Below are 57,051 nucleotides of genomic sequence, written 5' to 3'. Positions count from 1 at the left end.
GCTCAGAAGCCAGATAATCCATAAGCTCCTTCTGATCCTCCTGTGCCTCCATATCAATAAAATCCGCGATGATAATGCCGGACAGATTCCGCAGGCGGAGCTGCCTGGCAATCTCGGCGGCTGCTTCCTTATTGATTTTAAAGAACGTATCCTGCTGCTTTTTCCGCCCCTGGTATTTCCCGGTATTCACGTCAATCACCGTAAGGGCTTCGGTAGGCTGAATCACCAGATAGCCGCCGGATTTCAGCCATACCCGCTCCCGCAGAGCCTCTTCCAGCGCTCCTGCAATTCCGTAAAGACTGTTCAGGGAAGGCGCTTCCTGCTCATAAAGCTGCAGCTTATTCAAGTCCTCCGGCTGGTATTCCGAAAGGTATGAGGAAAGCTCCTCATAAATGATACGATCATCCGTTATAATTTTGGAAAGCCGGCTCTGAGGCAGGCTCCGGATTCTGGCCGCATAGACGGGAGGCTCCCGGTATATAAGGGAAAAGCATACCTGATTTCGTCCGGTCTCTATGGTCTGCCGGGCAAGGGCAGTCAGACGGCTCAGCTCCTCCTTCAGCTCCGCCTCTCCGGCTCCAGCCGCATTGGTCCGGACAATGATGCCGAGGTCTTCCTGGAGAAAGGGCTCTGCAAGCTGGCGCAGCCGCTGGCGTTCTGCCTGGTCCAGCCTGGAAGAAATACCGAGCTTCCTTTTCCCTGTGGTAAGCACCAGATATTTTCCGGCAAAGTTCAGATTGCAGCTGACAGTCGGAGCCTTTGTCTTGACAGCTTCCCGGCTTACCTGCACAAGAAGCTCATCGCCAGCGGCAAGCCTCGCATGCCTTCCGGGCGAGGCATATAGCGGCGCTTCCCCGTCTGCAAGGGAATAATAGCAGAGGACGCCGTCTGCGATCTCTATAAAAGCCGCATTGATATTTGACAGGATATTTTTTACCTTTCCCACATAAATATTGCCCAGCAGGGAGCCTGCGCCGGAGGACAGGCAGGAAAGCTCTGCAGCGTGGCCGTTTTCATAATATGCGCTGACAACCCTTTCTTTTCCGTGGACAGAAAGCCGGGTCACGAGAAAATTTCCCTGTTCCTCCATTTCTAGAACTCCTCTCCCAGATCCTCCAGGCTTACAAAGCGCTCCGCTCCTTCCAGGCCTGTATCGGCGTAAAGCTCCCTCCGGTGAATCAGAAGGCCGAAATCCGGAACAGCAAAGCCTGCGTATGACGCAAATGCATCCATTACCAGCTCTGGCTTGATATTGTCGGCACTTCCGGCTGACAGACGCAGAGAAATGCAGATACGTCCGGAGCCGTCCTTTTCGCAGCGGGATTCATAGATTAACGGCTTCAGATCAAGTTCCCGTTCGCCTTTTTTTGTTTTCTTAACGATACAGATGGAATTCTGGCTGCAAAAGGAGGTCCAGGCTTCCATGATGCTTTCTGGAAGGATGCTTTCCTCCCGGAAACGCACTTCGTAGTCAGCGGCCGCTACAAGAGACATGGCATTGGAGGATTTTTCATCCGGGATCCTGCGGAACGAAAGGACCTCGACGCCTTCTGCCATCACTGCGTTCAGACGCTTCACCGCAGAAGCAGAGGACTGTTCGTTTCCAATCTCTATATCCAGATATTCGCCGTCACTGGTCAGCCCCACTCCAAGCGGGGATGCAAAGGACATAATCATATGGGGACTGAAGCCGCTGGAATAGCAGATGTCAATGTCAGCCCTGCGCATAGCCTTCTGGAAATAGCGCATGATATCCAGATGGCCGATAAATTTCATGATGCCGTATTTACGGAATTTGATGCGGATTTTCATGCCTGATTTTCTCCTTTCTTTCTCTCCTGTGCGGTTTCAGAAGAAACCAGTGTGCCTCCTTCCGGGGCCTTTTCCTGTGCCGTGCCGGACGCGGACGCGCCGGGGCATACGCCGGTATGGTAACGGCCCGCGCCGCAGCCCTGGCACTGCATCAGGCAGTTGGGCGTAACGCTTTCCTCATGGGCTCTCTCCCATTCCCGCAGCAGGAACCTCTTTGTCACACCGACGTCAATAAAGTCCCATGGGAAGATCTCGTCCGTTTTTCTCTGGCGTGTCGTGTAGAAGGAGGTGTCGATGCCCGCCTCGTCAAAGGCTTCCAGCCAGAGCTCATTATGGAAATGCTCGGACCAGGAATCGAAAAGGCAGCCCTTCTCGTAAGCAAGACGAAGCGCCTTCGATACCTTCCGGTCTCCGCGGGCGAAGATTCCCTCCAGCACTGTGACGTCCGCCTCGTGCCAGTTGTATTTGATGCTCTTGCGGTTCAGCTGGGCTTTTATTTCCGTGTTTACCGTATGGGCCTTTTCCAGAAATTCCTCCCGTGTGCACATGCGGGCCCACTGGAAGGGCGTAAAGGGCTTCGGCACAAAGAAGGAGGTGCTGACGGTGATCTGACATTTTCCGTTCCGCTGATCTTTTGGGATCTCGTAATAGCGGCGGGCGATCCGCTCCGCAAGCCAGGCGATGCTTTTCTGGTCCTCCTCTGTCTCCGTGGGCAGACCCAGCATAAAATAGAGCTTTACCTTGTTCCAGCCGCCCTCAAAAGCCTGTCCTGCTCCTTCCAGAATCACTTCCTCGGTCAGGCCCTTGTTGATCACGTCGCGCAGACGCTGGGAACCGGCCTCCGGCGCAAAGGTCAGGCTGCTCTTGCGGATATCCTGCACCTTGCTCATGACATCCAGAGAGAAGGCGTCAATGCGCAGGGAAGGCAGGGAGATATTGACCCCCCTGTTTCCAAAAGTATCAATAAGAAATGTCACCAGCTCCGGAAGCTGCGAATAATCGCTGGAGCTAAGAGAGCTTAAGGAGATCTCCTCGTGTCCGGTGCTTTCCAGCATATCAAGGGCCGCCTGTTCCAGCATTTCCAGGGAACGCTCCCGTGTAGGCCGGTACAGCATACCCGCCTGACAAAAACGGCAGCCGCGGATACAGCCTCTCTGGATCTCCAGAACCACACGGTCCTGGGTGACCTTGATGAAGGGTACCAGCGGTTTCTTCGGATAATACGTATGAGTAAGGTCGGTCACTACCTGCTTTTCCACCTTTCTGGGCGCATGGGAATTTACAGGCTCCATGGAAGCGATCGTGCCATCCTCATGACAGGTAATTTCATAGAAAGAGGGAACGTAGATTCCAGGGATCTGTGCCGCCCGCTCCAGAAACTCCTGCCGGCTTCCGCCTTCCTGCCGCACTTCCTTATAAGCATCCAGCAGGGCAAAGTAAGAGGTCTCGCCCTCTCCGATATAGAAGAGGTCAAAAAACTCCGCCAGCGGCTCCGGGTTTGTGGCGCAGGGACCGCCGCCGATCACAATCGGATCCGCCCAGGTTCGGTCTGCGGCACTTAAGGGGATTCCGCTCAAATCCAGAATCTGAAGAATATTCGTATAGCACATTTCATACTGAAGCGTAATTCCCAGAAAATCAAATTCCCGCACCGGGTCCTGGGATTCCAGCGCAAACAGCGGGATGTTCCTTTCTCTCAGAATCTGATCCAGGTCTACCCAGGGGGAATAGACGCGCTCGCACCAGACATCCTCTCTCTGATTAAACATGTCATAAAGGAGCTGGATGCCAAGATGGGACATGCCGATCTCGTATACGTCAGGGAAGCACATGCAGAAACGTACGTTCACCTTCTCCGGATCCTTTAAAACGGCGTTGATCTCATTTCCCAGATACCGGGCAGGCTTGTCTATTTTCAATAAGATTTCATCACTTAAAGCTAATTTTTTCATTTTTGGCACTTATGATATTGTGTATGAGCACACAATTACAACTTTTCTCCTTTTACATGATTTTACTTAAAAACAGAACTTCCGGGTCCTGCATTCTGACACAAGCTGTCTTTGAATATAAATCGTTCCCGCGAAAAAGTCAATGCCAGAATGCATAAGGCTGCAACTGCTTCAGCCTGCGCAGGGCACATTTCCGTATTTCTGAGATCTTTTCGTAACTTCAGTGTATCATATTCCCTTCTCCTTTCAACCCGGATTTAAAAAAATTTAAGAAAAAAGATATTGTCCCCCGGGGAAGCCGTTTGTATAATTACAATAGTAATAAAGGAATCGCTTTCCTCATTCACTATATGAAGGGTAGGCGGTACAGAAAGGACCGAAGACGAATATGCCGAAAAGAAAAAAGCAAAAGATGAAAACTGCACGGCGGAACGTTTTATTATTTCTGCTCCTTGCAGCCGCTGCTGTTTACGTGGGCGGCGTATTTTATTACCACAGCCATTTTTTAAGGGGGACTGTGATTGACCAGATTGACGTGTCGAACATGACGGTGCAGGAGCTGACGGAGCAGGTGCAGAATTATTCCCTGCAGATTACGGAGCGTCAGTCTGACGGAGCTCCATTGGCGGAAACGATTGCAGGGAAAGACATTTCATTAGAATACAGCTCTGCGGAACCGTTGGACGAGATCCTGAGGCAGCAGAATAAATGGCTCTGGTTTCTGGCCGCCGGAGAGACTCATGAGACGGAAGAGCTGCTGACATACGATAACACAGCGTTGGAGACCCAGGTCTGTCAGCTTAATGGGCTTCAGGATGACTCTGCCGTTTCTCCCGTTGACGCCAGTATTTCTGAATACACACCGGAAAATGGCTTCCAGATTATTGCGGAGACACGGGGAAATGAACTGGATTACGAACAGACGCTGGAGGCTGTCAGCGCTGCAGTCGAAAGCCTGACAGAGCAGATAGATCTGGAACAGGAGGGCTGCTATCATGAGCCGCAGGTCACTTCCGATGACGAACGGCTTCAGGCTGCCCTGGAAAAAGCGCAGAAATACACAGCCGTTACCATCACCTATACCTTTGGGGAAAATAAGGAGGTCCTTGACGGCGCCACCATTAGCACGTGGGTAACCATCGACGGCTTCGAGACCGGACTGGATCAGGAAAAGGTGGAGGAATATGTAGCCACGCTCCGCAAAAAATACGATACCATTTTCCGCTCCCGGACCTTTAAAACCAGCTATGGACAGGAAATTACGATTGATTCCGGAGATTACGGCTGGTGGATGAATTATACCCAGGAGGCCATAGAGCTGGCCGAAATGATCGAAAACGGGGAAAGCGGAGAACGTACTCCGGTCTATTACCAGACAGCCGCCTCCTACGAAACACCCGATTATGGAAATACTTATGTAGAAATTAATCTGACCGCGCAGCATCTGTTCTTCTACCAGGACGGCACATTGATCCTGGAGTCAGATTTTGTGTCCGGCAACGCCTCCCGCGGGTACGACACACCGGACGGGGTGTACAGTATTACCTATAAACAACGCGACGCGACTCTGACAGGGGAAAACTACGAGACTCCGGTATCCTATTGGATGCCCTTTAACGGCAATATCGGCATGCACGACGCCGGATGGAGAAGCTCTTTTGGCGGAGACATCTACAAAACAAACGGTTCGCACGGCTGTATCAATCTTCCGGTTTCCGTGGCGCAGGAGCTCTATAGCTATGTGGAGAAGGGCACTCCGGTAATCTGCTATTATCTTCCGGGAACAGAGACAGTGCCAGAGGAAGAAGCGCAGCCTGAATCATCGTCCGCAGAGATATCTGAATAGGCTCGAAAAGCAAAACTGCAATTTTTTGAGAAGCGTTGAAGAGAGTTGAGGAGAGTCCGCCCGGACAGGGCAGACTCTCCTTCTGCAATTTTAAAAATCCTTATTTCATCCCATAGCCTTCCGGGAAAGGGCTCAGGATATTCCTGTCACACGGCAGGTTTTTTCTCCCTCCAGATACTCTAAGGTAATCCGGTCTCCCGCCTGATACCTTACAATTTCGACAAAATCAGAAAGGGCCACATCAAAAATGCTTTCGGAGCCTTCCAGGAAAATGTAATAATGGGTATTCCCGTCGATGACGCCTTCCACAATTCTGGCAATCACGCCGCTGCGCTTCTGCGTCTCGGCGCTCTCCTCCGCGATAATGTTATTGTCGTTCAGAAGAGAAATATAGGCCTCCTCACATTCAGGCACTGTATCCCCGATGGCTACGATCTGATAGCGCTGCACATTAACCATGGCATATTTCTTCACCAGTCCCGCTTCATCCTTGAGCGCCAGGAAATAGGTAGGCTCATCAGCTATATTCAGGAGCAGCGGGAAAGCGGCCTTATAGCCCAGATGCTGTACCTGGCCCTCTGCTGACGACATGGCGGAAAACTCTTCCGCTCCCGCGCAGGCATAATAACGGGTTTCCATGGTACGCTGATTCATCAGCACAAAGCCCACGTTAGACTGATCGCCGGATACAGAGGTCACGCCCGTATATACCCAGACGTCGTCGTCCATAGCGATGTAATTATATCCTTCTGTGGTTCTCAGACAGTCCTTCTGCCCCAGAATGCTGTTGAAATAGCCATGCCGCAGGCTCCCATAATAGTCATAGAGCTGAATCAGGAGATCCGCGGAATACACCCGGTCTACCCATTCCGGCACATCCTGCACGTCCATGCTGGTGCATTCTCCTGTCTGGGCATTACACAGCACCACCTTTCCGATGGTCTGTCCGCCCCAGAGACCAATATTAAATTTTTTCACCGGACAGATCCAGTAAGGCGTACCCTCATCATCGATCTCAAAGCTGATGCTGTCGAAAATATAGGTAGGATACCGGAACCGCAGATGACGGTAGATGTTCCGGTTGAAATACTCGGATTCCGAATAGCGGATCGGCTTCTCCAGCTTCACGCACTCCGTCTCCTGGGTCGTCATATCAATCCTGATGTAGGCCGGAATTCCTCCGCTCTGATTCGTGAGCCATTTGATCGGGCTGGCATATACCAGAGGCGTCACGCGCACCGGCTTTTCCTTATAATTGATCTGGGTGTAGAGACTGCTGACCTCAAACTGGGATACATATTCCACCATGCTTCCCATCTTTCTGTTTCCCAAAAGCTCCGCAGAATCCTTATCCAGAAGCGGAATCTGGTCGTAATCCAGCTGGGGAATGTCTTCAGAAAACTCCCGCTCCTCCACCTTTAAAAGCCCCTGATACCTCCTGGCATTGATGATGGGCGAAGAAAGCAGCGTTCCCACAGCCAGTACCAGAATCATTATCCCCAATACCGCCAGGCCTGCCTTCGTAAAGCTAAAGCCCTTTTTATCATGATATTGAACCGTTCCTTTTCGGGAAAAATCAAATTTCCGAAACGAAAAAAGGAGTACCAGCACAAGCCATCCAACGATCAGAAAGAACCAGGTTTCGATGGAATGGATATTAAAGGCGGGCAGAGCCACGTAATAATATAGAAACGCAGCCAGCGCCAGAACCAAAAGCAAAACCAGTTTTTTCAATAATTTTTTCATAATGCCCCTCTCACAGCCCTTTTTTGCTCTTTTCACTCTCTTTTATTCACTTCTACTCGCCCAGAAAATACCTGCCGTAACGGTCTGCTGCCAGGATCGCTGCCGCCACGCTTTCAGGCGTCACCTCAAAGGGCATGTTGTGAATGGTATCGGTGGGAGCGCAGGCTGCTTCCGCCACGGCCATAATTTTTTCCGGCGTGGGATCTGTGATTCCCAGCTCCTTTAAGGTTACGGGAAGTCCAAGCTCAATGCAGAAATCTATGATATCCTCCAGCTCATCTGCCGGCACATTTTCCAGCACCAGCTGCGTAATGGTTCCGAAGGCTACCTTCTCTCCGTGATACATGGAATGGCATTCCTCCAGCACTGTAAAGCCGTTGTGAATCGCGTGAGCGCCGGCCAGACCGCCGCTTTCAAAACCGATTCCGCTCAAAAGGGTGTTGGCTTCGATGATCCTTTCGACTGCTTCCGTGCAGGCCCCTGCCTCCAGCGCCAGCTTGGCCTTGACGCCTTCCTCCATCAGTGTGTCAAAGCAGAGCTCCGCCAGAGCCATTGCGGCTCCTGTCACCTTTCCGCCAGCACAGGTGGCTGCTCCGCTGTCCCGGCAGGCCCGCGCTTCAAAATATGTGGCAAGGGCGTCTCCCATGCCGGCGACTGTCAGACGAACCGGTGATTTTGCGATAATCTCTGTATCCATCAGGACCATATTGGGATTGGCCGGAAGGAACAGATACTCCTCGAATACGCCTTCCTCACTGTAAATAACCGAAAGAGCGCTGCAGGGCGCATCTGTCGAAGCAATCGTCGGGCAGATAATTACCGGGACCTTTCTGTAATAAGCTGCCGCCTTCGCGGTATCCAGCGTCTTGCCGCCCCCGATTCCGATCATCAGATCACAGCCCTTTTCTTCCATCAGCGCGCAGATCCGGCTGATTTCCTTTTTAGAGCATTCTCCCTGGAAATAGTCTACTGTCATACTGCATTCCGCGTTCTGGAATCCTTCTTCAATGACAGCGCTGCTCCTTTTATATCCGGATTCTGTAATCAAAACCAAAGCTTTTTTCCCATACATTGCCGCATAAGTTCCCAGCTTCTTCATCTCTCCTGCGCCCTGCACATAGCGTCCCGGGCTGATCAAAATCTTTGCCATCCCTGATTCCTCCTGTCTTGTTTTTTCTTGTCTTTTCTCCGTGCTTCTGTTTTCACCGGTATCGTATCTCCAGCTCCAAAACGGGGAGCCCTGGGGATTGGGACGTACCACCGTGATACAGACTGATTGTATCATGGCGCCTGCCGCCCGTCAATTCAGAAACTATGCGTCTGCAGAGAAAGAAACGGCAGGAAATCCAAGACTTCCCGCCGTTTCTTTCTGTCCTAAGCCGATTCAGCGCATACCGCAGGACTATCTGCCGGATTTTTTCTTCACCCTGTAAAAGGCAGCGCCGGTCAGGGCTGCGCCGGAAGCATGGTAAAGACCAGGCACAGACACAAGAACAGTGTCGTCAGTCGTTTTTTCATCTTCATTCCTCCTCTGCTCCGAATTTTATGTCCTGTATTTTTGCACCGGAGCGCATTTTTTCGTTGTGGCACACACCCAGCAGTGAGCCGGAAGTATGCCGGAAATACCGACAGGTGCTGCATTCCACGCTTGTCGGCTCGTTGTCCACCATCTCGGCATAGGCGCAGGCATCATCGAATGTAAAAAGGATTGGTCGCCCCGCCGGGGTACGGACAGGATTTTCGATAACTTCTCTGTAATCCTCCAAATATTTTTGAGAGCGTTCATCAAATTTCATGGGAAGTTCAATTATCGTCCCCTCAATATCAAAGCGTACCGTTTTATCCATTTCTCAACCTCCCCAGCGGCAGAGCGCCGCCGCACGGGTCTCGTTTGTCATCATCGTCGTTTCCTCCTGCTTTCCCGTTGGGGGTTTTGTAGGTTCCCGCTGCTGTGCGCCCATAAACGCCCGCAGCGAAGTGCGGATCGCGCCAAGCTGTAATTTCAGATATTCCTCGTCCTCAAACAACGCATAGTGGACGCAGGCCCGGACAAAGATATAGATCATGCCCTGAATAAAATATACCGGCATTCCCAGCTTGCCGGAGAGCAGTACGGCGTACTGGTGGTAGCGGACATTCACGCCCTGGAAGAACGCTTTGCCGTGTTCCCGATACTTGGGGCTGGCATACACCTGGTACATAAAGCGGTATTTCTCGCCGTGGAGCTTTGCCGTAATATAGGGCATCTCCCGTAAAAACCGCTCGACGTCCTCAAAGCTGCGAGGAGCCCGCGCCATGAAATCGTCCTACACCTTTGCCATACAGTGGGCGGTCGATTCGATCACGATGTTGTCCTTGGTTTCAAAATAGTAGAGCAGCGCCCCGTTCGTAACTCCACACGCCTCCGCCAGCATTTTCAGGCCGGTATTTTCCAGCCCGTTTTTGCAGAACACCTCAAAGCAGGTTTCCAAAAGAGCGGCGCGCCTATCTGAACTTCCTTTCTCGTCTGCCATAAGCTCCCTCCCTCTATGACTTAATTGACCGGACAGTGAATATATGTCCAAAAAAATTACTGTTTTAGATGGATTACCCCTCCTCCTTTTTGGGGGAAGAACCGCCGGCAGTTTCCACGCCTCCCCGTCATACCCGTCGTGTTGAAGAACGCAAAAAGGCGTACCCCACCCGTATCAAAACGGGCGGAATACGCCTGAAAAAAATATGCGGTTTTGCTCTTGTCAGGAGAAAAGGACGCAGTTATGCTGTGCTGTGCTGTTCTGTGCTGTGCTGTGCTGTGCTGTGCTGTGCTGTGCTGTGCTGTGCTGTGCTGTCAGCATTGTTCTCCTTCAGTCGGTCATTTTTTGCGGACAGTTCATACATGCTATCCTTTTCTGTTCTCTGCTCCTGCGTTTGCTCTCGTTTGATTTCTCCCTCCGTATCTTCTTGGCACAAGCAGGACAATACCTTGATGCACCAGAGCCCGGGACATATTCAACGCCGCACACCGTACAATTTTTAGCGGGCATTGCTGCCCACCGTTTTGTAGGTATGATATGTAATTCATCGACAAAGCCGATGAATTTATAGTAAATCTTGATTTCCTGCTTCACTGTTCCGTCTGCCATCTTCTCACGCTCCGAAACAAGTATCTTGTCTATGAGTGCGTTTATAACTGTTGCATCCAGTTCTTTTAAGCCTTGATAATTTCGGATAAGGGCGAGGAAGTCACGGATTCCCCGTGATTTCTCGTAGCTTTCATTAAGAGTTTCCGTCACCTCTTTCAGCCTTGCTTCAATTTCAAGCTGCTCTTTCTGGTATTTCCCCGACATCATCTCAAAATTCCGCTCGGTAATACGCTCCATGACCTTATCCTCGTAGAGAGAGGAAAACAGCCTGTCCAGTTCCGCAAGGCGTTTGTTCAGCTTCTTACGTTCTTTCTCTAATGCTTTCGCCCTGCTCTGGTCTGTTTCCGTGAGCCGCTTTTCTATGGCCCTGACCGCCTTTTCATCATTCACTGCCATATCCGCAAAACAGTTGATGTCGGCAAGAACGGCATTGAATAAATCCCTTGCTTCTATATTGTGGGCACTACACTCGCTTCTTCCGTTTCTTGCATAATTATTACATGAATACTGTACACAGTCGATAATCTCTGGGCGTTTCCTCCTGTGTACGTTCATTGCCCGCAGAGCACATCCGCAGTCCACACACTTGATAACGCCTGCAAAAATATTTACAAATCCTCCCTTGTTCTGTGGAAGCCTACGACTTGTAATAAGCTGTTGGACAATATCAAATTCCTCCTGCGTGACTATTCCCTCATGGGTATTGGGTATCACTTCCCATTCTTCGGGCAGCTTAGAGGGGCGTTTCTTGCTTTTCATATTGGCGGCAATCCGTTTGTAGCCTACAAGATTTCCCGCATATATCGGGCTTCTTAAAATGCTCCTCACGCTGTTCCCACTCCAAATATAGCGTTTGTCCTCGTTCCCCTCAAAATGACGTTCAAAGCCTGTTTCGCCACGCTCCGCCGCATAAGCGGCAGGGCGTAGGATATGCTGTTTATTAAGATGTCTGCAAATTTTGGCAACTCCATTCCCTTTTAATGCAAGGTCGAATATCTCTTTTACAACATGTGCCACTTTATCATCTATCAGCAGATGGTTGTGGTCGGCAGGGTCTTTGATATAGCCATAAGGGGCGGTAGTTCCCATGAATTTCCCCTGTTGAAACCTCGCCCGATATGCCGATTTTATCTTAACAGATATGTCAGCGGCATACATTTCGTTTAAAATGTTGCGGAAAGGCGTGATGTCCATAGCAGATTTATTCAAGGTATCTACGCCGTCATTGACCGCTATATACCTCACGTTATGCTCTGGGAAGAAAACTTCCAGATATAACCCACAATCAAGATAGTTTCTCCCCAGACGGGATAAATCTTTCGTAATCACGCAGTTTATCAGACCGCTTTCAATGTCTTTTATCATATTCTGGAAACTTGGTCTTTGGAAATTTGTACCAGAATAACCATCGTCCACATACGTTTTTGCTATGTGCCATCCCTGCTTTTTCACATAATCCGTGAGGATGGATTTCTGTGTCGCAATGCTCGCACTCTCGTTATCCGTACCATCGTCTTTAGATAAGCGGCAATAAATGCCGACTAAATAGATTTTCTTTTCTTCTTTGATTCCTGCCATACTGTAAAACCTCCGTATCTGTCCTATCTGTTTTCATGTCCCATTGCGTACATTCTAAGCGGACAGCCCCTCATTGTCGAAGGTGTCGCCCTCGGCAATCTTCTTCCGAATATCCTCGGAGATAATCGGGACAAACGCTTCTGTAACGGTCTGTGTGCCGACATATTCACGGCTGATTATCATCTGCACTGGTGCTTTTGGCACGATACGCTTTCTCTTTTTATCTGCTTTCTTATCCTCGCCCATACTTAAATCTTCCTTTCCAGACAGGGCAGGGAAGAGTTTGGAAATGTCCCCGCCCTGCCAATCAGATACCATTAATCCTCGCTGTTTAATTCTTTCTGTAATGCTTTAAGGAGTGCCGCCGCTTCATCAGCGTTCAGCGTGATTCCCTTGCCGCACTTTTCACGGTTCGGGGAAAAGCTGCGGATGTCATACTTCGGCTCTTTCCCATTCCATGAAATGAGATTGATTTCCTTTGTGTAGCCACTGTCGCCCGTAGACAATACTGCGATTTCCTTTACGATTTCATACTGGATTTCTCTCATTCTCCATACCTCAACTCTCTGTATTTACTTCCCGAAAAAAGAAGATTAGCGGCTGTCACGGTTGCGTTTCCTCTGCAACTCACGCTCCAAAAGTTTGATGATGGTTTCCTCCATCTGCTTCGGCGTTGTGTTCTTCGGAAAGTATTTTTTCAGCTTGCTTGTGTTGATTTTCAAGGTTTCTTTCTGGTTGCCCTTTTCCTCCGTCATAATCGCAAATATCGTATCCATGTCAAGCCGCCCGCTCTGGCTTAACTGTTTCATCCGCTGTGCCTGTGAGAGTGAGGGCGTTGCTTCTTCGCTCTCCATCGTGGCAAAGAGGTTTTCCTGCTCGTCTTTCTTCAAGAAGGACAGTTCCACCGCAGGCGTGAGGGCGATTTTCCCCTCGTCCACCATCTGCAAAATCGGCGGTATCAGTTCCGTCAGGCGGATAAAACGCTGCACGGTCATCCTGCCCACGCCGAAGCCCTGTGCCACCTTGTCGTCCGTCCGCAACTTCGTCACAACTTGTGACGAGGTTAAGTCTGTGCGGAAACCCTGCCGCTTCATGGCTTCGGATTTCATCTTGTAAGCAAACGCCCGCTCCGATGGCAGGATATTCTCACGCTGCAAATTGCTGTCTACAAGGGTGATGATGGCTCGGTCACGGTCTAAGGGCAGGACAAACGCAGGCACGGTATTTATCCCTGCAAGTTCAGAAGCACGGACACGCCGCTGTCCTGCAATCACTTCATAACCGTCCCCGTCCTCTTTCGGGCGTGTGATTATCGGCGTGACAATGCCAAATTCCTTGATGCTTTCCGCTAACTCTGACAGTGTTTCATCTTCTGCCACATGAAACGGATTGTCGGGGAACGGGTACAAGTCTTTGGTCTTTAACACCTTAAAATCCTGTTTCTTCATTCACATATCTACCTTTCTTTCGCTCTGCTTCTATGATTTTTCTGCAATTCTTCCAACACTTCGGGCGGTATTTTTGACAGCAGCCGCCCCATCTGCTCGTTGGTTCTCTGCAATTCAAATATCTTCTGATTCGCTTTCTGCACCTTTAGTTCCTGCTCGTACTTTTCATCACGCATACGCCCCGCATAGTCTGATTCCTGCCCAATTCTCTCTTTCAAACTGTCGATATACGCCTGCTGTTTCCCGATTTCCTTAGAGAATTTCTCCACGTCTGGCAGCCATGCAGAGAGTAAATCTAACGCTTTATCCCTTTTCTTCCCTGCGTTAAAGGCGTTGATGTCGGATAGGGCAGACACGATTTCTTCATACTGTTTATCAAGCCTGCCGCCTAATTTATAGAGCCATGTGGGGACGTGTTTCCGCTTGGTTTCCATTGAGGACTGCCCCCGTTCAAGCTGATTCCACCGTGAGGACATCCGCTCATGGTAGGCGGTCTGCCACTCGGATAATGATTTCTGGTTGCCTAAGATAGCTTTCGCTGACAGCTTATTGTCTGGCGTAATCGGCACAAAGCAGAGGTGCATATGGGGCGTTCTCTCGTCCATATGGACGACAGCGGAGAGGATATTCTGCTTTCCAACACGCTCCGAAATGAAGTCAAGAGCCGTCTGGAAATACGCTTTTTGTTCTTCGGGCGGTAACTGGTTCATAAATTCTGGTGAAGCTGTGATGAGCGTTTCCACCATCATCACGCTGTCTTTCCTTGTCCTGCACCCCGCTTCGGCTACCATGCGGTTAATCTCTTTCTTGTAGGTGTACTTTGGTGGTGCTATGAGATGGTAATTGTTTTTAGAGCGTTCCATATCTATATCTGGGTTGCTTTTGTAGGCTTCTTTCTTCCGCTCGTTGTGGCGTTCACAAGCCGCAACGCCGCCCGCTTTTCGTTTCTGGAAACGCAGGATTGCATAAGGCATAGGCGGATTCCTCCTTTCTTTCGGCGGGTGACCGTCCTTTGGGGTGACAGCGGTGACGGTGGTGACAGCAGTTTTGGGATACCCCCTGCCGACTGCCGCAACTGTCACCCTCACCCCCTGCATGACGGTCATGTCGATGATGACGGTGTTTTTGGGATACCCCCCTCGCAAGAGCCGTCACCGTCATGCCGCCATTCTTTTATCCGAAGCCGTAAGGCGTAGGATAGCAGGGCACAGCCCTGCCTTAAGGGAGTCCAGAGGGAACGTCTGGCACACGACTTTGCAGGGCAAAGTGTAGTGTGTTACACCCTGTAAACGCAGTCGGAAAAATCGGAATGATTTTTCTGACCGCAGGGGTGGTTTTACACGACCGAAAAGGGCGAGTAAATCTCACGCCTGCATTTTGCGTTTACGGGGTGTTCTCCCGTAGGGATGACAGCGGCAGGGTATCCTAAAATCACTGTCACCACCGTCACTGCTGTCACCCGCAGGGCAGAGCCGCCAGCTTTACATGGCTTTAAGCGTCAATGACAGTAACAGGGGGGTATCCTAATATCGCTGTCACCACCATCACCGCTGTCACCCGCCCTCCTTGCAAGGGCAATCCGCCTGCCGTCTTTCCTGCGGCTGTACTGGTAGCAGATACGGTTCTCGCTTAAAAATGTGGTGCGGTATTCATTCAGCCATTTCGTAATCACCGTGGGTATGGTTTCCGTTTCCCCCATAGCGGCTAACAGTTCCGTTGCCGTGCCTATCCATTCTTCCTTATCCCTCATAAAATCCACCAACCGAAAAAGGACATCTGGTATCGTTTCTTTCGCAAGCTGCTCCTGCGTTTTCCGCTCCACAAGCTCCCAACGGCAATCACGGAAACGCAGCGTGTATTCCTGATAAGGCGTGTCCCTGCCCGTCACATACAGCTTGGCGGTGTCAGACGCACGTTTCTCCTTTTCCAGAACAAAGGTAGCGTCCGCACTCCCCGTTAATCCTGTCGTCCCAGACACCTTGTTGAACACGTCGCTGTCATTCTGCTTTCGGATGTGGTGTACGACAATGACCGCCAGAGAGTGCCTGTCGGCAAAGTCTTTGATGAGGGAGATGTCCCCATAGTCGCTTGCATAGGCATTGTCTTTTGAAGCTGTACGGACTTTCTGCAAGGTATCAATGACAATGAGCCTGCTGTCTGGGTAATCTTTCAGATAATCTTCAAGCTGCACGATAAGACCGTCTGACAGCTTGCAGCTTGCCACGGCAAAGTGGAGCCGCCCGCTTGCTTCGTCCGTCAAACGAAATAACCTGTCCTGTATGCGGCAGAACGTGTCCTCAAGGCAGAGGTAAAGCACATCGCCCTCCATTGTCGGCATATCCCATAAAGGGATTCCCTGCGACACGCATAAGCATAGCTTCAGCATGAGCCAGCTTTTGCCTATCTTCTGTGAGCCGCAGAACAGCGATAAGCCTGTCGGGATAAGGCTGTCCACCACAAAGGATGGTTTCTCAAGCGGTTCATAAAGGAGCGTTTCGGCGTTGACTGTCTGTAACTTCTGCATGGCTTTCCTCCTTTCGGGCGGTGTCTTTGTTTTCGTTGCACATAGGCGTTGACCTCCTTAAAAATAGATTTACTCCCACGGAAAAAAGTGAGAGTATGTAATGCCGCCAATCCCACACAAATAAAAAACAGATTTCTTTTTCGGGCGGTGTCGGTCACGGTTGGAGATATTTCTTCAATTTCCGCCTTTACTTTCTCCTTTGCAATCGCAACAGATTTCTGTATTGCCGAAGCGGTGCAATGCTCCATAGCGGCGATTTGGTAAAAATTGAACTCATACTCGTAGTAGAGCAGGAAACGCCGCCTTTGTATCTCTGGAAGGCTCCCAACCGCCTTATAGAGCGTTTCATTCCGTTCTTCCTCAACCATGCGTTCATCAAGGCTCTTAGGCACACGCAACGCCCGTCTGTAAAGGGTTTCGTCCCATACCTCGTTAAACTCCCTGTGCCGCTCGTCCCATTAGAAAAGATTCCTGTTCCTGCGCTCCATCTGCCGAAACTCCATAAAGAACTGTTCCGACACTTCCAACTCGTGGGATTTGCCCTGCCCGTCCTTAAAGCTGATAAAATACCTTGTGCCGCTTTCCGTGGATTCCTCCCGAAGCGTGTATGCCTTAACCCTGTATGCCATCCTGTTGTCCTCCTGCAAAAAATGAGTGAGGGGATTTCCATCCCTCACCCAGTAGCCCGCAGGATGGCAGGCTGTTTTAGAAGCTATAAAATTTTCCGCAGCTTCTTCCGCAGATGGTCTAACCTCGCATAGATGGCACCAGTCGTCAAATGCACAAGCGGGGCAATCTCCTTTGTGGAATACCCCTGCATTTTCAGCAGGACGATTTTCAAGGTACGCCCGTCCACCGTGACTAATACTTGATAGAGATTTTCGCTCTCAATCTCTTCCAGTAACTCCGCAACCGTACCCACTTCCGCCTGCCGCTCCCTGCCTGCCATGTCCTCAAGATATTCCGCAACGTCATTCGTCCATCGGTAAAACCGCCTGTTGGAATTGAAGTCTGCCCTGTCCGCCATGCGTATCTGCTCAATGGTCGCTTCATCAACGCCGCACTCACGCAGCAGCTTTTCCTCCGCTTCTTTCCAGATACGCCATTTCCTGTCCTCCCGTCCGTGGTTGTATGCCATTCTTACTTCCTCCAATCAGAATTGATTGAGAGGGCAGAGAAAAGCCCCCTCATCTTCCCAAAGGAAAAAACAAGGGGGCTGAACGCCTTAAATTTTAATTTTCTATTATCTTTCTTAGTTTTATTAGGATTCTGGCTTTGCGTTTGTTTACAACGCTCTGGGTTATGCCCAACCTCGCCCCGACTTCACGCTCGGAAAGTCCGTCAAAAAAGATTGCCTGTATCAGCTCCTGTTCACTATCCGACAGCAAAGGCAGGGCGGCTTTCAGCCTGTCCACCATGACCGCATTGACAACGGTTTCTGCAATGTCCACCGCTTCATCAGTGATAAAGTCCAGAGGATTCCCCTCGCTGTCCGTAAATCCGTCGAGAGATAGCAGTCTATTCTTTGTATCTAATTTTTGCAGATAACGCCACCGTTCCTTGTCACGGTAGAAGTCTGTGTATTGCTCCCTCACGACTTCAAGCAGACAGCCTTGAATGGGGATAAACAGCTTGTCCATATAGGTCTGGTCGGATTCCCTGCAACGGCAGAACTCCGTGTAGGATAATTCCACATAGCCGCCACTTTCTCTGATATATACCTTTCTTGGTGCATATTTCACCATAAATACCTCCCATCTGAATTTTTGAAATGTAAAAAATCCAGATGGAGAGGCGGAGAACGACACCGCATATCAGAAACAGCCCTACGGCACTTTCCAACAAAAATCGACAAAAGAAAAACCGCAAAGGCTCTGTGACCTTTACGGTTATAGGAAATAGTAATTCTATTGTATGGAGATTGTACTTCTACTTTCAAGGTGAGAAGTACCGTTGCACTGGCAGAAATTTTTTTAACTGGTTTCCTGCCGTTCTCTGATATGCTATGTATTGATAAATTTTGCTTCGTATGAGCAGATAGATAACTGCCCGAAAAAAGGACATAAAAAAATCCCTCCAAATTTAAAAACAAATTCAGAGGGTAATTTAGGGTATAACAAAATAACCCACCCGAATATCGTTTTTTTTATTTGGTGAGTTTGTTCTTTCAAATACGAAACAAAAAGAGCCGATGATTCGTGAATTGTTCCACAATTTCATCGGCTCTGCGTCTTAAGCGTCTGGCTCTTTGATGACAGTTATCTTCAAGTTGTCAACTTTAATCAATCTTTCTTGTCTGCATTTTGGACAATAAAGGGGATAATTCTCCAAAACAGTGTCCTTCCTAATTTTATTACGGGTTTTGCTCCCACAAACAGGACACAATATCCATTCGCATTTCATCATAATTAGTCTCTAATCCTTTCAAATCTCATTTTATATGACTTTTGCAAGCTGTTAAGCTAACTTGTGGAACATATGCCGAACCTTATCTATACGGCTATTCGGGCGGCGGGGTTGGCAAATAAATTTACCAATAGCTGGCTGGTATCCTTTTAACTCTGTCAAGCAGACTCCCTGCCCATTTGTGAAATAAGTTAAATCGTTCCTGTATTCTTGAATACATCTAGCAGGGATTTCTCCTTTCAGAATGACCTCGTCATTCTTTATCTGAGTACTTACAATATCTGCACAATACCTTGGAGCATCATGATACGCCCGTGAGAGATATTCCTGCGGTGCATAAATTTCAAAGTGGAGATATGGCTCTAATAGTTCTGTCCCTGCTTTTTTTAAAGCCTGCTCCAATACGATAGGGGAAAGCAGCCGAAAGTCTGCGGGGGTACTTACAGGACTATAATACAATCCATATTCAAAACAGATTTTACAGTCTGTCACTTTCCATCCATACAGCCCCTGCTCGCAGCCATAAAGAACCCCCTCCATAACCGCATTTTGGAACGATTGATTTAAATATCCAAGTGAAACTCTGCTTTCATACTGCACTCCGCTTCCAATAGGGAGCGGCTCTATGGACAACCCGACAGAAGCCCAGAAAGGATTTGGCGGGACTTCTATGTGGATGGTATATTCTGCTTTTCTAAGCGGTCTTTCCATATATATAACAGTAGGCTCTTTTATTTCTGCCTCCACATGATATTTTTCCTCAAGGATGGCACAAATGACTTCCATCTGCACATTCCCCAAAAAAGAAAGTATAATCTCATGCGTTGTAGTATCCACATAATATTTTAAAAGAGGGTCGCCATCTGAAATTTCTGTAAGTGCCCCAAGCAATATTTCCCGCTGTTCAGATTTCTTTACTGCAATCGTTGTTTGGAGCATAGGGAGAGGATTTTCAATAAATTTTCTCTGCGGCAACAGTATTTCGTTCCCCAAAATACTGTTTAGCTGCAAAACATCATTTGGTAAAATTACAATATCACCAGAGCAGGCTGTATCGGATGAATATAATTCACCGTTTGTCGGAACACACATCTCTGTGATTTTTATTTTCTCTTTTTCAGATATTCTAATAACATCCCTCAAATGCAATGTTCCGCTATATATACGCACATAAACAAAACGCCGCCTTTTCTCTGAATATTCAATCTTAAAAACCTGCCCGCATAGTTCAGATTGACCTTCAGGCGTTGATGAATAAAATTTACTGGCAATTACTTCTATAAGCTGCCGAATCCCCAGATTGTTTTTAGCGCTTCCGTGATAAACGGGAAATAACGTTCCGTTTTGGAATCTCCTGTTTTCTTCCTGTTCCAGTTCTGACATTTTAAACGGTTTCCCTGACATATATTTCTCTAATAGTTCATCGTTTCCCATAATTACCGCATCCCACTGTTCCATATCGTCATTGTCCGTTACATTTATATGGGGATGCTGCCCAACCTTTTGCTTCACTATAATTTCCGAAGAAAGCTTTGCTTTCATTTCCCGATATACCATTGGCAAATCAATCCCCTCTTGGTCAATTTTATTGATGAAAAAAATTGTCGGAATCTTCATTATCTGTAGTGCATGAAACAGTATACGGGTCTGTGCCTGTATGCCATCCTTTGCAGAAACTAATAATACTGCTCCGTCTAATACGGATAAAGAACGGTATACTTCCGCCAAAAAATCCATATGGCCTGGCGTATCTATAATGTTGACTTTTACATCCTCCCACTGAAAAGATGTCACTGCTGTCTGGATAGTGATTCCCCTTTGACGCTCCAAATTCATTGTATCTGTCCTTGTTGTGCCTTCATCTACGCTCCCTAGTTCTGCAATTGCACCACTGGTATACAATAAACTTTCCGTTAATGTTGTCTTTCCTGCGTCAACGTGAGCCAGAATGCCTAAGTTAATTATTTTCATGTGATTTTCCTCCTATCAACACCCAAAAAAGGGCATAAAAATACCCAGTGATAAATACTCCTATCACTGGGTAAATAACTCCAATAGCCCCAAAACACTTATATGTTTTCGGGCATATAAAATTACATGATAAAAGTATTCTTAAACTGGGTACAAAAAACTAAGCCCCATATTAAAAGTGAAACGGGACTGCTACTTTTTGTTCCCACTATCAAATTGACAGTTTATTTAAGAATACCTTGCCGCATATTTATTAACTCCTTGTATAATACTGAATCTAATTATATTCCTTAACCCTTTATTTGTCAAGCTGACAAACTAAAGCAGAAAAAGCGGCAGGATTTCCCCCTGCCACTAATCATCTGTTTATGCAAAAATAATTTCCTTTTCCACAATCTCCCTCGCACAAGCCCTTATGTTATTGAGGCATCCTGTCCATTCTAAGGCGTTTTCTGCCTTTAGCTGTTCCGTTATGCCCTGTGCCTGTTTCATACCCTCTATGAGCCTTTCAAAGCGTTCCTGTGCCTGTCTGTTGATGTCGGCAAGGTAGGCGTTTAGCCTGCCGCTTGTAAGAAGATTGGTGTATGTAACTTTACGGTACTGTTTTAGATAATCTAAATGCCGTTGCCCCCAGATGCCTATTGCCTGTTCTTCTTCGGCGGGTACAGTTAAGCACGGTATCAAATAATCCCCTTGCCTTTCGTATTTGCCGCCCAGTTCCTCAAATAATGATTTTGCCATTGTCTGTTACCTCCACATTCTTTTTTATTTTGAATGTCCGCAAAATCCGTCCTACATCTCTCTGTCATTGTCAATACCTCATTTCCATATACAAGTTACACATATATGACTTATCACAAAAACTGAGTTTTTTCAAGTAGCTGTGACGCAATTTTCTCTGTTTACTGAAACTTTTTTTGCCACTCGGCAGACGCCGCCAGTTTGACTTGTATCTTTCACAGTTAAAGCATTGGCAATAGCTTTATTTCCACAAGTTTCAACGCATCTATTCCTAAAAATGACCGGCCATAGTATAATAGTGCCAGCGGCAAATTGGAACTTCACGAAACGGAGTAATTGCAATGAACGAAAGGATATATAAGACTCCTTGCGGGAATATTCATTATTGGATAAATATGGAACAGGGCTTTGAACATATCACCTTGATTTTTCTGCCAGGATTAACCGCAGATCATCGACTGTTTGATAAGCAGATCGAATATTTCGAGGGAAAATGCAATGTGCTTGTATGGGATGCGCCTGGTCATGCAAAATCGTGGCCATTCAAATTTGATTTTTCATTGATGGATAAAGCCAAATGGCTGGATGACATTTTGTGTCTGGAAAATATTCATTCTCCGGTTATAATAGGACAGTCCATGGGCGGCTACGTTGGGCAGGCATATTCGGAGCTGTTTCCTGACAAATTGAAGGGATTTGTTTCTATTGATTCAGCACCCCTGCAAAGAAACTATGTGACAAAAATCGAATTATGGCTTCTTAAAAGAATGGAACCGGTATATCGATATTATCCATGGAAGTCCTTGCTGAAAACCGGAACAAAGGGCGTCGCCACATCTTCGTATGGAAGGAAGCTGATGCATGAAATTATGATGACCTACGATGGCAGCCAGAAAAGATACGCCCGGATAGCAGGACACGGTTTTAAAATATTGGCAGAAGCAATGGAAGCCGGCCTCCCATACAAGATAAAATGTCCGGCACAGCTGATATGCGGAGAAAAGGACCATGCGGGTTCTTGTATCCGTTATAATAAAGCATGGCATAAAAATACCGGAATTCCAATCGCGTGGATAAAAAATGCAGGGCATAATTCCAATACTGATGCGCCTGAAGAAGTGAATACGTTGATAGAAAAATTCGCCAAAACCCTTTGATCTTATAAAACAGACACCAGTTTCCGAAATAACAGCCTGTCTGCTTACCTGCGCATCAAGGTGTCCACGCTGTTCTGGAGGATCTGCTTTGCCTCCCGGATCTCGGCAAGCTCGGCTTCCGTCACCTTTTCCAGACGGCACCTTCCGATCAGCTTCTGAAGCCTTGCGCTGTCAGCCTTGATCTGCTTTTTCGCAGCCCTGTCCAGCGTCTTTCCGGCATTTTTCAGGCTTAATTCCGTCTCGTTGCACAGCTTTCTCGATTCATCAAGAAGCTCGATAGCATCCCGGCGTATCTGATCCTGGCCGGCATAACTCTGGGCGTCCCGGATGGCCTGTTCGATCTCCGCGTCTGACATCCGGTCGTCCGCAGTGATGACAATGGACTGCTCCTTTCCGGTATCCATGTCTTTTGCAGACACTTTCAGGATGCCGTTTGTATCGATGTCAAAGGTCACCTCTATCTGCGGCACGCCGGCCGGCGCGGCCTTGATGCCCTTCAGCTTGAATTTTCCAATGCTCTTATTGTCCCGGGCCATGGTCCGCTCGCCCTGCAGAACGTTGATCTCTACGCTGCGTTGGTAGGGCGCTGCTGTGGAAAAAATCTGGGAATAGCGGATCGGAAGCGTGGTATTGCGCTCGATGACGCGGGTGGCGACGCCGCCGACCGTCTCGATGGAAAAGCTCATGGGTGTCACATCCAGAAGAAGGATCTCCTGTCCGGCCGCTGTCAGGGCATTTCCCTGCAGGGTGCTTCCCAGAATCGCGGCGCCTTTGGCTACACATTCATCTGGATTGATATTTTTGGAGGGCTCTTTTCCGGTCAGCTCCCGCACCTTTCTCTGTACGGCCGGGATTCTCGTGGAACCGCCCACCAGCAGAACGCGGTTCAGTTCCGAAGCGGCAAGTCCCGCGTCGTTTAGGGCGTTTTTTACAGGCTCCGCTGTTTTCTCGATCAGATCCCAGATCAGTTCTTCAAATTTTGGCCGCGTCAGCGTCATGTCCAGATGAAGAGGCGTGCCTTTGTACTGGGTCAGATATGGCAGAAGAATCTGGGAGCTTTCTGTGGAAGACAGCTCTTTTTTCACCTGCTCCGCCGCGTCCCGGAGGCGTTGCATGGCCGCAAAGTCTCCGGTCAGGTCCACATGCTGCTGTGCCTTGAATTCTTTTACCATCCAGTCGATGATTCTCTGGTCAAAATCATCGCCGCCCAGATGATTGTTTCCGGCTGTAGCCAGCACTTCGATGACGCCCTCTCCAATCTCGAACACAGACACGTCGAAAGTGCCGCCGCCCAGATCATATACCATAACCTTCTGGGGCTCGCCGTGGTTGAGTCCATAAGAAAGAGCCGCGCTTGTGGGCTCGTTGATGATTCGTTTTACTTCCAGACCTGCGATCCTGCCGGCGTCCTTTGTGGCCTGCCTCTGTATATCATTAAAATACGCGGGCACGGTAATCACCGCTTCTGTCACCGGCTCTCCCAGGAAATCCTCCGCGTCTTTCTTAAGCTGCATCAGAATCATGGCGCTGATAGTCTGGGGATTGTATTCCGTTCCGTCAATGCGGATGCTCCACTTCGTTCCCATATGCCGTTTTATCGAACTGATGGTGCGCTCCGTATTCGTCACTGCCTGCCGGCGGGCGGCTTCTCCTACCAGCCGTTCTCCGTTCCTGGTAAAGGCTACCACGCTCGGCGTCGTCGTTCCGCCGGAAGAGGCCGGGATAATCACCGGCTCATTGTTCTCCACCACGGAGACGCAGCTGTTCGTCGTACCCAGATCAATACCAATTACCTTGCCCATCTTTTTGTCACTCCTGTATCTAAGATAAATTTATTTCCGCTGGCGGCAGTATGGTCCACAGCCGCATTCTTCCTGCATTCAGCAATTATAGTTTATCATAGCAGTCTGAAATGGAGTGTCAACAGATTTTATACTTTCTTAATTCTTTTTAGGGTCTTTTTACCAGAGCGTCATTCCCGATACGCACTGGTCTGACGGATGTTCTGATTCAGCTCTTTAAGTCCCAGCGCCAAAAGTATCAGGAGAACTCCTGCATCCACCGCAAGTATCGGAAAGACGCCGATTGTAATATATCCATGGGAATAAAAGACAGTAAATATTTCCACAGTCAGCCCCGCAAAGCAGATCCCGTTCACCGCGTATTCCGCGATAAGTCCTCCGTGGAGACTGTTTCCAAGCGTCACATAGAGATAGGGAATCAAAATCATGCGCCATACGATTGTAACGGCCGGGTACACAAAAATACTTTCTCTGATTCCCATGGTAACGGCAGCGCCCTGATTCCACTGAATTGGAATCTCTGCAGGAAGACCTGGATAAACAAGAATACTGACCAAAAGACTTAAGAAAAACAGGATGCGCCATGTCTTAAAGCTTCCCAGACGGTGCAGAAGACCCGCAAAATCATAACGAAGAAGCTCTCTGCCGCGCTCCCAGTAATCCTCCGTCTCTGTGGTATACTGCTCCACATCCAGCTCCTCGAAGCTGACCGGACCGGATTTCAGCAGCTTCTCACAGGCAAGCGCGGACGCTTCCGCCGCCTTCAGATTTTCCTTCAGTTTTTTGCTCTGCCGCTCCACTGTCTGATACAGGGGCAGCTTCCCGGATATGATTTTCCCGATATCCTCCACAGAGATTCCAAGCGTTCTTAAGAACGCAATTTTCTGAATGCAGTCCACATCCTCTTCGGAATAATTCCGGTATCCGCTGCTTTTCTCCCGGGAAGGCTTAAGCAGGCCTTCCTTTTCATAAAACCGGATGTTTGAGCGGGTCAGCCCTGTCCTCTCTTCTACTTCTGCGATTGTCATATGCGCCGCCTCCTGACGTTTCGGGTTTTCTCCCTCTTTCTGGCTTCATTATAGGGTATAAACCCGGTTTACAGTCAAGGAATTCCGCATAAAAATCCCGTTCCTTTCTTTTCCGCTCACATGTTTTCCTCTATTCTTTCCAGAAGATGCGACATGGCAAACCACACAGTCTCATAATGCATATATTCCAGCATATTTTTATCGGTGAAGAACTGCAGGCTCGGCGGAAATTCTTCGTCCGAGTTCCAGAACTGGAATATTACCGGAAGGAAGTCAAAAAGCGGGATCTGATAAGCCACATCGCCCCGTCCGGCCTTCACGCCGCCCAGGCTCTCGCAGGCGGCAGAAAGCGCACGTTCTCTGTGGTCAAACTGGAAAACCTTCCCGGAAAACAGGCCGTCTCCCACGGAACTGGCGCTTCCTGCCATGACAGAAGAAAGACTCTGCATGTTCACAAATTCCCCGGACAGGCAGCAGTCATCCCTGGAATAGCAAAGCACATCATAGATCGTCATGGCTTCATTATAGCCTGCTTCCTGAAATGTCCTCAAATGATCGCCGGAACCGCTGACAGTGCCATCTTTCCGGTCTATCCGGTAATCTTTGCTGACAAAACGGATAAATATCGAATCTGTATCACTCCCCAGATGAAATTTCTGTATCATCTTCTCCTGATTATATTTCAGAAACTCCTTCTGCATCTGCCGCTTCATGATTTCATAATTGGATGTACGACCGCTGCTTTGATTCTGAGCATTCATATGTCTGTCCTTCCTTTCCGGCATCAACTGCCACTTACAGTCCCTGTAGCGCAGCAGGCGGCTTACGGCAGCCTCCTATGGCAGCACCACCGTATCCGGCACCAGGTTCGGAATTCCCACATGCCAGAAGCAGTACAGGGAAAGGACGCAGGTACATACAAGCACTGTCCGCAATACCTTATCCTCCCATACCCGCTCAACCCGGGATATCAGGTAGGCGATAAAGAACAGGATCGGCAGCAGGTACCGCCCCTGAGGCTGGAAGTCCACGAACCAGGAGTTGCCCACGATCAGCACGTACTGGATAAAGCAGGTGAAAGCCACAGCCGCAATTTCCCAGCGGTAAATGGCTTTTTTCTGCTTCCAGAGGCGCTGAATCGTGCGTCCCAGCAGCACAAGGTAAAGAATACCCATAACCAGATAATACCAGTCTGCTTCCCCAAAGGCATAGCTTCCGAAGAAGCCTGCGAAGGTGCGGAACAGGTTCGTATGGAAATCGTACTGGGTCAGCAGCTCTCCAAGAGAAATACCCTTCTCAAAGAACCGCATGGAATAGGCGGCTTCCATGGCCGGTGTGGATGGTTTATAGCCATACTCGGCCTTCTGCTCCGTCACATCCAGAATTACGCCAAGCTTATCGAAGCCATAATACGGAAAGTCTGTAATCATATAGCGGATGGCAAACAGTCCCAGGGTAATGCCTGCCAGAATCAGATATTTGCGGAACAGAGGTCCTCTTTCCTTCTTCTCCTGAAACAGCATCCGGATCAGCAGAATAAAGAACAAGAACATCAGCACCGTATAGAAGGTAGCCTTGGCCCAGAATATGTGCAGGAATAAAATCGAAAGCAGGGCATAATACAGGATGTGCCGCCTCCGGAAGCTTTCTCTTAAGACCCGGTTCAGCATACTGTCCTTCTCAATCAGCTCATAGAGGCACAGGAAACCCATGAAAAAGTCCAGGGCGTCTGAGGTCGAATAACTGAAGATGTACCACACCTGGGGCGTCAGCAGAAATACGAACAGAAGCGCGTAATTTTTCCGTATGTTTTTTATGACGAGCCCTGCCATCATGCCGAAAATAATCAGGCTGAACAGACGGATCTGCACTGCCGCGTCTGAAAAGAACTGTCCGATCTTCCCTGCGTAAAAATAAAACATATTGAATTCGAAATGACGGGATGTGCCGTACACCGGATAGCTGTCGTTGATGATATCGCTGCGGATATCCGGCGGCATAAAATGCGTAAAGTAATAAAGGACCGCCGCTTTTACGTCATACTCGTCCGGATTCAGCCAGAAGGGACTGCGAAGAGCCGTGTAAACGACCATCAGCACAGCGCCCAGCACGCCGGCTAGAAACAGAAGACAGCTAATTTTCACAAGCCGGGAGCTGTCCCGCACCTGAATCAGCACCCAGCGTACCAGAAGCGCCAGAAGCAGAATCAAAAGGCCGGACACAAGCCAGCCCAGAAGGAATACCGGGAGGCTTCCCTGTGTATAAAGCTTCTGGAATTCTGCCGTGGGAAGAAGCTGCGGATCTTCTCCTGTGACAGAAAAGGTAAAGGTATCCGTGTCAGAGAAGGAAACCTGCTCATTTCCGGAGAAATATTCCTTCAGTTCTTCTCCTTCCAGAGAAATTACCACGATTCCGTTTTTCCGCACAGTCAGGCTGTCTACTGTCAGTTCCCCTTCACTGTAAGCCTGATCCACCGGATCGATCCGCTTTAAGGAACAGTGGTTTCCATACTTTAAGTCCAGCCAGGAAATCCGGGCTACGCCGCTGTTGACCACGCGGCTTTTGGCGTCGGAAGCGGACACATTTTCTCCGGGACCGGCAAAAACGGTCGTGATCACCTCTCCGGACGGATCCTCCGCGTAAGTCAGCGTAACCGTCGTATATACAGGAGTTACCACAAGGCAGATGAGAAGCCAGAGCAAAGCAGCGGCTCCCGCCAGCACCCATTTTCGGTTTCTTATCGATTTCAGCATCATTTCATTTCTCCAAATCTGTTTTTACCGTTTAAAATACCACCTGCACCAGGGACATATAGCAGGCGGTTCCCGCCGCAATGCTTAAGAGCACATTCCGCTTCCAGACATGCAGCAGGGCTGTGACTGCCACAGACACGAATTCCGGAATTCCGTGGGAAGCAGAAAAAAGATCTGCTCCCTTCAGACAGTAGACCACCAGAGTAGCCATAATCGCAGGCGGAAGAATCTGCCCCAGATACTCCACTGCTTTGGGCACCTGGCGCTTTCCGCCAAACAGCACAAAGGGAATCAGTCTGGTAATCAGGGTGCAGACTGCCACAAGCAGAATGATGAGCAGCGCCCGTTCCTTTATCATGCTTCCTTCACCTCCTGCTCAAGTCTTCCCCGCAGCCCCATCAGGACGCCTACCGTAATAATCAGGGACGGCAGGATGAAATTGTTTCCGCCAAAGATCAGGAGGCAGACGATGGCAGAAATAAGGCCGGCGACGGCAGGCAGATGAGACTTAGCCTCACGCCACTGATCCACAAAGATGGTAACAAAAAGGGCCGTCATGGCAAAATCGATTCCCGTCATGTCGAAGGGCAGAACCTGCCCCAGAGCGGCTCCTGCCACAGAGCCTGCGATCCAGTACATCTGATCAAACAGGGAGATCAGAAACATCGCTTTTTTCTCATCCACCCCCGCAGGCGTCTTTAAGGAACAGAGCAGGGAATAGGTCTCGTCGGTCAGGGAAAAGACCATGTAGGGATAGGTCTTCATCTTCCGGAATTTTTCCACAAAGCTCAAGCCGTAAAAGGCATGGCGGCTGTTGATCAGAAGGGTCATCACCGCCACGGCCGGAAGGCTTGTCCCTCCGCCAAGGAAGCTGACCAGAACAAACTGAATGGAGCCTGCATAGACGATTGTGCTGGCAAGCAGCGCCCACCAGAAGCTGTAGCCCGCTTCCTGCAGCAAAAGTCCAAACGCAAGCCCCAGAAAAAGATATCCCAGCATCACCGGGATGGTTTTCAAAAACGCAAATCTGACTGTCTCTTTCATCTTGGGCAACTCTCACTTTATCCTTGTATTTTTTCATAAGCTCAGGTGACGGGAAGCTCCTCTCCGGAACCCTCTTTCTCCTCTTCGCCCGTCTCCTGCGCGGGGCCTATCGATTCCCCGCTCTCCTCATCTCCCTCCCGGGAGTCTTCTTTCGTCTGAGTGCTTTCGTCTTGCTCCGAACCGGACACCCAGACAGAATTGATGGCATTTGACCATGCCTCCTGCAATTCCACTTCATCTGTCATATCGCGCTCTATCTCTGCATAAATCCGGCTGCTGTCCACGGTTCCCACAGAAGCCTTCGTGTAGTCCAGAATCACATAGGCCACGAAAAGACAGAGGCTGACATAAAAGCGGATACGGAAAAAGGCGCCGCCGGACGGCTCCTCCGCTTCAGGCGCCTGACCGCGCTGCTCCAGCAGCAGCTTCCGGTACTGGCCGCCCCGTCTTTCATTTTTTGCCATAGCCGCACTTCCTTATTCCTGTCTTCGTTTACTCTATCCTATGAGACAGGCGGAAAACATATGAAAAGGAAGTTTTCACAGCAGGGGCCTTTTTAAGGCCCCTGTGCAGCGTCAGCGGTTGGCAAGCTCCGCCGTGATGTCCTCCCAGGTCACGCCCCGCTCCACCATCAGCACCATGGCATGGTAAAGCAGATCGGACATTTCATACTTGATTTCCTCCGGGTCAGGATTTTTGGCCGCAATCACAAGCTCAGTAGCCTCTTCTCCCACCTTCTTCAGGATTTTGTCGATGCCCTTTTCAAACAGGTAATTCGTATAGGACCCTTCCTTCGGATGTGCCTTCCGGTCCGCAATGACCTTATAGACATTTTCAAAGACCTTCAGCGGATTCGTATCCTTGTATTCCGTCTTCGCAATCTCATGGAAGAAGCAGGACTTATTTCCGGTGTGGCAGGCCGCGCCAGTCTGGGACACCTTTGCCAGAATCGTGTCCAGATCACAGTCCACAACCAGCTCCTTCACATATTGGAAATGGCCGCTGGTGAGGCCTTTGACCCAGAGCTCCTGACGGCTCCGGCTGAAATACGTCATCTTTCCTGTCTCAATGGTCCTGTTGAAGGCTTCCTCATTCATGTAGGCTACCATCAGAACCTCGTCCGTCCGGTAGTCCTGAACCACCACAGGAACCAGGCCATCCGGGCCCAGCTTGAACTCAGACCATTCCATATTGCAGTTCAGCGGATTTAAACGCTCCTCAAAGGGCTTCAGCTCATTGATATAGATCAGCTCGCTGACATACTCCTCCACAAGGGCAGCAGGAGCGCTGACTACATCAGAGCTGTCCACGGAGGCTGCGATCTTCTCTTTTCCGAACCGTTTGGAGGCTTCCTCCGTCAGGTCAATGTTATCCTGCCGCGCATAATTCAGAATCACCTTCTCACAGCCGGCATAAAGATATTTCTTCACATCCTCCAGCCTGCGGATGCGGCCGCCGGCCTTCACGGGAACCTCTGCCGCACGGCAGATCTCCTTTAACGCTCCGATGGAAAGCTCGTGATCCCCATCCATGTCAGACAGATCAAAGACCAGAATCTCATCAGCGCCATTGTCGCTGTAATATCTGGCAAGGACGGACGGTTCCCGCTCTTCTCCCTTTACCTTTCCGGCCATCAGCCGGATGACAGCTGTGTTTCGTTCACTCATATCAAAGACTTCCTTTCGTTGACAATACATCTGTTATCCTCGGGTCATGGGCCACAGCCATATCGAGAGCCTTGGCGAAGGCCTTGAACATTCCCTCGATCATATGATGGCTGTTCCCGCCTGAAAGCATCTTAAAATGCAGGTTCATGCCTGCGCTGTAGGAAATGGCATAGAAAAATTCCTTTACCATCTGGGTATCCATCTCTCCCACCCTTTCTGTGGGAAATTCCGCGTCGGAGACATAGTACGGACGCCCTGACAGGTCCAGCGAGCAGAGCACCAGAGACTCGTCCATAGGAAGAATACAGGTTCCGTAGCGCACGATTCCCTTCTTGTCTCCCACTGCCTCCCGGATGGCCTGGCCCAGTACAATTCCCGTATCTTCTATGGTATGATGGCAGTCCACCTCCAGATCGCCCTTCACATGGCATTCCAGATCAAAGAGCCCGTGGCGGGCAAACCCGTTCAGCATATGGTCGAAAAAGCCGATTCCCGTGGAAATATCCGCCTTTCCGCTGCCGTCCAGATTCAACCGGACTGCGATATCTGTCTCTTTTGTGGTCCTTGTGATCGATGCGGTACGCTCCATATCATACCTCCTTTTTCTCAAACCTGACTGCGACCGAGTTGGCATGGGCCGTCAGCCCTTCCGCCTTCGCGAAGGTTTCGATATCCTCATGCACAGCCTCCAGCGCTTCTCTGGAATAATATACAATGCTTGATTTCTTGATGAAGTCGTCCACACTTAAGGGCGAGAAGAACTTCGCCGTTCCGTTCGTAGGAAGCACATGGTTCGGTCCCGCGAAATAGTCTCCCAGGGGCTCGCTGGCATATTCTCCGATGAAGATAGCGCCCGCGTTCCGGATCTTCGTCATCACCTGGAAGGGATCTTTTGTGACGATCTCCAGATGCTCGGACGCGATCTCATTTGCCGCTCTGATGGCTTCCTCCAGATTCTCCGCAATCAGGATGTATCCGTAATTCTCCAGGGATTTTTCCAGAATCTCTTTTCTGGTCAGCTGCTCCAGAAAACCGTTTATCTCTTCCTGCACCTTCTCTGCCAGCTCCCTGCTGGTCGTCACAAGAATCGCGGAGGCCATCTCGTCGTGCTCCGCCTGGCTTAAGAGATCCGCCGCCACATAGCGGGGATTGGCTGTCTCATCAGCCAGTACCAGGATCTCACTGGGACCGGCGATGGAATCGATGCTCACAAAGCCATAGACCGCCTTTTTCGCCAGAGCCACGTAGATGTTTCCAGGGCCCACAATCTTGTCTACCTTCGGCACGCTTTTCGTTCCGTATGCCAGAGCCGCGATCGCCTGGGCGCCGCCCACCTTGTAGATCTCATCCGCTCCGGCCTCGCAGGCTGCCACCAGCGTATTGGCGCAGACCTTTCCGTCCTTTCCGGGCGGGGTCGTCATGATGATCCGCTCCACTCCCGCCACCTTGGCCGGCACAATGTTCATCAGCACGGAAGACGGGTAGACCGCCTTTCCGCCCGGGACATAGACGCCGCAGGATGCAAGGGCGCTGATCTTCTGGCCCAGAAGCGTGCCATCCGGCTTGCTGTCAAACCAGCTGTACCGCTTCTGCTTCTCATGGTAGCTGCGGATATTGACAAGAGCCTTCCGGATGACCTCCAGAAGCTCCGGGGCCACGAGACGGTACGCCTCTTCGATCTCTTCCTTTGTGACGCGGATGCTTCCGGCGTCCATATGCACGCCGTCAAAGCGCTCCGTATAGGAAAACAGCGCCTTGTCCCCGTCCCTTTTCACATCCTCAATGATCGCGTTCACCCGATCCGCATACTCCCCGTAGTGGTTGGGGCTTCTTTTCAACAGCTCGTCCAGAAGATTTTTCCGGCTGTTCTCATCCAGTGTGATAACTCTCATGACTTCCTCCCAAGCAGATATCCGAAATATCGGTTAAAAATCCAGACAATCGGAATCTCCGCCACACAGACCAATACGGCTACGCCCAGGTTAAAGACGGCCTGAGGCAGCGGGATCCGGTTGTCGATAAAAAACATTCCTAACGATACATAGTATACCACGAAAAACGTGGCATGTGTACACATAATCACAAGCGAGTTTTTTCCCAGCCAGGCCAGGAACCGGCACGGCGGAAGGGCCCGGAGCAGGCCGAGCAATCCCGTGCAGGATAAAAACGCAGCCAGATAGTGCAGCGGCTCTACATAAAGATAATGGAGATCAAAAAACGGGAACAGCAGAGCCAGCAGGGCCCCCGGCGCCAGAAGGAGTGAAAGCCCAAGGCAGGCAAGCCGGCCCTTTCTTTTCTTTCCCGGAGCCTCCCGGCCGTCTGCCCCGCCGCTTTGGAAGCACCTTTGCTCCAGCGCGCCCAGATACCAGCCCATCAGCAGGAAAGGCATAGCCAGAATTCCCCGGAGCAGCGTAATCACCAAATCCAGGCCCGCATAGCCCGCAAGGCTTAAATCCATAGCCACGTAGCTGTCAAGACGGAAGCCAACCGTCACCGCAGACGCGGCCACCGTCAGAATAAGCACCGCTGCATTGCGGAAAGCGGGCCTTAAGCATCTTTCCAGCAGAAGGAACAGGGCTCCCGCGATAAAATAGGCTGGCAGGAACCACAGAATATGGATTCCATAACCGGTAACCGCGTCTACATACTGCCTTGCCAGCTGAGAAGACGTCAGGCTTCCCGAATCCAGCAGATACCCCAGGGTATTCATAGTCAGCAGCATAACCGTAAAGGAAGCGTAGGGAATCAGCGTTCCCCTCGCTTTTCCTGCAAGGGCCGAAAAAAATGGACGCCCTTCGTCCCGTTTTACATAAGCCAGAATCCCCCCTATCACGAAAAAAAGCGGCATGTGAAAGGAAGAGATCCATTTCAGGGTATCCTCCTGAATATATTCAATATGGCCCAGGACGACGAGAAAAATCCCGACGCCCTTTGCCATATCCAGATAAGTCAGTCGTTTCTGCGGCATGAAATCCTCCTGTCAGTCGTTTCCGAATCCGTCATCCAAAATACAGGCCTGCCCAAGCGCGCGCCTGTCAGGAGAGCGCTGCCTTCAGCTCCCGGATCAGCCCTGTGATCCGCTCCGCTTCCATCTTCATGCTCACCTGATTTACCACCATGCGCGCAGAAAGCGGCATGATCTCTTCCAGCACCTCCAGGCCATTCTCTCTTAAGGTGGAGCCTGTCTCCACAATATCTACGATAACCTCGGAAAGTCCCACCAGAGGGGCCAGCTCGATGGAACCGTTCAGCTTGATGATCTCCACGGTCTGGTGCTTTTGATTGTAAAAATAATCCTTGGCGATATCCGGGTACTTGGTCGCCACCCGGATCTGCTCCTGGTGCGCCAGCTTTTCCCGGGCGGAAGCCGGTCCGCAGACACACATCCGGCACTTGCCAAAGCCCAGATCCAGCACCTCGTACATCTTCCGGCCTTCCTCCACCAGCGTATCCTTTCCGACCACGCCAATATCCGCCGCGCCGTACTCCACATAGGTCGGCACGTCCGGCCCTTTCGCAAGGAAAAACTTCAGCTTCAGCTCGTCGTTGACAAAAATCAGCTTCCGGCTGTCCGGATCCTTCATTTCCTCGCAGGTGATTCCCACCTTCTCCAGAAGCTCCAGCGTCTTCTTCGCAAGGCGCCCCTTGGTAAGCGCAAAGGTCAGATACCGCGTCCCCTCTGGTCCTGTCGCCTCTTTCCGGGTCTCGCTGCTGTTCAACGCTCTCTGGAGCTGATCCACTACAATGGCAAAGCCGACAGCTGGCAGCTCCCGCCCGAAATGGGAAAGGAGGCTGTCGTAGCGGCCTCCCTTGGCCACCGGCTCGCCATAGCCGTAGGAATACGCCCGGAACACAATTCCGGTATAGTAATTGTATTTGCTCAGCATACTCAGATCGAAACTGATATATTTTTCAAAGCCTTTCTCCTTCAGGCCTCTGTAGATATCCTCCAGGCGGGAAAGAGCCTGCAGCGCTTCCGGGTTGTCCGTAAGCGCTCTGGCCTTCTCAAGGGCCTCCGCAGAGCCGGAAAGAGTAGCCATTTCCAGGAAGGTCTCCCGCAGCTTCGGGGAAAGCTCATAGTCTGCAAGCAGCTCCTCCGCCGCGAACCGGTTCTTGTCGGAGATCAGACGGCGCAGGCTCTCTTCCGCTTCGCTCCCGATGCCTGCTTCCTTCAGAAGTGCCTTGAAAAATTCCACCTGCCCCACGCTTACCTGAAATTCTTCCAGGCCTGCCGCCTTCAGGGCTTCCACGAGCACCGACAGAAGCTCCACGTCCGCAGAGACGCTTTCCTCCCCCATGAGCTCCGCGCCCAGCTGCGTCGTCTCCTTGAGGCGGCCCTGATATTTGTCGTAGTTGATAAAAGTATTTCCCATATAGCAGAGACGAATCGGCGTCTCGTCATGGAAATATTTCGACACGGCACGGGCGATGGACGGCGTCATATCCGGACGCAGCGCCAGCGTATTGCCTTCCTTGTCGAAAAATTTATAAAGCTCCCGGGAGGGGACGGTTCCCACTTCCCTGGAAAATACATCGAAGAACTCAAAGGTGGGCGTCTCAATGCCCTGGTAGCCGCGCTCCGCGAGGACACGGTAGAGAAGCTGCTGCAGCTCAAACTTCTGCACAAACTCGCTGCCGTAAATGTCCCTCACACCCTCCGGCGTATGTAAGATCGGATTCTGGTTTTTCATATCGGTGACCGCTCCTTTAGCTGAAATCTATCCTGTATTGTAACATATTCTGCCGGAAATGTGCAACGTGCAAAAGGGGGCCGACGGCGCGTCTTACCCGCTTCAGTGACTTTTCACCAGCCTGTCTGCGTATCAGATACATGTTCCAAAACACAAAAAATGACCACAAATCCCCGTAAATCAGGGTTCCATGGTCATTTGGCTCTTCAGACACCGAAGATAACTGTCTGCCCTTGTTTCCGTATCAAAGACGGATACATTCACTGTTTTCTCAAATATTTTACCGCACACATAATGATTAGAATGGATGCCGCCATTTCCAGAAGGAATTTGATACTGTTTAAAATGATTGATATATACGCAAACCCCATACGCAATCCCCCTCTTATCAGGAAAAATCAGAAATGTATATGTCATAATAATTATAGCATATACAATAATTCCTGTAAACGCAAAAGGCTGTGAAAACTCACGCTATGCATCCATCATTTTCTGAATTCCATCCAGATAAGGCACCAGATATCCTCCGTGGGGGTTCAGCACAAATTCCGGTGAAAGCTCCTCGTGCCGGAAGCTTTTGCGCCCTCCGGCCGCCGCGCGGTCCCAGAACTCCCGCATCCTCTGATAAGACAGATAGTAGAGCTCATTCCGGTGGGAAAAGAAAATAATCAGAAAGGCAACTCCCTCCTGCCGCTCAAAATCCTCCATAAATTTCACCTGATGCTCATGAATGTTCTGAAGCGGAAAGGTGTCGCTGTCACACTCCTTGGCATCGAAGCAGACAGGGATGCCCTGAACTGCCCCGATGTAATCCACCGTACTTTTCTGATCGAAATATGCCAGCGTAATATGGCGGTGCTCCTTATCAATTTTGATCGGCGTAATAGGCGTAGGAACCTTCTGAATCAGCGCGAGCCCCTGCTCTCTGTATTTTTCATTGGTCCGGTTGATCAGATCCTCCAGCGTGGAACCGCGGAGGCCCCGTGAATTCCAGGTTGCCATACTACTCTGCCTGGAAGGGAGCCAGATCCTTCACTGCGTCCTGAAGTGAAATTTTCTGATCGCCATTATCAATATCAATCAGGCGGTATCTGTCATTTCCCATATGAAGCTCCTTCATGTAGCTGAGCTGGCGCAGGCCGTGTCGGGACTCAATCCGCTCCACCAGGGCGTGATGCTCTTCCTCCTTCATGGCGTACACCAGATCCACGCAGGCCTGATCCACTGCCAGGATATCGAGGGACGCCAAGATTCCTACATTGGGCGTCACCACCGGCTCTGCCGCCGTGCCCTCGCAGTCGCAGGATACGGACATATTCCGCATCACATTGATATAGCTGATATGCTCTCCGAAATGATCTACAACCGCCTTGGCTGATTCCGTCATCCTTTCCATAAATTCCTCATTGGAAATATCCCACATGTCATCGGATCCTGGCGTCGTGTGAATCATGGCCTTCCCGATACGGCCATCCGCGCAGCCGATTCCGATATTCTTATTTGAACCGCCAAAGCCACCCTTACTGTGCCCCTTAAAATGGGTCAGCACAAACAGGGAATCATAATTCAGAATGTTTTTTCCCATATGCATTTCTGTGAACCATTTACCACCCTTTACCGGAAGCGCCGTCGTTCCATCCTCATCCATGATGTCCACCGGGCAAAATGTCCATCCGTTCACCTTGAGCGTCTCTCTGTGGTTCTCTGTTGTATAGCGGCCGCCGTCGTAATAGGTATTCGTCTCCACGATTGCAGCGTCCGGAAGCTCCTTTTGAATCAATTCCTGCACCCAGGAACGCGGAATGATGTTGGGGCCATGAGGCTCTCCGGTATGCAGCTTGATTCCCACTCTTCCGGTCAGGCCGCCATGGATACGTTCATAAATCCTCTGCAGCCCCTCTGCAGACAAATCTCTCGTAAAATATACCACGGATTGTGCCCCGCTTCTCTCCTCGTAAGGAATGTAATGATCTCCTCCGGTTCCCGGAACTGGTTTCTGATTTGACATTGAAAATTCCTCCTTCTCTTAAACTGACAGCAGGAAGCAGTCATTTTCTATATTGTATCATATTCCACCAGACTTTGGTATTGCCAGATTGTTTTACCTCCTCCGTCTGTGAAAAACCGGTCAGACAGTGGAAGCTTCCCCTGCCTGACCGGTTTCTAAAGCTCTTCGCAGATTTCTTTTAAATACTCCAGCGGATACTGGGTCCTGGCAGCCGTCTCCTCCAGAGACAGGCCGCTTTTATAAAGCCGCCTCGCCACGTATTCCATGGACTCGCCCACTTCAATCAGATGCCCGTCCGGATCATAGAGGCGGGCGACTCTCTGTCCCCAATCATGCTCCTTCAGGGAATGCAGAAAACGCACCTCCTCCGGATATGCCGCAAGCTTTTCCAGGAAGCTGTCCATATCATTCTCTTCAAAATACAGCTCTGCGTCGCTGTCGCCCCAGGTAAAGGACTTTCCGATCAGCCGTTCCCAGACGCAGGCTTCCTGCAGCGTCAATCCTTCTGTCAGAATCACATTTCCATCCAGATCGAGAATCACATCCAGTCCGAACAGCTCATGGTAAAACCGTTTGGAGCGTTCTATATCATTTACTACCAGCAAAATGTTTTTCAGCTTCATTTTTTCTCCTTTTATCTGCGGCTGCATAAGCGCCGTCAACACCTGTTTTTCTCACCTGCCTGAAGCCTTTTCACGCAGAATTGCATCAAATATCCCCGGAAGCGGCGCTGTGAATACCTTCCCCGACACCTCCGCCAGCGCGCCGGAAAGCTCCGGAAATTCCAGGCGGTACGCATGGAGAAGCTGATATTTCAGCCCGAATTCCCTCGAAAACAGCCGGTTGATTTCCGGCTTTCCATATTTGGCGTCCCCGATCAGCGGATGGCCAAGAGCGGCCAGATGGGCCCGGATCTGATGGGAACGTCCGGTCAGCAGATTGATTTCCAGATAAGTAAACGGCTTCCCAAAAAGCCGGAAGGTCTGAAGCGGATAATACTCGGTACAGATCGGCAGGGTTCCTTCCCGCTCTTCCTTCAAAACCTGCACCTGATTTGTGCGCTCATTTTTAAAAAGCCAGCCTTCTGCCCTTGTATTCTTCGCGATCGTCCCGGCGGCAATTGTGCGGTAAAATTTGTGCAGGCTCCGTGTCCGGAACAGCTCATTTAACTCCTGCAGGCCCTTAAGGCTTTTCCCGGCGGCCACAAGTCCGCTGGTATTCCGGTCAAGACGGCTGCAGATGCCCGGGCGGAAGCTCCGAAGGCTCTCTTCTGTAAGCTGGCCGGACTCCAGCAGATACTCTGTCAGATATTCCACGAGCGAAATGTCCGCAGGGCAGGCCTTCTGAGAGAGAAGGCCCGCAGGCTTATAAAAAAGGATCACATTTTTATCTTCATAGATGATTTCCGGACGCAGGTTTTCCGGAAGCTTTTCTGTAAGCCTCTGCGTGGATTTCTTCCGCGGTGAGCTCTTTCCTCCGCGTAAGGCTTCGCCGCGCAGGCCATCACCGTCTGCTGCAGATCTACTTCCTGATATGCCTTTTCCCGCAACAGAAGAAAAACCGTCTATGGTCTCATCCGCGAGAAACAGGCGGATCTCGTCTCCCAGGCTCAGATACTCGTTTCCCTGGGCCTTTTTCCCGTTCAGTGTAATATTTTTTTTGCGCAGCATTTTATAAAAGAAGCTTTTCGGAGCTTTGTCCATATACTTTTCCAGCAGGCGCAAAAGGCGCTGCCCGGCTTCGTTTTCTCCAACTGTTAAAAGGCGCATCCGCTTTCTTCTCCTTTACAGCGACAGTGATAAAACCAGCTGCCGGATACACTGCTCCCGGTTCATCCCCGGGAACCTCTCGTCCGGCGTAAACGGAATCTCCTCCGGATCCCGCTTTGCCAGGGCATCCACCCGGTCAAGATAAACCTTCAAATCCGGAAAAATATGCGCGTGAATCCCGGAAATGCCGTTTTCCTTCAGCATTTTTACAATATGATCCTGCACAGGCCTTAAATCTGTGTTTTTCATAGTCGTATAGCCTGCCACCTCATTTCCGCAGATAACCAGACTGTGAACGGGATAATTCTTCTCGTATGTAGTCAGAACCAGCTCATAGGCTCTGGTCAGCTTTCCTGCGTGGCTTTCGATTTCCTCATACAATTCCTTTGGCATGGAGCGCCGCTTCAGGAACATCAGAACATTTACCATCTCCTTGCAGGCCGGAAGGCAGCCGACGATAGCCAGAATCGTAAAATAATTCCGCTTTGTGCCTGTCGACACATAGCCCAGCACAAAAATGGCTATGGGTATCAGAAAAAACAAAAGAGTCTTTAAAATCTGGGATTTTTTATGGGAGTCCGTATAGCCCCATTCTCCCTTTTCCGGTTTACGCATGGGCAGCTTCTCCTTCTCTCTTATGCAATGCCGTCTGATGCAGGCAAAAGGCTGCTTTACAGCAGCTTTTCCCATTCAGCTTCCTTAAATCCCACCAGCACCTGTGCATCCGTCACGACAATCGGACGCTTCACCAGCATGCCGTCTGTGGCAAGAAGAGCGTACTGCTCTTCCTCGCTCATATTGGGGAGCTTCTCCTTCAGGTTCATATTTTTATAAAGCAGGCCGCTGGTATTGAAAAATTTCTTTAAGGGCAGGCCGCTTTTCTGATGCCATTCCTTAAGCTCCTGCGCTGTCGGATTCTGTTCTTTGATGTGGCGCGCCTCATAGGATACCCCGTGGCTGTCCAGCCATTTCTTCGCTTTCTGGCAGGTGGAGCAGGGTGGATACTGTAAAAATAAAATACTCATAGCCTTATCTCTCCTTTTTCATGTGTCTGTTGAGTTCTTTTGAATCAGATTCCATAAAATCCATATCCGGAATTTTATAGGCCCAGAATCTCATGAATCTGAGGGATCGTTTTCCCTTCCTCCCGGAGAGCCTTGATACGGGCAATACGCTCTATGGTCTTTTCCCTGGGATAACGCCTGGTCAGCTTCTCTTCCTCCTGCTCAAAGGGGAGAAAGCCTTCCTCCGTATAGAATTTCAGAGTGCTGTAGCGCACTCCTGTCAGCCGCGTGAGCTCTCCGATGGTCACGTATTCGGAAGCCAGAATCGCTTCCATACTTCTTTGTCTTGACATAACCGCGCCTCCTTGTCAGGTAGCTGCGACAATCAACAGAACAAACAGGTTATCAATGTCTTCCAGCACCTTCTGAAGCGCTTTTACCTGGGGATTCTCCTTAATTTCTTTCAGCCTGGCCTTCAGCGCCTTCTTTTCGTAAGCAGAAAAATACCGGGACAATTCACCGCTTTTATCAAGAAGGGCTGTCAGTGCTATGATATCCTCGGACAGCTCGCCATCCTCCAGAAGCTCCGCGCGGATATTCTGAATCACACGGTCAAGCTCCCTTTCGTCCGGAACATAAATGGTCTTTCCGCCGAAAAGCCCGCCCCTCTCTTCTGTGGCGCAGCCAGCTTCTACCAGGGATTTGCCGACCGAGTCAATTATTTCGTTAATATTCTGATCCGTAAAGGTGACGGAATTGCGTTCCATGATCTTTTTGAATTTGACTGGCTGCTTCTGCTCGATATAGGAATAGACCGGCCGCAGATAGCTCCTGCTGTCCGGAAGCTGGGTTCTTATGGACAGCTTGTCTTTTTCCTCCCGGGCAATCACTCCGTCCATCAGAAGCTCCAGCACGCAGGCTCCTGTCAGACACATGCCCTTTTCAATGTCGAAGGTCGAAATTTTCCCTTTGTTGCGCAGTACACAGAGCAGATATTCCTGGGTGAGCGACAGATTTTGCATATAGGTTTCCTCCTTATTCCAATGCGGCAGGCTCTTCCAGCCGGCTCCTGCTTATTTGAAACCGAGAAGCCCTGTTCTCGCCGCTTATTTCTTATTACTTACTACTTACGATATAAACATATCACGGCATATGGGCTCTGTCAAGTTCTTTTTTGTGAAAGGCAGTGTTTTATTCGTTACCGTTTTCCTCACAGATAGGAACTGCCGGCTCTGTACGGAAAGATCCCGATGCGCAGAATCTTCTTTACCAGCGACCACATTCCATTTAAAATTCCGGTATTGACATAGTTGATCGGGGTCCACAGAAGGCCAGTTACAAGACAAAGCACAAGGATCAGAGGCGCATATCTCCGGATTTTCGCAAAAAAGCGCCCGGCTCCCGGAATAAGCTCCTGCAGCACTTTGGAGCCGTCCAGAGGCGGAAGCGGGATCAGATTGAAGGTGCCAAGCCCGATATTGATCACGGCCAGATAGTAAAACCAGAGCATGATACTGCTTCCGTTCTGATAGAAAACTCCGTAGAGCAGCATCCCCAGGAAGCCGACCAGGTAATTCATGCAGGGACCTGCCAGGGAAACGAGGATAATCCCCTTTTTCCGGTTCTTATAATACGCCGTGTTGATGCGGACCGGCTTCGCCCAGCCCATCCGGAACAGGAGCAGGCAGATGGTTCCCCAGAAATCCAAATGCGCGAATGGATTGAGCGTCAGGCGCCCTTCTCTCTTTGGCGTCGGATCCCCCAGCCGGTAGGAAACATACCCATGCGCAAACTCATGCGCCGTAATTGCAATTAAAATTGCGGGAATTGTGTAAAGCAGTTCCCTGATATATGCCATAGAAAGCAAAAATCTCATATTATGCACCTCGCCCTGTAATTTAACATTTCATATCTGTACAGTCCAGTCCCTCTGTCTGCCTTTATTATATAGAGTCTCCGCTTTTCTGCATATAGACAAAACCACCGGAATGTAAAACCTGTTTACATTCCGGCGTTCCAGTAAAGCAGCCTCTTGTCTGCTTTCTTTTCTCACTCATATCGGCCTTTTGCCACTTTCTTTCCCCGCAGCGCGCTCTGGTTTTTATTGACAAACGATCTGGTTCTCGCCCGCAAAAGAATTTTGCGCCCCTCTGGCGTCCGTGTGTAGATAAGCCGGAATCTTCCAAGTGCGCCGCGCATATGCTTTTCAAATACGGCTGCACGCTCCTTCTGCTTTCCGAAAATCTCCGGCACCGCATAGTATTCGCCATTCTTCCCGAGTCTTCTGTCCCGTGACAGAAGATATCTGGGATTGTCAATGACGCCCCAAAGCTCTTCCATGCAGCAGGCGAACGTAGTCTTATCCCTCATGGTTCCGCCCTTCAGGTAAGTACGGATCAGCATTCCTTCCGCAGATTCCACCTCTGCCCTGCAATGCTCCGGATCTTCCAGCTCCCCGATCTCTATCAGCGCCCTGGACACACCCCGGCTGATATGCTTCATCCTCCGCTCCGGCGTACTGAACCGGAAAAGCAGGATTCCATACCTGGCAATGAGAACTGCCATCAGGACCATGAGAACTCCCAGAAGATTCACCTGCAGGGCGTTCTGTCCGCTGACACGCAGAAAAGAACGTGCCAGCTGTATCAGGATCGTCAGGATAATGTTTATGATCTCGATTCCCAGAGCATGAATAAAAAGATAGCTGGTCTTAAGCTCTTCCGCAGGAATCTCCTCCACCTGCTCCACTTCCATGCCGCCCCGGATTTCTGTCAACGACTCCTGCCACCGCCTGCGCAGGCCGTCTCTGTCTGCGGACCTGCTAAGCATCATCTGGTTGATCTCTTCCATCTTCTCACGGGAATCAAATTCCGGTATGTTCAGACGGGCGATCCCGCTCTCTATCACAGGCTCCTTCCAGGACACGCCCAGGAAGGAATCAAACCTTCTGACCAGCGTCTCATAGTCGCCGGAAAAATCGGCATGCCTCGTCTTCCCGTCCTTCTGCGGAAAAATGCAGGCCAGGTGCCAGATGTTCCCCGTCTTTTCCGGATGCTCCCGATCCGTCCGGATCGTCCGGCCGCGCATCTGGTTGCTCAGCATAAACGAGCCCACATAGGTCGCAAGAATCAGAGAATTGACGCAGGGCGCGTCCCAGCCCTCTCCCAGAAGGGATTTCGTCCCCACAAGGGCGTTGATGTCTCCCTGCTGAAAAAGCTCTGTCACGGCAGCCACCACATGGGTATTTTTCCCTTTCACCTGAAGCCGTCCGTAACCGGAATCCCGAAGCGGCGACAGCGTCCCCTCGCAGCCCTTTTCCGCCAGAAAGCGCTCCAGCTTCTCTTTTGTCTCCATCGGAACGATGACAACCGTACCGCTCAGGCAGCCCAGGCGGAGGCCCTCCTTCTGCATTCTTCTCAAATGCTCAAAAATGGGGACCGCGCCGATTTCAGAGGTCATGTCCTGATCCGTTCCCACAAGGGACAGCTTCTCTTTTTTGATGTAATCGCACAGAACCAGCAGGCGGAGCTCTTCTCCCTGAGCCTGATACTCTGCCTCTGCGATCCTACGGATGCTGTCCATCTTTCCGCGGCTTTTGACGAGCAGCTTCTGCATCGCATCCTTATGTGTCAGGGATACCTTTCCCCTGTATATGCAGCCTGCCTCCTTCAGCTCCCGGAGCAGTCCCTCTTTTTCCTCCCCGGATACCTGGTAGGACTCCGCGTCATCATACAGAAAGCCCTGCAGCAGGGCCTCCAGCCAGCTGTCATTAAGCCCCGGCAGCCTCCCCTTCGTCCCGATCAGCTCCATGAAATAGGGCGAAAATGGGATCCCCTGGGCCTGACAGAAAATGAGAAGCGCCGAAAAATATTTCGGATTGTCCAGGAACCGTTCCCCGTACTCCTCCGGATTTGCAAGTCCTTTGTGAGAGGCGATCATCCGGGTAAAGGAATCTCCTGTCAGGATCGCATTTCTGATTTTTTCCGTCTCATCCTGGTATTTTTTGATCTCCGCCAGCTCTTCCTTTACAGGCCAGTTAAAATACACATAATCTTCATGGGGACAGAGGCTTCCTTCCTTTACCAGCTCCGGCGTAAAAATCTCTTCATCGATTGGACCGCACAGATCAATGTAACGCTTCCATTGTCCCGGAGTGCTGTCATAGGGCGGCGTCGCAGTAAGGGAAATCACCGTCACTTCCTTCATTTCCTTCATAAAGGCTTCCAGCGCCTTCCACCACTCGCTTCTCAGATGATGCGCCTCATCCAGGCAGATGGTCCTCACTCCCGCAGCCTGAACTGCCTTAAAAATATCAAAATCCCGGAAATCTACCTTTTCTGTGTCCCTGTCTTCCTTTTCCTCCGTCTCTTTTTCTTCCGCCTCCTCCTCATCTCCGGCCGAAAGCTCTCCCCGATCATGCTTCATCGCACTGTACAAAGCCTGGTAGGTCACAGCAGTGACTGCTTTCATGTCCTTCAGATCGTTTGACAGGATTTCCTCCGGCCTGTACTCTGCGGTAAGAAAACCGCTTGCAATACGTTCCAGCCACTGCTGCCGGATCGTAATGCTTGGAGACAGGATCAGGCACGGCTCGCCCAGACGCCGGATCAGCTCGATTCCAAGCGTCGTCTTTCCCGAGCCAGGCGCGGCCACAATATGCAGCCGTTTATCCTGCAGATATTTCTGCGCATTTTCCAGAACTCTCTCCTGATAGGTTCTCCATTTTCCCTGAAACTGTAAAACGCCGTCGTAAATATTCTTCATTTTTTCTCCCACCGTCTGAGTACATCCTTTAACGGTTCATCCAAATAGGAATACGCTTTCTCTTTTATCCATTCGGGAATCCCGTAGGCAGCCCCGGCTATGCTGCCGGTGATGGCAGCCAGGGTATCGCTGTCGCCGCCAAGGGAAATGGCGTTGCGGATGGCGTCCTCAAAGTCTGTGCTTTCCAGAAATGCGGTAATCGCCTGCGGCACAGTGCCCTGGCATCAGATTGGCTATAATCAAATTTTATCATTTTCCAGCTCCGCTATCAAGAGTGTCATCCGGCAGATAGTCCTTCGCCCTGATCCTTTCCTCTATCTGCTCACAATCCGGTAATAGGTTCTGGCCGTCAACAGATACACAATCACATAGAATGCCGCGAACACCAGGAAGCTGACCGCCGTGCAGGCCATATAAAGCCTCGTATTGGACAGATAAAGAAGCGCCAGCAGCCGGGACATGAGTGGAAAGGCCGCAGCCACATGGACGCCCGCCACAAGCAGAGGCAGGAAAAACACGGTCAGGACCTGGGAGCGGATGGCGGCCCGGACCTCCCGGCGGCTCAAGCCTACCTTGCGCATAATCGAAAAGCGTTCCCTGTCCTCAAAGCCCTCGGAAATCTGCTTGTAATAGATGATGAGCACTGCCGCCATGAGGAAAAGCACGCCCAGGAACAGTCCCAGGAAGAAGAAGCCGCCGTACAGCTTCAGGTAGATGGCGTCTGCGTCTACCTTGGAATCCGGAGAGCCTTTCAGCTCTCCATTCTGCATCAGGTCCAGCAGAGCCGCCGCAAAGGCGCGCTGCTCTTCCTGGGCCGCGTCCGTGTCAAAGGCATAAAAGCTGTCCGGCTCACTTGCGATATTCGTCAGAGCCTCCTTCTGCTTCGCATAGATCGCATCCATCTCCTGCTGCCCGGGAACGACCAGAAAATAGCTGCTTGCGATATTGGCGGCCATAAGGCCTTTTCCCGGGAAATCATCCAGCACGGCTTTCACCTGATATTCCCGATCGAACAGCTTCAGTGACGGGGCGTTGTACCCTCCCTGGCTGTCATAGAGAAGAATCTCTCCATCTGAGAGCGAAGCATTGGCCCCGGCAGCCCCGTTGTACTCGTCCAGAGTGATAACGTACAGATTTACAATCTTATCCGCGTCCAAAAGGACGTTCTCCCGTGATACCCGGAAGGAATTTCCCTCCTGCATGGCAGAAAATACCAGATAGGAATACTCCACCTCGTCCGTCACGGAAAGCCCCTGCTCCTGCTGAAGCTCCCGCACGCGGGCATACAGCGCCTCGCTCCTTTCCTCTGTGTCCTCCCGGGAATAGACCACAAAGTCATAGGGATACCGGGAATTTACCACATCATCAATTCCGATCATCAGCGAGCTTGTGGCTGAAATCATCACCAGCACCATCGTGGACAGGATACAGATATTCGCCAGGCCGACCGCGTTCTGCTTCATCCGGTAAATCATGCCGGAGACGCTGATAAAATGGCCTGTCCTGTAGTAATAGGACTTGCTGCTTCTCAAAAGCTTCAGAAAAGCGATACTTCCCGCCGTAAACAAAAGATAGGTCCCCACAACCACCAGCGTGGCAGCTATGAAAAAGATATAGATGGAAGAAATCGGGTTTTTCGTCGTGATCGCCAGATAATATCCGGTTCCCACACAGAGAAATCCCAAAAGTGCCGAGAGCCATTTCGTCTTCGGCTCCCGTTCTCCCGCCTGACTGTCCTGCAGCAGGCTCACAGGCGTCGCCACCTGAATCTGGCGCACTGCGTTCAGAAAAATCAACAGAAAAATCACGGCAAAGAGCCGGACTGTACTCCAGATTGCTTCCGCAGATACAAAAAAGCCGAGAGAAACCTCCGCCCGCACAATTTTTGCAATCAGCAGAAACATTAGCTTATCCAGCGCCATTCCAAACAGCAGGCCGCCCGCCATACTGATGAAAAATGCGTACAGAGATTCCCAGGCCAGAGTCTTTGCCAGATGGCGTTTTCCCAGTCCCAGAATATGAAAGACACCAAATTCCTTCTTTCTCCGTTTCAGAAGAAAGCTGTTTGTATAAAACAGAAAGATCAGCGCAAACAGGCCAATGATTCTTGTCCCCATTTCCATCAGCGAAATCAGGGTCTGATCTCCCGCCATCTCCTCCAGCCCCGGATTCAGGGACAGCGACTTTACAATATAATAGAGCATGACCGTTACAACACAGGTCAGAATATAGGGAAAATAGGTGCTCCCGTTCTTTTTGATATTTCCGGCGGCCAGCCTTGCAAAAAATCCCCTACGCATGGCGCTCACCGCCTGTCGCAAGCAGCGTCAGCGTATTGGAAATCTTCTGAAACTGCTGTTCTTCCGTCGCGTCTCCGCGGTAAAGCTGATGGAATACCTGACCGTCCCGGATAAAGAGCACGCGCCCCGCATGACTGGCCGCTTTCGTGGAGTGCGTCACCATCAGGATCGTCTGGCCGTCCCGGTTGACCTCGCTGAAAATTCGAAGCAGATTATCGGTGGCTCTGGAATCCAGCGCGCCTGTAGGCTCATCCGCCAGCAGAAGCTTTGGCTGTGTGATCAGCGCCCGCGCCACAGCTGCCCGCTGCTTCTGTCCGCCCGACACCTCATAAGGATATTTCTTTAAAATATCCGTGATCTGCAGCTTCCGCGCCAGGAGCTTCAAGCGGCTTACCATTTCGGGATAGCTCTTTCCCGCCAGAACCAGCGGAAGAAAAATATTGTCCTGGATGGAAAAGGTGTCCAGAAGATTGAACTCCTGGAACACAAAGCCCAGATTGTCCCGGCGGAACGCCGAGATCTCCTTCTCCTTCACAGAAGAAAGATTTCTTCCGTCCAGGATCACCTCGCCGCCTGTGGGCCTGTCAAGGGCCGCCAGGATATTTAAGAGCGTCGTCTTTCCGGAGCCCGACTCTCCCATAATTGCCACATATTCGCCCTCTTCCACGGAAAAGGACACGTTCGTCAGCGCCTGTACCTGATTTCCGCCGAAACGGGTCGTGTAAATCTTTTTCAGGCATCTCGCCTCTAGAATTGCCATAATGTTTCATACCTCCTGCTTTTCATGGAGACATACACCGGCGCCATAGGTCCCTGCCGGAGACTTACAGATGCGTTCTGTTCTATGACCGGCGCCGTTTCGTATGTCTGTACTATAAAAATAGCAGAAACGGCCGGGACGCCGCCATGGAAGCAGGTGACATTCCGGCCCTTTGATGTGACATTTTTGTAAGCTTGATTACAGGCAGCTTCATTCAGCTCCTTTGGCGGCAGCTCTTATTCCGCCTCTACCCTCTCTGTATGGAGATCGATAAAAACGGTGGTCCCAGCTCCCGGCTCAGACTCAGCCTTCAGTCCGTGGGACAGCCGCCCGGCGGCTTTTTTGCAGAGATACAGGCCAAGGCCTGTGGATTTCTTATCGGAACGGCCATTATAGCCCGTAAATCCCTTTTCAAATATGCGCGGCAGATCCTCCGGCGCGATGCCGATTCCGGTGTCCGATATTTTCAGGACCTTCTCCGGCGTCACGGTGATGGAAATGGTTCCTTCCCGGGTATATTTGATGCTGTTGGACAGAATCTGCTCCAGGATAAAGAGCAGCCATTTCTCATCCGTAAGCACCCGAATCTTTGTGGGTTCGTAGGAAAGCTTCAATTTCTTACGGACAAACAGCGGAGCATATTTGTGGATGGCCTGCCGGATGATGCCGTCCAGCTCATATTCCTGAAACACATAATCGGAGGAATCGCTGTCAAGCCGCAGATAGCTTAAGACCATTTCCACATACTGTTCGATGCGGAAAAGCTCTGCGGACAGCTCCCGGTGCTCCTCCGTGTCTTCCCCCTCAAGCGTCATCCGCATAACGGAAATCGGTGTTTTGATCTGGTGAACCCAGGTCGTGTAATAGTCCAGGCTCTCCTGCCTCCGGTTTTCCCATTCTGTCAGCGCTGCTTCCATCAGCCGTCCAAGCTCTTTCAAAAGCTCCTGCAGGTCTGCCTCCTCCACTGTCCGCGCCGGCGGCAGCTCATCCGGAAGCAGGGGAAGGTTCCGAAACGCTTCCTCATATCTGCGGCGGCGCGCAAGAGTGCGGAAAAAGTCTGCCGCCAGAACAGCCAGAAGAAGCAGAAGGCACAAGGCCCCTGCATACAGAACCGCTTCCAGCTCCAGATCGTACAGGGAGAACACCAGCGCGAAGATACCGGCGCATGCCAGAAAAAGAAGCAGCGCCGTCCGGCGCCTGATAAGATAACGCCTCAAAACCGAATGCCAGCTTTCCCGCTTTCTGCCTTCCCTGTCCATGCTTATCCTCCTCGTTCCATCCTTACTCAATCAGATAGCCGCTCCCTACCTTTGTGGTAATAAAGCCGTGAAGCCCTGCCGCCTCCAGCTTTCTGCGGAGACGGTTCACATTGACCGTCAGCGTATTCTCCTCCACATAGGAGTCCATCTGCCAGAGCTTTGTCATAGTAGGTCCGGCGCAGCAAAGCCTGCATTTTGGCTGTCATCACGTTCAGATCAACGGGTTTGGCGATAAAATCGTCGCCGCCCATATTCATGGCCATGACGATATTCATGTTATCGGAGGCTGAGGAAATGAAGATGACAGGAACCTCCGAAATCTTCCGGATCTCACTGCACCAGTGGTAGCCGTTGAAAAACGGAAGCATAATATCTACGAGAACCATGTGGGGATCGTACTCCACGAACGCCGGAATCACATTCTGGAAATCTTCCGCGCAGCGCACCTCATGGCCCCAGGCTTCTATTTGCTTCTTCATAGCCTGCGCCAGTGAAAAATCATCCTCAATAATAAAAATCCGATACATAACAGTCCTTCCCCGTCCCCGGAAATTTTCCTCTTTCTCAGCCAATCCTGGAGATGCCCTTCTGCCTTGTAAGCCCTATCCAGCCGGCTGCTGCTTCACACGGTTTATATTTCCATCCGTCAGCTTCAGCCAGGGTATTTCCAGCTCCTGCGCTCCATCCTTCCAGGAATCCACCCATGCATCATACTCTGCCTGATCCACAGGCTCTCCTGTATCCTCTCCGTCCGGCGTAATGTAATACACGGTTCCTGCGCCGCTCACATCAATCTCCTCCGGGAATTCATTGCCTTCTGCATCCGTCCCGGAAACGCTGCGGTCCCAGGCGTCCACATGGGAAGCCGCCACGTAAGTATCGCTTTCTGAATCGTACTGATACAGTGTATATGGCCAGAAGCTTTCTCCACCCAGGCCCTGATTATGGGACAATCCTGCTTCTATATATCCATTGTCATAGAAGGTCAGCATGGGATACTCGATAAACTCCTCCCGAACCATGTCAAGAGCGCTCACAAAATCATAGATAAACGCTGTCTTTCCGGCCTCATCCGTAGTCGTGTAGGCAATCAGCAGCTCCTGAGAACCATCCTGATCCACATCATATATGGCAAATTCATTCTCAGAGATATCTGCACCTGCCAGAAATCCATAGCTTTTTTCATCTGGAAACAAATGATTAAAATAAATATCGTAGAGCACGGAGTGGTAAGCGCTCCTTGCCTCTTCAGAGAGACTGCTGATGGCTTCTTCTGCTTCTGCAGGCAGTTCCCCATCTGCTGTGGCAGCTCCCTGTGCAGACTCTCCCTGTATGTCCTCTGTCTGCTCTCCGCTGTCCTGTGTTTTTTCTGTCTGCGCGGCATCTGTTCCGGACTGTGCGCTTTCCGCCTGTGTGCCGCCCGTCTCCTCCTGCGCCTGTGTGCCGCCGCACCCGGCAGCCGATAGAAGAAGGAGGCCAGATAAAACCGTCGCCAAATATTTTTTCCTGTTCATGTCTGTAATCTCCTTTGTCCTGCTGCAGGCTTCCCATCAGACTTTCCTCTGTCTGAAAATTTTCTTCTTTTCGAGATTTTTCTTCTGTCCGAAATTCTGACGTCAGAGCCGCAGTCCCTTGATGTCTTTGATCCGGGAAAGAATCACGTTATTCGTACATTCCAGTACGCCGGGCAGCTTGTCGATCGTATCGTACAGCAGAGCTTCCATCTCCTCGTTGGAAGATGCCACAGCATGTACATGAAGCCTGCTCTTTCCTGTGACGCGGTAAATCTGCGTGATCGTGTCATTTTGACACAGAATATCCGCCACCTCCATCAGCGTATCCGGCCTGGTTTCAATTTCAAAATAGCAGGAAACCGCTCCGCTGATTTTCTGTGGATTGACGATCGTTGTGTATTCCTCAATCACGCCTTTTTGCTCCAGCGCCTGCACCCGCATCTTTACTGCCACACGGGAAATGCCTGTCTGCTGGCCGATCTCGGAATAGGACATTCTTGCATTCTGAATCAGCAGATTGACTATTTTCTGATCCAGCTCATCCAGCCCGTCTAAAAACATACCCTGTCTCCTTTTCCCATTTCATGTGTCTGCCGGGCGCAGGATTGTCCGCGCATTTATTCCGGCGCTGCACTATGGACATTATATAATGTGGCAAAAAGGAAAGTCAAGAAGGGCTTATAATTGACAATCGTAAATATATCCTCTATAATATATTACAAATGTTAATTATAATATTTCAAAAAGAAAGCTGTGGATAGATAAAATGGAAAATGAACTGACACACGGCCCTGTCATGAAAACCATGCTGCGCTTCGCCGTCCCGATGATTCTCGGAGACCTTCTGCAGCAGTGCTATAATATCGCAGATACCCTGATTGTAGGCCGCTATCTGGGCGCAGACGCCCTTGCCGCCGTAGGCTCGGCCTTTTCCCTGATGACCTTTCTGACCTCCATTATTCTCGGCCTTGCTATGGGAAGCGGCACCGTGTTTTCCATCCGCTTCGGGCAGAAGGACGAGCATGGACTGAAAGAAGGCATTCTTGCTTCCTTCACGCTCCTGGGCCTTGTTACCATTCTTTTAAATATTCTTGTCTTTGCAGGCACTGACTGGATCATCTGGTTCTTACGCACGCCCGCAGAGCTCGTGAAACTGATGAAGGACTATCTGACCGTCATATTCGCCGGGCTTGCAGGGATTTTTCTCTATAACTTTTTTGCGTCTGTGCTGCGCTCTCTTGGGAATTCCATAATTCCGCTCGCATTCCTTGCTGTATCTGCGGGTCTGAACATTGCCCTCGATCTCTGGTTTGTGGCCATTCTTCACCGGGGCGTAGCCGGGGCCGCAGAGGCTACCGTGATCGCCCAGTACGTGTCCGGCATCGGGATCGCGGTCTATACTTATGCAAAATTTCCCCATCTTCTGCGGAAAAGTGAAGATGTCCGCCTCCGCAAAAGCCGCGTAAAAGAAATATTCAGCTTTTCCGCTCTGACCTGTATGCAGCAGTCCATCATGAATCTTGGAATTCTGGCCGTCCAGAGTCTGGTCAACAGCTTTGGCACAACGATCATGGCCGCCTTTGCAGCTGCAGTAAAAATCGACGCCTTCGCCTATCTGCCCGTCCAGGATTTCGGAAACGCCTTCTCTATCTTTATCGCACAGAACTACGGCGCAAAGAAGGAAGATCGAATTAAGAAAGGAATCCAGGGCGCGGTGATTGCTTCCGTATCCTTTAGTCTTCTGATCTCTTTATGCGTCTGCCTTTTCGCGCGGCCTCTGATGTCACTTTTTATTGATGTGTCAGAAGCTGCCGTCATCACAGAAGGCGCCCGTTATCTTCGGATTGAAGGAGCCTTTTACTTCCTGATCGGCATCTTATTTCTGCTTTACGGCCTTTACCGGGCGCTCGGGCGTCCCGGTATGTCGGTGGTTCTCACCGTCGTCTCGCTGGGCACCCGCGTGGCCCTGGCCTATGCGCTCTCTGCGGTTCCTGCTTTCGGCGTCGTGGGAATCTGGTGGTCTGTGCCGATCGGGTGGTTTCTGGCGGACGCGCTGGGAATCGGATTTTATCTGGTGAAAAAAAGGGAGCTTTATCCTGTTTCTGAGCGCAGGTAACGGATGCCCCCTTTTTGAAGAATTCTTTTCTGAATCTCTTCTGCGCTTGCAAACCCCTGTTCTGTCAGGAAGGCTGCCGCTCTGGAAAGCGCTTTCTCAAATCCGGACGCCATATCATCGAATCTTTTCATCGCCAGCTTCACACCAAGTCCGGCATTCTGCGCTTCCTTTTCAAAGTGTCTCCGCTCTATTCTGTCCAGCAGATACACTCCTCCTACGCTCAATGCCATTTCCTTCGTGCTGCTCTCATAAATGGCGGTACTTACCATATCATAGGCAGGAGCCAGCCGTACTCCTTTCAAATCCTGACTGTACAGCAGCGAAAGATTCTTTATATGATTATCCGTATTTCCAATCAGATAGTTGAAAAGACAAATATCCCATAGTTTTAACTGATCGGTCAAAGGCTCAGAAGAAAAGGCTCTCAGCAAAGAAAACATTTTCTTCAGATACCCTTCCTGATTATGCTCGTACTTATGAAAGGACGAAATCCCCAGTGCCTGCGCAAAATCTTCCTGGTGCAGCCTGGAGGGGACAGGGAGCTGATTGATAAGCTTAGGTTCCGCATTCATAATCCGATCGTATCTTTTTGTTGCAAACAAAACATCCCCGTCTCCTGCTTCTCCTGTGTCTACCACAAAGCTGTCCGGCGTATCAATCCCCAGATATGAGGCTGTCAGCAGACAAAGCTGTTCATTGGTGACAATTCCCTCAAGGCGGATATGGCTTTGCTTCACAATATGGGTGCTGGGCGCATCTCCAATCGGCAAATACCACTGATTTTCCTTTTCATCATAGTAAAGCCCTGCCTTTCCAGAAGCTCCGGTCAGTGACAAGTGTGATTTCGTCATAAGCTGCGCAGATTCCGTCGCTCCCTCCTTTGCCAGATTTCGGACGTCTTCAGAAGTCAGTTTTCTATAATCTGGCAGAATAGGCGGATTCTCTCCTTCTATTATTTTGACTGCGCCAAGGCATTCACAGCCAAGCCCTGCCAGAATAGACAAATAATCATCTTCGTTCACATGCATCCATTCCGCCACACATCTTCTGGTAAATCCTTCCGGAAGCAGACCCTCAAAAAAATTTTTCGTTCTGGCAGGCGAAAAAGCGCTGTCCGAAAACGGGAGACTGAGTGATATCGGCACTGCTCCCTGCTTTTCCATATACTCTTTTGCATAGGAAAAGACCGCGTCTTCCGGAGTATTTCCACAAATCTCTCCGACACATACCTGCGTCCCCTTTATTTCAATATATACTGATAATCTTCTCATTGCTTTATCCTCGTTTCTCCAGGCATAAATCCATTCCCAGCGTCTGAATCAAAAACAGGATCTTTCCTATCTCCGCAGTAGCCTTCCCCCGTTCCAGATCCGATATAAAACTGGTACTGAAACCAGTAAACTCCGCCAGATATGCCTGTGTATAATTTAATTCCTTTCTTCTCTGACGAATCGCTTTTCCCAACGACGACGTATCTGTAATCTTCATAAACCCTCCAGGATAAATATAGCCGTTCGGCTTATTTTTCTGTTTCTATTATAAATATAGCCGTTCGGCTATGTCAAGGACTCGTCTGGATTTTTTAATACGAGGTGAACAGTGCTGAATAAAACAGGGGTAAGCGCCAAATATTCCTGCGGATTTCCTGATCCCCAAGTTTTGCCTATAATTGTAGTCGATAGATATTTAGACTATTTCACTACAATTATGGAGGATAGGTTATGGCAGGTACCCGCAAAGCCCGCGTTCCGATGGCAGAACAGATCAGGCTTATCAATGAATGCCGCCAAAGCGGCATGACAGATGCTGATTGGTGTCGTGAGAACGACATTGCAGTAAGCACCTTTTACAACTGGGTCAGCCGCTGTCGGAAAGCGGCAGCGGATCAGATCCCACCACCGAATTACGGTCATCTTGAGGTTCCCAGCCTGAAACAGGATGTGGTCCCCATTGGCATTGTTCCGGATCACATTCCGGAACAGCATACAGCATCACAGATGCTAAACTCGCACCTTGACAATTCACATACGATTGAAGTTGCTATGAAGGATATCACGGTCCGCATCAGCAATGACGCAGACCCAATCCTGCTCACCAGGACTTTCCGTCTGCTTCAGGAGTTCTCATGTTAGGTGACATCTCCGGACTTGAGAAGATCTACATTGTCTGTGGCTACACCGATATGCGGAAATCCATTGACGGACTCTGTGCCGTTATCGAGGACCAGCTTAAGATGGATCCTTCGTCCAGTGCGCTCTTCCTTTTCTGTGGAAGAAGACGGGACAGGATCAAAGCCTTGTTCCGTGAACCGGACGGCTTCGTTCTGATCTATAAGCGCTTGTCTGTCCGCGGTGGCTATCAATGGCCCAGGAAACAGTCGGAGGTCCGGAACCTTTCCTGGCGGGAGTTTGACTGGCTGATGTCTGGGATTGATATTGACCAGCCCAAAGCCCTCAAAGCAGAGTAAAAATCATCTGGATCTCAGCAGAAATCCTGCACAGAAAAATCCGAAAATCCCCTGTAGATTCGGCATTTTTCAGGAGCCATTTCCCTTTAGTAAAAGCCCCGTTTCTGGTATAATAAAGGTAGCAAATCTGAGGAGAGAAACGATGGCTTCCAGTGCAAAAGATATCCAGCTTCGAGAGCTGAAAGATACAGTATCACAACTGAAAACAATGATATCTGAACAGACTGAGCTGATCAAATCTCTCCGTCTTATTATTGACGAAAAATCCAGTCACGAGAAAGCACTTCAGGAACAGGTAGAATATCTGACCAAAAAGCTTTTCGGCTCATCCAGTGAAAGAAGATCCGATGACATTCCGGGACAACAGAATCTCTTTGATGAAGCGGAAATGGAACAGGATCCCTCTTTGCTGGAAGAAGAAACCGTGATCCGGGAGCATGCCCGTAAAAAGAAGGCAACCCATGAGGAACTTTTCAAAGGCCTGAAGGTTGAAAAAGTAGTGTTCCCTCTTCCGGAAGAAGACCAGCTCTGCCCGGTCTGCGGTACGCAGATGGTCCTGATCGGCGAGGAGTATGTCCGCCGGGAACTGGAATTCATTCCTGCCACCTGTAAAGTGATCGAATACTACAGCCAGAGTTACGGATGCCCATCCTGCAAGGAAGGACTCGGCGATACGGAAAAGCCTGTGATCGTAAAGTCTCAGGTGCCGGCGGCTCTGGTTGGGAAAGGTCCTGCCTCAGCATCCACTGTTGCATGGACTATGTATCAGAAGTATGCCAACGGGCTTCCCCTTTACCGGCAGGAGAAGGACTGGAAACAGTATGGGGCTCAGATCAGCCGCACTACACTTGCCAACTGGATCATCTACTGTTCACAGAACTATTTCCGGCCAATGTATGATTACTTCCACCGTGAGCTGCTGAAACGGAGCTTTGCAATGGCAGATGAAACCCGGGTTCAGGTATTGAACGAGGAAGGACGCCGATCCCAGACCCAATCATTCATGTGGCTGTTCCGAAGCGGCGAGGACGGGCTTCCGGCGATCATCCTGTATGGCTATTCCCCGACCAGGAGCGGCAGCCATGCGGGGAAGTTCCTGGAAGGCTACAGCGGATACCTGGAAACGGATGGATATCAGGGATACAACAATCTGCCAGGGATCAAACGCTGCTCTTGTTGGGCGCATATCCGCCGATACTTTATCGATGCCGTTCCCAAAGGAAAACAGTATGACTACAGCCAGCCGGCAGTACAGGGAGTCCAGTACTGCAACCGGTTATTCGCCATTGAGGACTCCATTAACAAAAAGTGTCCCGGTGATTATGAAAAGCGAAAGCAGCTGCGTCTCGAGAAGGAAAAACCTGTTCTGGAGGCTTTCTGGTCGTGGCTCGATCAGCAGAAGCCTGTCCGGAATACGCGGATGGACAAAGCCATTAATTATGTTCTCAACCGGCGTGATACAGCAGAGACCTATCTGGAAGACGGGCGGTGCAGCTTTACCAATAATCTCAGTGAGAATGCAATTCGTCCATTCGCAGTAGGGCGGAAGAACTGGCTGTTCAGCAGTTCCGTTGACGGAGCGAATGCCAGCGCAGTGGTATATACAATGGTTGAGATGGCAAAAGCACATGGGCTGAATATTTATGGATATTTTAAATTTCTGCTGGAACACCGGCCAAGTGAGGATATGACCGATGAACAGCTGGCAGAGCTGGCACCTTGGAGTGAAAAACTCCAATCTATCAAAAATCGCATGTGAATTATAGTGAATTACTCCAACTCGCAAAGGGCTGGGGTAATTT

At 50.3% G+C, this 57,051-nt stretch carries 54 protein-coding genes and 4 pseudogenes (1 of these 58 only partly in view); 6 read left to right on the top strand and 52 right to left on the bottom strand.

Annotated features, from left to right (window positions below; genetic code table 11):
* The 3 genes in view from B5E77_RS12815 to B5E77_RS12805 are tightly spaced (at most 2 nt apart) and all read right to left on the bottom strand, a layout consistent with a single transcriptional unit that may run on beyond the window.
* Positions 1–1,090, bottom strand: the 5' portion of a protein-coding gene (locus B5E77_RS12815; RefSeq protein WP_087165744.1) for a ribonuclease E/G. It extends 113 nt beyond the left edge of the window; only the first 1,090 of its 1,203 coding nucleotides appear in the window; its start codon is at positions 1,088–1,090; the stop codon falls past the left edge of the window.
* Between the two features lie 2 nt (positions 1,091–1,092).
* Entirely contained in the window at positions 1,093–1,812 is a 720-nt protein-coding gene (locus B5E77_RS12810; protein ID WP_087165743.1) for a TIGR03936 family radical SAM-associated protein, read from the bottom strand.
* On the bottom strand, positions 1,809–3,764 hold the full coding sequence (locus tag B5E77_RS12805) for a TIGR03960 family B12-binding radical SAM protein (protein WP_087165742.1): 1,956 nt from the start codon (positions 3,762–3,764) through the stop codon (positions 1,809–1,811). The genes B5E77_RS12810 and B5E77_RS12805 overlap by 4 nt, the downstream gene beginning before the upstream one ends.
* A gap of 412 nt (positions 3,765–4,176) precedes the next feature.
* Here B5E77_RS12805 and B5E77_RS12800 point away from each other — a divergent pair, with 412 nt between their 5' ends.
* Entirely contained in the window at positions 4,177–5,610 is a 1,434-nt protein-coding gene (locus B5E77_RS12800; protein WP_162609696.1) for a L,D-transpeptidase family protein, read from the top strand.
* A gap of 132 nt (positions 5,611–5,742) precedes the next feature.
* Here the strand turns inward: B5E77_RS12800 and B5E77_RS12795 are convergent, their stop codons facing one another.
* From B5E77_RS12795 to B5E77_RS12695, 17 genes and pseudogenes are all read right to left on the bottom strand, one after another.
* Positions 5,743–7,356, bottom strand: a complete 1,614-nt coding sequence (locus B5E77_RS12795; RefSeq protein WP_087165740.1) for a hypothetical protein — start codon at positions 7,354–7,356, stop codon at positions 5,743–5,745.
* A 52-nt stretch (positions 7,357–7,408) separates the two neighbouring features.
* On the bottom strand, positions 7,409–8,506 hold the full coding sequence (locus tag B5E77_RS12790) for a glycerol dehydrogenase (RefSeq protein ID WP_087165739.1): 1,098 nt from the start codon (positions 8,504–8,506) through the stop codon (positions 7,409–7,411).
* 370 nt (positions 8,507–8,876) lie between these two features.
* Positions 8,877–9,203, bottom strand: a complete 327-nt coding sequence (locus B5E77_RS12780; RefSeq protein WP_087165737.1) for a hypothetical protein — start codon at positions 9,201–9,203, stop codon at positions 8,877–8,879.
* A gap of 3 nt (positions 9,204–9,206) precedes the next feature.
* Positions 9,207–9,653, bottom strand: coding sequence for a hypothetical protein (locus B5E77_RS12775; protein WP_087165736.1), 447 nt, complete (start codon positions 9,651–9,653; stop codon positions 9,207–9,209).
* Positions 9,654–9,662: 9 nt separating this feature from the next.
* Positions 9,663–9,869 (bottom strand): TetR/AcrR family transcriptional regulator, encoded by a 207-nt coding sequence (locus tag B5E77_RS12770; RefSeq protein ID WP_087165735.1) that lies wholly within the window; start codon positions 9,867–9,869, stop codon positions 9,663–9,665.
* A 330-nt stretch (positions 9,870–10,199) separates the two neighbouring features.
* Positions 10,200–12,056 (bottom strand): recombinase family protein, encoded by a 1,857-nt coding sequence (locus B5E77_RS12760; RefSeq protein ID WP_001820670.1) that lies wholly within the window; start codon positions 12,054–12,056, stop codon positions 10,200–10,202.
* A gap of 54 nt (positions 12,057–12,110) precedes the next feature.
* Positions 12,111–12,302, bottom strand: a complete 192-nt coding sequence (locus B5E77_RS12755) for a hypothetical protein (protein WP_001820669.1) — start codon at positions 12,300–12,302, stop codon at positions 12,111–12,113.
* 71 nt (positions 12,303–12,373) lie between these two features.
* A complete protein-coding gene (locus B5E77_RS12750) occupies positions 12,374–12,604 on the bottom strand; it encodes a YdbC family protein (RefSeq protein WP_001206986.1) in 231 nt (76 codons plus the stop codon).
* 45 nt (positions 12,605–12,649) lie between these two features.
* Complete coding sequence (locus B5E77_RS12745; RefSeq protein ID WP_000743700.1) at positions 12,650–13,504, bottom strand: ParB/RepB/Spo0J family partition protein; 855 nt, start codon at positions 13,502–13,504, stop codon at positions 12,650–12,652.
* 8 nt (positions 13,505–13,512) lie between these two features.
* Entirely contained in the window at positions 13,513–14,478 is a 966-nt protein-coding gene (gene mobV, locus B5E77_RS12740; protein WP_001820668.1) for a MobV family relaxase, read from the bottom strand.
* Between the two features lie 517 nt (positions 14,479–14,995).
* A pseudogene (locus tag B5E77_RS12735) lies at positions 14,996–16,028 on the bottom strand (AAA family ATPase).
* Between the two features lie 154 nt (positions 16,029–16,182).
* Positions 16,183–16,657 (bottom strand): annotated as a pseudogene (locus B5E77_RS16830) (RNA polymerase sigma factor).
* An 83-nt stretch (positions 16,658–16,740) separates the two neighbouring features.
* Positions 16,741–17,166 carry a sigma-70 family RNA polymerase sigma factor gene (locus B5E77_RS12725; protein WP_000323895.1) on the bottom strand — a complete coding sequence of 142 codons (426 nt, stop codon included), beginning with the start codon at positions 17,164–17,166 and terminating at the stop codon, positions 16,741–16,743.
* A 94-nt stretch (positions 17,167–17,260) separates the two neighbouring features.
* Complete coding sequence (locus B5E77_RS12720; RefSeq protein ID WP_105116765.1) at positions 17,261–17,770, bottom strand: sigma-70 family RNA polymerase sigma factor; 510 nt, start codon at positions 17,768–17,770, stop codon at positions 17,261–17,263.
* Between the two features lie 490 nt (positions 17,771–18,260).
* Positions 18,261–18,431, bottom strand: a complete 171-nt coding sequence (locus B5E77_RS12705; RefSeq protein ID WP_004614788.1) for a cysteine-rich KTR domain-containing protein — start codon at positions 18,429–18,431, stop codon at positions 18,261–18,263.
* Between the two features lie 54 nt (positions 18,432–18,485).
* Positions 18,486–20,405 carry a tetracycline resistance ribosomal protection protein Tet(O) gene (gene tet(O) / locus B5E77_RS12700; protein WP_000691758.1) on the bottom strand — a complete coding sequence of 640 codons (1,920 nt, stop codon included), beginning with the start codon at positions 20,403–20,405 and terminating at the stop codon, positions 18,486–18,488.
* A 366-nt stretch (positions 20,406–20,771) separates the two neighbouring features.
* Positions 20,772–21,146: a TnpV protein gene (locus B5E77_RS12695; protein ID WP_001129922.1), complete on the bottom strand. Its 375-nt coding sequence runs from the start codon at positions 21,144–21,146 to the stop codon at positions 20,772–20,774.
* Between the two features lie 341 nt (positions 21,147–21,487).
* Between B5E77_RS12695 and B5E77_RS12690 the strand changes: the two genes are divergently transcribed.
* Positions 21,488–22,303, top strand: a complete 816-nt coding sequence (locus tag B5E77_RS12690; RefSeq protein WP_087165734.1) for an alpha/beta fold hydrolase — start codon at positions 21,488–21,490, stop codon at positions 22,301–22,303.
* A gap of 44 nt (positions 22,304–22,347) precedes the next feature.
* Here the strand turns inward: B5E77_RS12690 and dnaK are convergent, their stop codons facing one another.
* The 30 genes and pseudogenes from dnaK to B5E77_RS12540 form a co-directional block, all read right to left on the bottom strand.
* A complete protein-coding gene (dnaK, locus tag B5E77_RS12685) occupies positions 22,348–24,105 on the bottom strand; it encodes a molecular chaperone DnaK (protein WP_087165733.1) in 1,758 nt (585 codons plus the stop codon).
* Between the two features lie 170 nt (positions 24,106–24,275).
* Complete coding sequence (locus B5E77_RS12680) at positions 24,276–25,133, bottom strand: MerR family transcriptional regulator (protein ID WP_087165732.1); 858 nt, start codon at positions 25,131–25,133, stop codon at positions 24,276–24,278.
* Positions 25,134–25,249: 116 nt separating this feature from the next.
* Positions 25,250–25,894, bottom strand: a complete 645-nt coding sequence (locus B5E77_RS12675) for a DUF3786 domain-containing protein (protein ID WP_162609695.1) — start codon at positions 25,892–25,894, stop codon at positions 25,250–25,252.
* A gap of 75 nt (positions 25,895–25,969) precedes the next feature.
* On the bottom strand, positions 25,970–27,889 hold the full coding sequence (locus B5E77_RS12670; RefSeq protein WP_087165730.1) for a DUF2142 domain-containing protein: 1,920 nt from the start codon (positions 27,887–27,889) through the stop codon (positions 25,970–25,972).
* Between the two features lie 28 nt (positions 27,890–27,917).
* Positions 27,918–28,244: a branched-chain amino acid transporter permease gene (locus tag B5E77_RS12665; protein WP_087165729.1), complete on the bottom strand. Its 327-nt coding sequence runs from the start codon at positions 28,242–28,244 to the stop codon at positions 27,918–27,920.
* Positions 28,241–28,930 (bottom strand): AzlC family ABC transporter permease, encoded by a 690-nt coding sequence (locus tag B5E77_RS12660; protein ID WP_087165728.1) that lies wholly within the window; start codon positions 28,928–28,930, stop codon positions 28,241–28,243. The genes B5E77_RS12665 and B5E77_RS12660 overlap by 4 nt, the downstream gene beginning before the upstream one ends.
* A 41-nt stretch (positions 28,931–28,971) precedes the next feature.
* On the bottom strand, positions 28,972–29,394 hold the full coding sequence (locus B5E77_RS12655; protein WP_087165727.1) for a hypothetical protein: 423 nt from the start codon (positions 29,392–29,394) through the stop codon (positions 28,972–28,974).
* Between the two features lie 111 nt (positions 29,395–29,505).
* Positions 29,506–30,564, bottom strand: a complete 1,059-nt coding sequence (gene hisIE, locus B5E77_RS12650) for a bifunctional phosphoribosyl-AMP cyclohydrolase/phosphoribosyl-ATP diphosphatase HisIE (RefSeq protein WP_242963739.1) — start codon at positions 30,562–30,564, stop codon at positions 29,506–29,508.
* 34 nt (positions 30,565–30,598) lie between these two features.
* A complete protein-coding gene (hisB, locus tag B5E77_RS12645; protein ID WP_087165725.1) occupies positions 30,599–31,186 on the bottom strand; it encodes an imidazoleglycerol-phosphate dehydratase HisB in 588 nt (195 codons plus the stop codon).
* Between the two features lies 1 nt (position 31,187).
* The gene (hisD, locus tag B5E77_RS12640) at positions 31,188–32,489 is read right to left on the bottom strand and encodes a histidinol dehydrogenase (protein WP_087165724.1); all 1,302 of its coding nucleotides are present in this window, start codon (positions 32,487–32,489) and stop codon (positions 31,188–31,190) included.
* On the bottom strand, positions 32,486–33,565 hold the full coding sequence (locus B5E77_RS12635) for an acyltransferase family protein (protein ID WP_087165723.1): 1,080 nt from the start codon (positions 33,563–33,565) through the stop codon (positions 32,486–32,488). Before B5E77_RS12635 ends, hisD begins: the two co-directional genes overlap by 4 nt.
* 67 nt (positions 33,566–33,632) lie before the next feature.
* On the bottom strand, positions 33,633–34,316 hold the full coding sequence (gene hisG / locus B5E77_RS17690; protein ID WP_087165788.1) for an ATP phosphoribosyltransferase: 684 nt from the start codon (positions 34,314–34,316) through the stop codon (positions 33,633–33,635).
* Between the two features lie 6 nt (positions 34,317–34,322).
* A pseudogene (gene hisZ, locus B5E77_RS17685) lies at positions 34,323–35,288 on the bottom strand (ATP phosphoribosyltransferase regulatory subunit); the annotation flags it as partial.
* Positions 35,289–35,762: 474 nt separating this feature from the next.
* Positions 35,763–36,290: a Holliday junction resolvase RecU gene (locus B5E77_RS12620; RefSeq protein WP_087165722.1), complete on the bottom strand. Its 528-nt coding sequence runs from the start codon at positions 36,288–36,290 to the stop codon at positions 35,763–35,765.
* A 1-nt stretch (position 36,291) separates the two neighbouring features.
* A complete protein-coding gene (locus B5E77_RS12615) occupies positions 36,292–37,296 on the bottom strand; it encodes a DUF362 domain-containing protein (RefSeq protein ID WP_087165721.1) in 1,005 nt (334 codons plus the stop codon).
* 155 nt (positions 37,297–37,451) lie between these two features.
* The gene (locus tag B5E77_RS12610; RefSeq protein WP_087165787.1) at positions 37,452–37,919 is read right to left on the bottom strand and encodes a VOC family protein; all 468 of its coding nucleotides are present in this window, start codon (positions 37,917–37,919) and stop codon (positions 37,452–37,454) included.
* Between the two features lie 51 nt (positions 37,920–37,970).
* Positions 37,971–39,065 carry an RluA family pseudouridine synthase gene (locus tag B5E77_RS12605; protein ID WP_087165720.1) on the bottom strand — a complete coding sequence of 365 codons (1,095 nt, stop codon included), beginning with the start codon at positions 39,063–39,065 and terminating at the stop codon, positions 37,971–37,973.
* A 15-nt stretch (positions 39,066–39,080) separates the two neighbouring features.
* Positions 39,081–39,680 (bottom strand): hypothetical protein, encoded by a 600-nt coding sequence (locus tag B5E77_RS12600; RefSeq protein WP_143468634.1) that lies wholly within the window; start codon positions 39,678–39,680, stop codon positions 39,081–39,083.
* A 56-nt stretch (positions 39,681–39,736) separates the two neighbouring features.
* Positions 39,737–40,090, bottom strand: coding sequence for an arsenate reductase family protein (locus B5E77_RS12595; protein ID WP_087165718.1), 354 nt, complete (start codon positions 40,088–40,090; stop codon positions 39,737–39,739).
* Between the two features lie 74 nt (positions 40,091–40,164).
* Positions 40,165–40,422, bottom strand: coding sequence for a helix-turn-helix domain-containing protein (locus B5E77_RS12590; RefSeq protein ID WP_087165717.1), 258 nt, complete (start codon positions 40,420–40,422; stop codon positions 40,165–40,167).
* A 15-nt stretch (positions 40,423–40,437) separates the two neighbouring features.
* Complete coding sequence (locus B5E77_RS12585; protein WP_087165716.1) at positions 40,438–41,091, bottom strand: GOLPH3/VPS74 family protein; 654 nt, start codon at positions 41,089–41,091, stop codon at positions 40,438–40,440.
* A 188-nt stretch (positions 41,092–41,279) separates the two neighbouring features.
* Positions 41,280–41,927: a site-2 protease family protein gene (locus B5E77_RS12580; protein WP_087165715.1), complete on the bottom strand. Its 648-nt coding sequence runs from the start codon at positions 41,925–41,927 to the stop codon at positions 41,280–41,282.
* Between the two features lie 191 nt (positions 41,928–42,118).
* Positions 42,119–44,833: a DEAD/DEAH box helicase family protein gene (locus tag B5E77_RS12575; RefSeq protein ID WP_087165714.1), complete on the bottom strand. Its 2,715-nt coding sequence runs from the start codon at positions 44,831–44,833 to the stop codon at positions 42,119–42,121.
* The gene (locus B5E77_RS12570) at positions 44,830–45,045 is read right to left on the bottom strand and encodes an ADP-ribosylglycohydrolase family protein (protein WP_330394695.1); all 216 of its coding nucleotides are present in this window, start codon (positions 45,043–45,045) and stop codon (positions 44,830–44,832) included. The genes B5E77_RS12575 and B5E77_RS12570 overlap by 4 nt, the downstream gene beginning before the upstream one ends.
* A gap of 102 nt (positions 45,046–45,147) precedes the next feature.
* The gene (locus B5E77_RS12565; RefSeq protein ID WP_087165713.1) at positions 45,148–47,133 is read right to left on the bottom strand and encodes an ABC transporter permease; all 1,986 of its coding nucleotides are present in this window, start codon (positions 47,131–47,133) and stop codon (positions 45,148–45,150) included.
* Positions 47,126–47,893 carry an ABC transporter ATP-binding protein gene (locus B5E77_RS12560; protein WP_087165712.1) on the bottom strand — a complete coding sequence of 256 codons (768 nt, stop codon included), beginning with the start codon at positions 47,891–47,893 and terminating at the stop codon, positions 47,126–47,128. Before B5E77_RS12560 ends, B5E77_RS12565 begins: the two co-directional genes overlap by 8 nt.
* 236 nt (positions 47,894–48,129) lie before the next feature.
* Positions 48,130–49,152, bottom strand: a complete 1,023-nt coding sequence (locus B5E77_RS12555; protein ID WP_087165711.1) for a sensor histidine kinase — start codon at positions 49,150–49,152, stop codon at positions 48,130–48,132.
* Positions 49,153–49,174: 22 nt separating this feature from the next.
* Positions 49,175–49,679: pseudogene (locus B5E77_RS12550) on the bottom strand (response regulator transcription factor).
* A 75-nt stretch (positions 49,680–49,754) separates the two neighbouring features.
* Complete coding sequence (locus B5E77_RS12545) at positions 49,755–50,666, bottom strand: hypothetical protein (protein WP_087165710.1); 912 nt, start codon at positions 50,664–50,666, stop codon at positions 49,755–49,757.
* Between the two features lie 102 nt (positions 50,667–50,768).
* A complete protein-coding gene (locus B5E77_RS12540) occupies positions 50,769–51,227 on the bottom strand; it encodes an Lrp/AsnC family transcriptional regulator (RefSeq protein ID WP_087165709.1) in 459 nt (152 codons plus the stop codon).
* 205 nt (positions 51,228–51,432) lie between these two features.
* Here B5E77_RS12540 and B5E77_RS12535 point away from each other — a divergent pair, with 205 nt between their 5' ends.
* On the top strand, positions 51,433–52,782 hold the full coding sequence (locus tag B5E77_RS12535) for an MATE family efflux transporter (RefSeq protein ID WP_087165708.1): 1,350 nt from the start codon (positions 51,433–51,435) through the stop codon (positions 52,780–52,782).
* On the opposite strand, the gene B5E77_RS12530 is transcribed toward B5E77_RS12535, so the two are convergent.
* Positions 52,758–54,053, bottom strand: coding sequence for a type II toxin-antitoxin system HipA family toxin (locus tag B5E77_RS12530; RefSeq protein WP_087165707.1), 1,296 nt, complete (start codon positions 54,051–54,053; stop codon positions 52,758–52,760). The two genes, B5E77_RS12535 and B5E77_RS12530, sit on opposite strands and share 25 nt — an antisense overlap.
* A 4-nt stretch (positions 54,054–54,057) precedes the next feature.
* On the bottom strand, positions 54,058–54,270 hold the full coding sequence (locus tag B5E77_RS12525) for a helix-turn-helix domain-containing protein (protein WP_087165706.1): 213 nt from the start codon (positions 54,268–54,270) through the stop codon (positions 54,058–54,060).
* A gap of 233 nt (positions 54,271–54,503) precedes the next feature.
* On the opposite strand from B5E77_RS12525, the gene tnpA reads away from it, so the two are divergent.
* The 3 genes from tnpA to tnpC all read left to right on the top strand — a co-directional run bounded on the left by tnpA (position 54,504) and on the right by tnpC (position 57,008).
* Positions 54,504–54,914 carry an IS66 family insertion sequence element accessory protein TnpA gene (gene tnpA, locus B5E77_RS12520; RefSeq protein ID WP_143468633.1) on the top strand — a complete coding sequence of 137 codons (411 nt, stop codon included), beginning with the start codon at positions 54,504–54,506 and terminating at the stop codon, positions 54,912–54,914.
* Positions 54,908–55,249: an IS66 family insertion sequence element accessory protein TnpB gene (gene tnpB, locus B5E77_RS12515; protein ID WP_072524981.1), complete on the top strand. Its 342-nt coding sequence runs from the start codon at positions 54,908–54,910 to the stop codon at positions 55,247–55,249. The genes tnpA and tnpB overlap by 7 nt, the downstream gene beginning before the upstream one ends.
* 142 nt (positions 55,250–55,391) lie before the next feature.
* Positions 55,392–57,008 carry an IS66 family transposase gene (gene tnpC, locus B5E77_RS12510; protein ID WP_087165705.1) on the top strand — a complete coding sequence of 539 codons (1,617 nt, stop codon included), beginning with the start codon at positions 55,392–55,394 and terminating at the stop codon, positions 57,006–57,008.
* The last annotated feature ends 43 nt before the right edge of the window (positions 57,009–57,051 follow it).

Origin of the sequence: Lachnoclostridium sp. An131 (genome assembly GCF_002160825.1) — a bacterium.
GTDB lineage: Bacteria > Bacillota > Clostridia > Lachnospirales > Lachnospiraceae > Laedolimicola.
The sequence above is the reverse complement of the archived record's forward strand: the minus strand, read 5'-3'. Positions and strand labels throughout refer to the sequence as shown.

What these genes read in the sequence shown, in the direction of transcription:
- B5E77_RS12810 (WP_087165743.1), bottom strand. Translation starts at nt 1,812, where the DNA reads ATGAAAATCCGCATCAAATTCCGTAAATACGGCATCATGAAATTTATC.
- B5E77_RS12805 (WP_087165742.1), bottom strand. Translation starts at nt 3,764, where the DNA reads ATGAAAAAATTAGCTTTAAGTGATGAAATCTTATTGAAAATAGACAAG.
- B5E77_RS12800 (WP_162609696.1), top strand. Translation starts at nt 4,177, where the DNA reads ATGAAAACTGCACGGCGGAACGTTTTATTATTTCTGCTCCTTGCAGCC.
- B5E77_RS12795 (WP_087165740.1), bottom strand. Translation starts at nt 7,356, where the DNA reads ATGAAAAAATTATTGAAAAAACTGGTTTTGCTTTTGGTTCTGGCGCTG.
- B5E77_RS12790 (WP_087165739.1), bottom strand. Translation starts at nt 8,506, where the DNA reads ATGGCAAAGATTTTGATCAGCCCGGGACGCTATGTGCAGGGCGCAGGA.
- B5E77_RS12780 (WP_087165737.1), bottom strand. Translation starts at nt 9,203, where the DNA reads ATGGATAAAACGGTACGCTTTGATATTGAGGGGACGATAATTGAACTT.
- B5E77_RS12775 (WP_087165736.1), bottom strand. Translation starts at nt 9,653, where the DNA reads ATGGCGCGGGCTCCTCGCAGCTTTGAGGACGTCGAGCGGTTTTTACGG.
- B5E77_RS12770 (WP_087165735.1), bottom strand. Translation starts at nt 9,869, where the DNA reads ATGGCAGACGAGAAAGGAAGTTCAGATAGGCGCGCCGCTCTTTTGGAA.
- B5E77_RS12760 (WP_001820670.1), bottom strand. Translation starts at nt 12,056, where the DNA reads ATGGCAGGAATCAAAGAAGAAAAGAAAATCTATTTAGTCGGCATTTAT.
- B5E77_RS12755 (WP_001820669.1), bottom strand. Translation starts at nt 12,302, where the DNA reads ATGGGCGAGGATAAGAAAGCAGATAAAAAGAGAAAGCGTATCGTGCCA.
- B5E77_RS12750 (WP_001206986.1), bottom strand. Translation starts at nt 12,604, where the DNA reads ATGAGAGAAATCCAGTATGAAATCGTAAAGGAAATCGCAGTATTGTCT.
- B5E77_RS12745 (WP_000743700.1), bottom strand. Translation starts at nt 13,504, where the DNA reads ATGAAGAAACAGGATTTTAAGGTGTTAAAGACCAAAGACTTGTACCCG.
- mobV (WP_001820668.1), bottom strand. Translation starts at nt 14,478, where the DNA reads ATGCCTTATGCAATCCTGCGTTTCCAGAAACGAAAAGCGGGCGGCGTT.
- B5E77_RS12725 (WP_000323895.1), bottom strand. Translation starts at nt 17,166, where the DNA reads ATGGCATACAACCACGGACGGGAGGACAGGAAATGGCGTATCTGGAAA.
- B5E77_RS12705 (WP_004614788.1), bottom strand. Translation starts at nt 18,431, where the DNA reads ATGAAATGCGAATGGATATTGTGTCCTGTTTGTGGGAGCAAAACCCGT.
- B5E77_RS12695 (WP_001129922.1), bottom strand. Translation starts at nt 21,146, where the DNA reads ATGGCAAAATCATTATTTGAGGAACTGGGCGGCAAATACGAAAGGCAA.
- B5E77_RS12690 (WP_087165734.1), top strand. Translation starts at nt 21,488, where the DNA reads ATGAACGAAAGGATATATAAGACTCCTTGCGGGAATATTCATTATTGG.
- dnaK (WP_087165733.1), bottom strand. Translation starts at nt 24,105, where the DNA reads ATGGGCAAGGTAATTGGTATTGATCTGGGTACGACGAACAGCTGCGTC.
- B5E77_RS12680 (WP_087165732.1), bottom strand. Translation starts at nt 25,133, where the DNA reads ATGACAATCGCAGAAGTAGAAGAGAGGACAGGGCTGACCCGCTCAAAC.
- B5E77_RS12675 (WP_162609695.1), bottom strand. Translation starts at nt 25,894, where the DNA reads ATGAATGCTCAGAATCAAAGCAGCGGTCGTACATCCAATTATGAAATC.
- B5E77_RS12670 (WP_087165730.1), bottom strand. Translation starts at nt 27,889, where the DNA reads ATGATGCTGAAATCGATAAGAAACCGAAAATGGGTGCTGGCGGGAGCC.
- B5E77_RS12665 (WP_087165729.1), bottom strand. Translation starts at nt 28,244, where the DNA reads ATGATAAAGGAACGGGCGCTGCTCATCATTCTGCTTGTGGCAGTCTGC.
- B5E77_RS12660 (WP_087165728.1), bottom strand. Translation starts at nt 28,930, where the DNA reads ATGAAAGAGACAGTCAGATTTGCGTTTTTGAAAACCATCCCGGTGATG.
- B5E77_RS12655 (WP_087165727.1), bottom strand. Translation starts at nt 29,394, where the DNA reads ATGGCAAAAAATGAAAGACGGGGCGGCCAGTACCGGAAGCTGCTGCTG.
- hisIE (WP_242963739.1), bottom strand. Translation starts at nt 30,564, where the DNA reads ATGGCCGGAAAGGTAAAGGGAGAAGAGCGGGAACCGTCCGTCCTTGCC.
- hisB (WP_087165725.1), bottom strand. Translation starts at nt 31,186, where the DNA reads ATGGAGCGTACCGCATCGATCACAAGGACCACAAAAGAGACAGATATC.
- hisD (WP_087165724.1), bottom strand. Translation starts at nt 32,489, where the DNA reads ATGAGAGTTATCACACTGGATGAGAACAGCCGGAAAAATCTTCTGGAC.
- B5E77_RS12635 (WP_087165723.1), bottom strand. Translation starts at nt 33,565, where the DNA reads ATGCCGCAGAAACGACTGACTTATCTGGATATGGCAAAGGGCGTCGGG.
- B5E77_RS12620 (WP_087165722.1), bottom strand. Translation starts at nt 36,290, where the DNA reads ATGGCAACCTGGAATTCACGGGGCCTCCGCGGTTCCACGCTGGAGGAT.
- B5E77_RS12615 (WP_087165721.1), bottom strand. Translation starts at nt 37,296, where the DNA reads ATGTCAAATCAGAAACCAGTTCCGGGAACCGGAGGAGATCATTACATT.
- B5E77_RS12610 (WP_087165787.1), bottom strand. Translation starts at nt 37,919, where the DNA reads ATGAAGCTGAAAAACATTTTGCTGGTAGTAAATGATATAGAACGCTCC.
- B5E77_RS12605 (WP_087165720.1), bottom strand. Translation starts at nt 39,065, where the DNA reads ATGCGCCTTTTAACAGTTGGAGAAAACGAAGCCGGGCAGCGCCTTTTG.
- B5E77_RS12600 (WP_143468634.1), bottom strand. Translation starts at nt 39,680, where the DNA reads ATGCGTAAACCGGAAAAGGGAGAATGGGGCTATACGGACTCCCATAAA.
- B5E77_RS12595 (WP_087165718.1), bottom strand. Translation starts at nt 40,090, where the DNA reads ATGAGTATTTTATTTTTACAGTATCCACCCTGCTCCACCTGCCAGAAA.
- B5E77_RS12590 (WP_087165717.1), bottom strand. Translation starts at nt 40,422, where the DNA reads ATGTCAAGACAAAGAAGTATGGAAGCGATTCTGGCTTCCGAATACGTG.
- B5E77_RS12585 (WP_087165716.1), bottom strand. Translation starts at nt 41,091, where the DNA reads ATGCAAAATCTGTCGCTCACCCAGGAATATCTGCTCTGTGTACTGCGC.
- B5E77_RS12580 (WP_087165715.1), bottom strand. Translation starts at nt 41,927, where the DNA reads ATGGCATATATCAGGGAACTGCTTTACACAATTCCCGCAATTTTAATT.
- B5E77_RS12575 (WP_087165714.1), bottom strand. Translation starts at nt 44,833, where the DNA reads ATGAAGAATATTTACGACGGCGTTTTACAGTTTCAGGGAAAATGGAGA.
- B5E77_RS12565 (WP_087165713.1), bottom strand. Translation starts at nt 47,133, where the DNA reads ATGCGTAGGGGATTTTTTGCAAGGCTGGCCGCCGGAAATATCAAAAAG.
- B5E77_RS12560 (WP_087165712.1), bottom strand. Translation starts at nt 47,893, where the DNA reads ATGGCAATTCTAGAGGCGAGATGCCTGAAAAAGATTTACACGACCCGT.
- B5E77_RS12555 (WP_087165711.1), bottom strand. Translation starts at nt 49,152, where the DNA reads ATGGACAGGGAAGGCAGAAAGCGGGAAAGCTGGCATTCGGTTTTGAGG.
- B5E77_RS12545 (WP_087165710.1), bottom strand. Translation starts at nt 50,666, where the DNA reads ATGAACAGGAAAAAATATTTGGCGACGGTTTTATCTGGCCTCCTTCTT.
- B5E77_RS12540 (WP_087165709.1), bottom strand. Translation starts at nt 51,227, where the DNA reads ATGTTTTTAGACGGGCTGGATGAGCTGGATCAGAAAATAGTCAATCTG.
- B5E77_RS12535 (WP_087165708.1), top strand. Translation starts at nt 51,433, where the DNA reads ATGGAAAATGAACTGACACACGGCCCTGTCATGAAAACCATGCTGCGC.
- B5E77_RS12530 (WP_087165707.1), bottom strand. Translation starts at nt 54,053, where the DNA reads ATGAGAAGATTATCAGTATATATTGAAATAAAGGGGACGCAGGTATGT.
- B5E77_RS12525 (WP_087165706.1), bottom strand. Translation starts at nt 54,270, where the DNA reads ATGAAGATTACAGATACGTCGTCGTTGGGAAAAGCGATTCGTCAGAGA.
- tnpA (WP_143468633.1), top strand. Translation starts at nt 54,504, where the DNA reads ATGGCAGGTACCCGCAAAGCCCGCGTTCCGATGGCAGAACAGATCAGG.
- tnpB (WP_072524981.1), top strand. Translation starts at nt 54,908, where the DNA reads ATGTTAGGTGACATCTCCGGACTTGAGAAGATCTACATTGTCTGTGGC.
- tnpC (WP_087165705.1), top strand. Translation starts at nt 55,392, where the DNA reads ATGGCTTCCAGTGCAAAAGATATCCAGCTTCGAGAGCTGAAAGATACA.